This window comes from Nisaea sp. (assembly GCF_034670185.1).
Taxonomy (GTDB): domain Bacteria; phylum Pseudomonadota; class Alphaproteobacteria; order Thalassobaculales; family Thalassobaculaceae; genus Nisaea.
Genome location: NZ_JAXMNY010000001.1, coordinates 1,936,229 through 1,993,899 on the forward strand (window position 1 = coordinate 1,936,229; position 57,671 = coordinate 1,993,899).

50 protein-coding genes, 1 tRNA gene and 1 pseudogene (2 of these 52 running past the window's edge) are annotated in these 57,671 nt (G+C 60.0%); 25 read left to right on the forward strand and 27 right to left on the reverse strand.

Features of this window, described 5'->3' with window-relative positions; genetic code table 11:
• Both rpe and VOI22_RS09180 read right to left on the reverse strand, forming a co-directional pair.
• Window positions 1-322, reverse strand: partial view of a ribulose-phosphate 3-epimerase gene (gene rpe, locus VOI22_RS09175; protein WP_323796203.1) — the 5' portion only. Its footprint begins 344 nt before the window's first position; only the first 322 of its 666 coding nucleotides appear in the window; its start codon is at window positions 320-322; its stop codon lies beyond the left edge, outside the window.
• Window positions 323-376: 54 nt separating this feature from the next.
• Window positions 377-1,675: an RsmB/NOP family class I SAM-dependent RNA methyltransferase gene (locus VOI22_RS09180; protein WP_323796204.1), complete on the reverse strand. Its 1,299-nt coding sequence runs from the start codon at window positions 1,673-1,675 to the stop codon at window positions 377-379.
• 190 nt (window positions 1,676-1,865) lie between these two features.
• Between VOI22_RS09180 and VOI22_RS09185 the strand changes: the two genes are divergently transcribed.
• Entirely contained in the window at window positions 1,866-3,221 is a 1,356-nt protein-coding gene (locus VOI22_RS09185; protein ID WP_323796205.1) for a methyl-accepting chemotaxis protein, read from the forward strand.
• 13 nt (window positions 3,222-3,234) lie between these two features.
• Here the strand turns inward: VOI22_RS09185 and htpX are convergent, their stop codons facing one another.
• Window positions 3,235-4,089, reverse strand: a complete 855-nt coding sequence (gene htpX, locus VOI22_RS09190) for a zinc metalloprotease HtpX (protein WP_323796206.1) — start codon at window positions 4,087-4,089, stop codon at window positions 3,235-3,237.
• A 117-nt stretch (window positions 4,090-4,206) separates the two neighbouring features.
• Between htpX and VOI22_RS09195 the strand changes: the two genes are divergently transcribed.
• Entirely contained in the window at window positions 4,207-4,419 is a 213-nt protein-coding gene (locus tag VOI22_RS09195; RefSeq protein ID WP_323796207.1) for a DUF1674 domain-containing protein, read from the forward strand.
• A 26-nt stretch (window positions 4,420-4,445) separates the two neighbouring features.
• On the opposite strand, the gene VOI22_RS09200 is transcribed toward VOI22_RS09195, so the two are convergent.
• From VOI22_RS09200 to VOI22_RS09210, 3 genes are read right to left on the reverse strand one after another with little or no spacing between them, the layout of a single operon-like run.
• Window positions 4,446-5,408: a dimethylarginine dimethylaminohydrolase family protein gene (locus VOI22_RS09200; RefSeq protein WP_323796208.1), complete on the reverse strand. Its 963-nt coding sequence runs from the start codon at window positions 5,406-5,408 to the stop codon at window positions 4,446-4,448.
• Window positions 5,409-5,414: 6 nt separating this feature from the next.
• Window positions 5,415-6,566 carry a CoA transferase gene (locus VOI22_RS09205; protein WP_323796209.1) on the reverse strand — a complete coding sequence of 384 codons (1,152 nt, stop codon included), beginning with the start codon at window positions 6,564-6,566 and terminating at the stop codon, window positions 5,415-5,417.
• Window positions 6,567-6,570: 4 nt separating this feature from the next.
• The gene (locus VOI22_RS09210) at window positions 6,571-7,509 is read right to left on the reverse strand and encodes a hydroxymethylglutaryl-CoA lyase (RefSeq protein ID WP_323796210.1); all 939 of its coding nucleotides are present in this window, start codon (window positions 7,507-7,509) and stop codon (window positions 6,571-6,573) included.
• A gap of 191 nt (window positions 7,510-7,700) precedes the next feature.
• Here VOI22_RS09210 and VOI22_RS09215 point away from each other — a divergent pair, with 191 nt between their 5' ends.
• Both VOI22_RS09215 and VOI22_RS09220 read left to right on the forward strand, forming a co-directional pair.
• Window positions 7,701-8,207: a YHS domain-containing (seleno)protein gene (locus VOI22_RS09215; protein WP_323796211.1), complete on the forward strand. Its 507-nt coding sequence runs from the start codon at window positions 7,701-7,703 to the stop codon at window positions 8,205-8,207.
• Window positions 8,200-9,738 (forward strand): HAMP domain-containing sensor histidine kinase, encoded by a 1,539-nt coding sequence (locus VOI22_RS09220; protein ID WP_323796212.1) that lies wholly within the window; start codon window positions 8,200-8,202, stop codon window positions 9,736-9,738. Before VOI22_RS09215 ends, VOI22_RS09220 begins: the two co-directional genes overlap by 8 nt.
• Here VOI22_RS09220 and VOI22_RS09225 read toward each other — a convergent pair.
• On the reverse strand, window positions 9,658-10,269 hold the full coding sequence (locus VOI22_RS09225) for a LysE family translocator (protein WP_323796213.1): 612 nt from the start codon (window positions 10,267-10,269) through the stop codon (window positions 9,658-9,660). The genes VOI22_RS09220 and VOI22_RS09225 overlap by 81 nt on opposite strands.
• A 106-nt stretch (window positions 10,270-10,375) precedes the next feature.
• Between VOI22_RS09225 and VOI22_RS09230 the strand changes: the two genes are divergently transcribed.
• Both VOI22_RS09230 and VOI22_RS09235 read left to right on the forward strand, forming a co-directional pair.
• Window positions 10,376-11,308: an SMP-30/gluconolactonase/LRE family protein gene (locus VOI22_RS09230; protein ID WP_323796214.1), complete on the forward strand. Its 933-nt coding sequence runs from the start codon at window positions 10,376-10,378 to the stop codon at window positions 11,306-11,308.
• A 200-nt stretch (window positions 11,309-11,508) separates the two neighbouring features.
• On the forward strand, window positions 11,509-12,873 hold the full coding sequence (locus VOI22_RS09235) for an MATE family efflux transporter (protein WP_323796215.1): 1,365 nt from the start codon (window positions 11,509-11,511) through the stop codon (window positions 12,871-12,873).
• A 2-nt stretch (window positions 12,874-12,875) separates the two neighbouring features.
• On the opposite strand, the gene VOI22_RS09240 is transcribed toward VOI22_RS09235, so the two are convergent.
• Entirely contained in the window at window positions 12,876-14,369 is a 1,494-nt protein-coding gene (locus VOI22_RS09240) for an alkaline phosphatase family protein (RefSeq protein ID WP_323796216.1), read from the reverse strand.
• A gap of 168 nt (window positions 14,370-14,537) precedes the next feature.
• Between VOI22_RS09240 and VOI22_RS09245 the strand changes: the two genes are divergently transcribed.
• The 3 genes from VOI22_RS09245 to cysE all read left to right on the forward strand — a co-directional run bounded on the left by VOI22_RS09245 (window position 14,538) and on the right by cysE (window position 16,894).
• Window positions 14,538-14,858: an ArsR/SmtB family transcription factor gene (locus tag VOI22_RS09245; protein WP_036552997.1), complete on the forward strand. Its 321-nt coding sequence runs from the start codon at window positions 14,538-14,540 to the stop codon at window positions 14,856-14,858.
• Between the two features lie 49 nt (window positions 14,859-14,907).
• A complete protein-coding gene (locus tag VOI22_RS09250) occupies window positions 14,908-15,954 on the forward strand; it encodes a permease (RefSeq protein ID WP_323796217.1) in 1,047 nt (348 codons plus the stop codon).
• A gap of 121 nt (window positions 15,955-16,075) precedes the next feature.
• Window positions 16,076-16,894: a serine O-acetyltransferase gene (gene cysE, locus VOI22_RS09255; protein ID WP_323796218.1), complete on the forward strand. Its 819-nt coding sequence runs from the start codon at window positions 16,076-16,078 to the stop codon at window positions 16,892-16,894.
• Window positions 16,895-16,912: 18 nt separating this feature from the next.
• Here cysE and VOI22_RS09260 read toward each other — a convergent pair whose 3' ends face one another.
• On the reverse strand, window positions 16,913-17,722 hold the full coding sequence (locus VOI22_RS09260) for an IclR family transcriptional regulator (RefSeq protein WP_323796219.1): 810 nt from the start codon (window positions 17,720-17,722) through the stop codon (window positions 16,913-16,915).
• Between the two features lie 204 nt (window positions 17,723-17,926).
• Between VOI22_RS09260 and VOI22_RS09265 the strand changes: the two genes are divergently transcribed.
• The 4 genes from VOI22_RS09265 (at window position 17,927) to VOI22_RS09280 (ending at window position 22,666) form a co-directional block, all read left to right on the forward strand.
• Window positions 17,927-18,988, forward strand: a complete 1,062-nt coding sequence (locus VOI22_RS09265; protein WP_323796220.1) for an NAD-dependent epimerase/dehydratase family protein — start codon at window positions 17,927-17,929, stop codon at window positions 18,986-18,988.
• A 10-nt stretch (window positions 18,989-18,998) separates the two neighbouring features.
• Window positions 18,999-20,258 carry a TIGR04372 family glycosyltransferase gene (locus VOI22_RS09270; protein ID WP_323796221.1) on the forward strand — a complete coding sequence of 420 codons (1,260 nt, stop codon included), beginning with the start codon at window positions 18,999-19,001 and terminating at the stop codon, window positions 20,256-20,258.
• 264 nt (window positions 20,259-20,522) lie between these two features.
• Window positions 20,523-21,791, forward strand: coding sequence for a TIGR04372 family glycosyltransferase (locus tag VOI22_RS09275; RefSeq protein ID WP_323796222.1), 1,269 nt, complete (start codon window positions 20,523-20,525; stop codon window positions 21,789-21,791).
• Window positions 21,788-22,666 (forward strand): DMT family transporter, encoded by an 879-nt coding sequence (locus VOI22_RS09280; protein WP_323796223.1) that lies wholly within the window; start codon window positions 21,788-21,790, stop codon window positions 22,664-22,666. The genes VOI22_RS09275 and VOI22_RS09280 overlap by 4 nt, the downstream gene beginning before the upstream one ends.
• Before the next feature lie 31 nt (window positions 22,667-22,697).
• Here the strand turns inward: VOI22_RS09280 and VOI22_RS09285 are convergent, their stop codons facing one another.
• On the reverse strand, window positions 22,698-23,930 hold the full coding sequence (locus tag VOI22_RS09285) for a hypothetical protein (RefSeq protein ID WP_323796224.1): 1,233 nt from the start codon (window positions 23,928-23,930) through the stop codon (window positions 22,698-22,700).
• Between the two features lie 364 nt (window positions 23,931-24,294).
• Window positions 24,295-24,381: transfer RNA gene (locus VOI22_RS09290), tRNA-Leu, on the reverse strand.
• A gap of 144 nt (window positions 24,382-24,525) precedes the next feature.
• Between VOI22_RS09290 and VOI22_RS09295 the strand changes: the two genes are divergently transcribed.
• Window positions 24,526-25,107, forward strand: a complete 582-nt coding sequence (locus tag VOI22_RS09295) for a YqaA family protein (RefSeq protein ID WP_323796225.1) — start codon at window positions 24,526-24,528, stop codon at window positions 25,105-25,107.
• Window positions 25,108-25,131: 24 nt separating this feature from the next.
• Here the strand turns inward: VOI22_RS09295 and mnmA are convergent, their stop codons facing one another.
• The 5 genes from mnmA to VOI22_RS09320 all read right to left on the reverse strand — a co-directional run bounded on the left by mnmA (window position 25,132) and on the right by VOI22_RS09320 (window position 29,057).
• On the reverse strand, window positions 25,132-26,310 hold the full coding sequence (gene mnmA, locus VOI22_RS09300) for a tRNA 2-thiouridine(34) synthase MnmA (protein ID WP_323796226.1): 1,179 nt from the start codon (window positions 26,308-26,310) through the stop codon (window positions 25,132-25,134).
• A 66-nt stretch (window positions 26,311-26,376) separates the two neighbouring features.
• Complete coding sequence (tenA, locus tag VOI22_RS09305) at window positions 26,377-27,063, reverse strand: thiaminase II (RefSeq protein WP_416366133.1); 687 nt, start codon at window positions 27,061-27,063, stop codon at window positions 26,377-26,379.
• The gene (locus tag VOI22_RS09310; RefSeq protein ID WP_028464378.1) at window positions 27,060-27,380 is read right to left on the reverse strand and encodes a 2Fe-2S iron-sulfur cluster-binding protein; all 321 of its coding nucleotides are present in this window, start codon (window positions 27,378-27,380) and stop codon (window positions 27,060-27,062) included. The genes tenA and VOI22_RS09310 overlap by 4 nt, the downstream gene beginning before the upstream one ends.
• A 35-nt stretch (window positions 27,381-27,415) precedes the next feature.
• A complete protein-coding gene (locus VOI22_RS09315; RefSeq protein ID WP_323796227.1) occupies window positions 27,416-28,540 on the reverse strand; it encodes a cysteine desulfurase family protein in 1,125 nt (374 codons plus the stop codon).
• Between the two features lie 73 nt (window positions 28,541-28,613).
• On the reverse strand, window positions 28,614-29,057 hold the full coding sequence (locus VOI22_RS09320) for an Rrf2 family transcriptional regulator (RefSeq protein ID WP_323796228.1): 444 nt from the start codon (window positions 29,055-29,057) through the stop codon (window positions 28,614-28,616).
• 328 nt (window positions 29,058-29,385) lie between these two features.
• Between VOI22_RS09320 and VOI22_RS09325 the strand changes: the two genes are divergently transcribed.
• On the forward strand, window positions 29,386-30,054 hold the full coding sequence (locus VOI22_RS09325; RefSeq protein ID WP_028464376.1) for an alpha/beta hydrolase: 669 nt from the start codon (window positions 29,386-29,388) through the stop codon (window positions 30,052-30,054).
• A 9-nt stretch (window positions 30,055-30,063) separates the two neighbouring features.
• Here the strand turns inward: VOI22_RS09325 and VOI22_RS09330 are convergent, their stop codons facing one another.
• Window positions 30,064-31,191: an anhydro-N-acetylmuramic acid kinase gene (locus VOI22_RS09330; protein ID WP_416366134.1), complete on the reverse strand. Its 1,128-nt coding sequence runs from the start codon at window positions 31,189-31,191 to the stop codon at window positions 30,064-30,066.
• 110 nt (window positions 31,192-31,301) lie between these two features.
• Between VOI22_RS09330 and tyrS the strand changes: the two genes are divergently transcribed.
• On the forward strand, window positions 31,302-32,549 hold the full coding sequence (tyrS, locus tag VOI22_RS09335) for a tyrosine--tRNA ligase (RefSeq protein ID WP_323796230.1): 1,248 nt from the start codon (window positions 31,302-31,304) through the stop codon (window positions 32,547-32,549).
• A gap of 19 nt (window positions 32,550-32,568) precedes the next feature.
• Here tyrS and VOI22_RS09340 read toward each other — a convergent pair whose 3' ends face one another.
• Window positions 32,569-35,700, reverse strand: a complete 3,132-nt coding sequence (locus VOI22_RS09340) for an AsmA-like C-terminal domain-containing protein (protein WP_323796231.1) — start codon at window positions 35,698-35,700, stop codon at window positions 32,569-32,571.
• Between the two features lie 167 nt (window positions 35,701-35,867).
• Here VOI22_RS09340 and VOI22_RS09345 point away from each other — a divergent pair.
• The 4 genes and pseudogenes from VOI22_RS09345 to VOI22_RS09360 all read left to right on the forward strand — a co-directional run.
• Window positions 35,868-38,861, forward strand: a pseudogene (locus tag VOI22_RS09345) (bifunctional [glutamine synthetase] adenylyltransferase/[glutamine synthetase]-adenylyl-L-tyrosine phosphorylase); the annotation flags it as partial.
• A 100-nt stretch (window positions 38,862-38,961) separates the two neighbouring features.
• The gene (gene recQ, locus VOI22_RS09350; RefSeq protein WP_323796232.1) at window positions 38,962-40,794 is read left to right on the forward strand and encodes a DNA helicase RecQ; all 1,833 of its coding nucleotides are present in this window, start codon (window positions 38,962-38,964) and stop codon (window positions 40,792-40,794) included.
• An 86-nt stretch (window positions 40,795-40,880) separates the two neighbouring features.
• Window positions 40,881-41,342, forward strand: a complete 462-nt coding sequence (bcp, locus tag VOI22_RS09355) for a thioredoxin-dependent thiol peroxidase (protein WP_323796233.1) — start codon at window positions 40,881-40,883, stop codon at window positions 41,340-41,342.
• Between the two features lie 246 nt (window positions 41,343-41,588).
• Window positions 41,589-42,431: a flagellin gene (locus VOI22_RS09360; RefSeq protein WP_323796234.1), complete on the forward strand. Its 843-nt coding sequence runs from the start codon at window positions 41,589-41,591 to the stop codon at window positions 42,429-42,431.
• A 21-nt stretch (window positions 42,432-42,452) separates the two neighbouring features.
• On the opposite strand, the gene VOI22_RS09365 is transcribed toward VOI22_RS09360, so the two are convergent.
• Window positions 42,453-43,004, reverse strand: coding sequence for a cytidine deaminase (locus VOI22_RS09365; protein ID WP_323796235.1), 552 nt, complete (start codon window positions 43,002-43,004; stop codon window positions 42,453-42,455).
• A gap of 4 nt (window positions 43,005-43,008) precedes the next feature.
• Window positions 43,009-43,458, reverse strand: coding sequence for a phosphoribosyl-AMP cyclohydrolase (hisI, locus tag VOI22_RS09370; protein ID WP_323796236.1), 450 nt, complete (start codon window positions 43,456-43,458; stop codon window positions 43,009-43,011).
• A 105-nt stretch (window positions 43,459-43,563) separates the two neighbouring features.
• Here hisI and VOI22_RS09375 point away from each other — a divergent pair, with 105 nt between their 5' ends.
• The 3 genes from VOI22_RS09375 to VOI22_RS09385 are packed head-to-tail and all read left to right on the forward strand — an operon-like array spanning window position 43,564 to window position 47,449.
• Entirely contained in the window at window positions 43,564-44,448 is an 885-nt protein-coding gene (locus tag VOI22_RS09375) for a ferritin-like domain-containing protein (RefSeq protein ID WP_323796237.1), read from the forward strand.
• The gene (locus tag VOI22_RS09380; RefSeq protein ID WP_323796238.1) at window positions 44,445-46,271 is read left to right on the forward strand and encodes an adenylate/guanylate cyclase domain-containing protein; all 1,827 of its coding nucleotides are present in this window, start codon (window positions 44,445-44,447) and stop codon (window positions 46,269-46,271) included. The genes VOI22_RS09375 and VOI22_RS09380 overlap by 4 nt, the downstream gene beginning before the upstream one ends.
• Before the next feature lie 20 nt (window positions 46,272-46,291).
• Window positions 46,292-47,449, forward strand: a complete 1,158-nt coding sequence (locus tag VOI22_RS09385) for a M20 family metallopeptidase (protein ID WP_323796239.1) — start codon at window positions 46,292-46,294, stop codon at window positions 47,447-47,449.
• A 65-nt stretch (window positions 47,450-47,514) separates the two neighbouring features.
• On the opposite strand, the gene VOI22_RS09390 is transcribed toward VOI22_RS09385, so the two are convergent.
• From VOI22_RS09390 to VOI22_RS09400, 3 genes are all read right to left on the reverse strand, one after another.
• Entirely contained in the window at window positions 47,515-47,964 is a 450-nt protein-coding gene (locus VOI22_RS09390; protein WP_323796240.1) for a hypothetical protein, read from the reverse strand.
• Entirely contained in the window at window positions 47,961-48,803 is an 843-nt protein-coding gene (locus tag VOI22_RS09395) for a hypothetical protein (protein WP_323796241.1), read from the reverse strand. The genes VOI22_RS09390 and VOI22_RS09395 overlap by 4 nt, the downstream gene beginning before the upstream one ends.
• Before the next feature lie 115 nt (window positions 48,804-48,918).
• Window positions 48,919-52,503 carry an ABC transporter ATP-binding protein gene (locus VOI22_RS09400; RefSeq protein WP_323796242.1) on the reverse strand — a complete coding sequence of 1,195 codons (3,585 nt, stop codon included), beginning with the start codon at window positions 52,501-52,503 and terminating at the stop codon, window positions 48,919-48,921.
• Between the two features lie 155 nt (window positions 52,504-52,658).
• Here VOI22_RS09400 and VOI22_RS09405 point away from each other — a divergent pair, with 155 nt between their 5' ends.
• Window positions 52,659-53,573: a LysR family transcriptional regulator gene (locus VOI22_RS09405; RefSeq protein WP_323796243.1), complete on the forward strand. Its 915-nt coding sequence runs from the start codon at window positions 52,659-52,661 to the stop codon at window positions 53,571-53,573.
• Window positions 53,574-53,692: 119 nt separating this feature from the next.
• Here VOI22_RS09405 and VOI22_RS09410 read toward each other — a convergent pair whose 3' ends face one another.
• From VOI22_RS09410 to fliG, 3 genes are all read right to left on the reverse strand, one after another.
• Window positions 53,693-54,304 carry a pyridoxamine 5'-phosphate oxidase family protein gene (locus tag VOI22_RS09410; RefSeq protein ID WP_323796244.1) on the reverse strand — a complete coding sequence of 204 codons (612 nt, stop codon included), beginning with the start codon at window positions 54,302-54,304 and terminating at the stop codon, window positions 53,693-53,695.
• Window positions 54,305-54,483: 179 nt separating this feature from the next.
• Entirely contained in the window at window positions 54,484-54,819 is a 336-nt protein-coding gene (locus VOI22_RS09415; protein ID WP_323796245.1) for a TraR/DksA family transcriptional regulator, read from the reverse strand.
• A gap of 25 nt (window positions 54,820-54,844) precedes the next feature.
• The gene (gene fliG / locus VOI22_RS09420) at window positions 54,845-55,867 is read right to left on the reverse strand and encodes a flagellar motor switch protein FliG (protein WP_323796246.1); all 1,023 of its coding nucleotides are present in this window, start codon (window positions 55,865-55,867) and stop codon (window positions 54,845-54,847) included.
• A gap of 290 nt (window positions 55,868-56,157) precedes the next feature.
• Here fliG and VOI22_RS09425 point away from each other — a divergent pair, with 290 nt between their 5' ends.
• On the forward strand, window positions 56,158-57,459 hold the full coding sequence (locus VOI22_RS09425; RefSeq protein WP_323796247.1) for a hypothetical protein: 1,302 nt from the start codon (window positions 56,158-56,160) through the stop codon (window positions 57,457-57,459).
• 19 nt (window positions 57,460-57,478) lie between these two features.
• Here the strand turns inward: VOI22_RS09425 and VOI22_RS09430 are convergent, their stop codons facing one another.
• Window positions 57,479-57,671 carry the 3' portion of a universal stress protein gene (locus tag VOI22_RS09430; RefSeq protein ID WP_323796248.1) on the reverse strand. Its footprint extends 620 nt past the window's final position, so the window shows 193 of its 813 coding nt (coding positions 621-813); its start codon lies beyond the right edge, outside the window; the stop codon is at window positions 57,479-57,481.

The following is a 57,671-nucleotide window of genomic DNA, read 5'->3' on the forward strand; positions in this document are numbered from 1 at the left end:
ATTTGATCAGCTGCAGCGTGCGGTGGGTATGCGCGCCCGCCTCCGGATGCACGGTAATAATATCCGCGCCGGCATCGACAAAGGCTTCGATAAAGGGATCGACAGGCGAAATCATCAGATGCACGTCAAACGTCTTCGCCGTGCGGCCGCGCACAGCCTTGGTCACAGCCGGGCCGAAAGAGATGTTCGGAACGAAATGGCCGTCCATGACGTCGACGTGAATATAGTCGGCGCCGGCCTTGTCGATGGCTTCGATTTCCGCTCCGAGCCGGGCGAAATCCGCCGCCAGGATGGAGGGTGCTATTCGTGTGTTCTGCTGCATGGCTTTCACCTAACAGGTTGCCTGACGGGGGACAAGTATGGGCACTGAAACAGCTTATACCCGCTTAAACCGTGCGATGAAAAATCCGTCGAAGCCACCCAACTCCGGATAAAGATGCGGGCCGGTACGGACGTCACCGTCCGGGGTCAGCAGCTTATCGAGCCCGCCCAGCTCTTCAGCCGTCACCGGATCGCGTTCCAGCGGCAACTCAGCCAGTGCGCGGGCGACCTGTGCCTCACCCTCTTCCGATTGCTGGGAGCAGGTGCAGTAAACCAGGCGTCCGCCCGGGCGCAGCATTCCGGCGGCCTTGGCCAACAGCTTCGCCTGCAAGGTCGTCAGCTTGTTGAGGTCACCGATGCCCTTCGCATGCAGGATATCCGGGTGGCGGCGGATGGTCCCGGTGGCCGTGCAGGGCGGATCGAGCAGGATGGCGTCGGGCGTGTCCGGTGCTGTCCAGCCAGTGATATCGGCGACGGCGACGCCCGCGCGGAGCCCCATGCGCTCCAGGTTACGTTCCAGCCGCTTCAGCCGCTTCGATGAGCGATCAACCGCCAGCACATTCGCCCCCATAGACGCGAGCTGCAGCGTCTTGCCGCCCGGAGCGGCGCAGAGATCGAAAACCCGTTTGCCTTTGACATCACCAAGCAGCTTGGCCGGCAGCGCGGCGGCAGCGTCCTGCACCCACCAGCCCCCTGCGTCAAACCCCGGCAGGCCGGTGATCGCGCCGTCGAACTCTCGGCGGAGCGTGCCCGTAGGCAGCAATGTGGCTTCCAGCTTTTCCGCCCATCCTTCCGGATTACTTCTGACGGAAATATCGAGCGGCGGCTGGGTCAGGGAATATTCGGCAATCGCATGCGCGACCTCGACACCGAAGGAAGTCTGCCAGCTTTCGATCATCCAGGGCTGGTAGTTCATTTCGACCGGAAACTCTTTCAAGCGCTCCGCCCCCTCGCGGGAAACCCGGCGCAAAACGGCGTTGACGAGACCCTTGAATTTCGGGTGCCCCCGGCTTTCCACCATCGTCACCGCGCTGTCGACTGCCGCATGCGGCGCGACATCAAGGAATAACAGCTCGGCCACGGCAAGCCGGAGAACGTCATTCACAACCGTCGCCTGACGCGGCAGGGGTTTCTCTATCAGGGTTTCGATCAACGCATCGATCTGGCCGAGCCGGCGCAATGTCATACCGACGATGGTGCGGGTGAATCCCCGATCCCGGCGCGGCAGCAGGTTGAGGCCGTCATGTACGGCCAACGCATCGTCCAGCGGAGTGCCCTTGGTCAGCACCGCGCGGAGAATATCGAAGGCGACGCTCCGGGCTGCGGAGACGTCCTGTTTTCGCTCTTTTTCCATGCCCGTCGCTTACCCCAGAGCCCGATTTCTGACCAGCATTTTCACCGCAGAGCCGCCATGCAGCCTCGAAGAGACCGCCTGCGCGTTCACCGAAGCATCACTGCCAGATTAAGCGCGGATACGTTTGGTATTTCTTAACCAAGACTGGCGATGATGGGGGAAGGCTCCGAAATGCGGGAAGGAAAAGGCTTTGACCGAGACCATCGCACTGGACGACATCGTACTTTTGCCGGACTCCTTTATCGATGCGCTGCTGGCCCGTCGCGCGGATCTGCTTGAGCCCTATTTTGGCGATCGAACGGCTGAAGTCTTCGCCTCTTTCCAAAACCACTCGCAAGATGCTGAAGGCCAGCTCAAGCGGTGGGTGGAGATGTCGATGACCGCAAATGACAGCGTGCGTCAGGTTGCCGAGATGACCCGCTCCGTCAGGGAAGTCGACTCCCGCACCCAGTCCATCGCCTCCGCGGTCGAGGAGCTTTCGGCTACCGTGAGCAGTATCACCGCGACCTCCGAATCCGCGGCAGCGGAAGCACAGGAAGCCGTTGCGGTCTCCGATACCGGTAAACAGGCCGCCGCCAGCGCGGTTTCCGCCATGGGTGCGGTCTTCGAGGTCGTGCATTCCGCCGTGGACAAGGTTGGAGCGCTGGCCGAAGCCTCGAACCGGATCGGAGAGATTGTCTCCACGATTGAGGCGATCGCCAAACAGACCAACCTGCTTGCCCTGAACGCCACGATCGAAGCCGCCCGGGCCGGAGAAGCCGGAAAGGGATTTGCTGTCGTCGCGGGCGAGGTCAAGACCCTCGCCAACCAGACGGCCGAAGCCACGGACGATATCCGCTCACGTATCACAGAACTTCGGTCGGAGATGGACACGATTGTCACCGTCATGAAATCTGGCGCCGAAACGGTCGATACCGGTCGACAATCCATCGAAACAGCAGGCTCGGAAATGGATCGCCTCGCCGTCGGCATTACCTCCGTTACAGACCGCATGGAGGAGATTTCCGGGATTCTCATCGAACAACAATCCGCGACCGAGGAAATCGCAGGCGGTGTTGGCGTCATCGCCCGGATGAGTGCGGAAAACGTGTCGCTGATCGACGGCGCTATCACGTCGCTCGAACAGACCGCGCCGATTATCTCGACCAGCATCGACGCATTCGTGCAGGACGGAGCCCCGAACGCGACGATCCATGCGGCGAAGTCGGACCATATGATCTGGATGCGCCGTCTCGCCCAGATGCTTGCCGGCAGGGCATTCCTCAAACCCGATGAACTGGCGGATCATCATAGTTGCCGGTTGGGGAAATGGTATGACGCGCAGACTGATCCGAAGCTCACTCGCCATCCAGCATGGGCGGCCCTTATCGAGCCACACAAGGAAGTCCATCGCGCGGGGATCGCCGCAGCCGAGACCTTCATGACGGGCGACATGGACGGCGCCATCAGACTGGTCTGGGATGCCGGTGAGGCGTCCAAAGACGTCATGCGTCTTCTGAACGAATTATCCGGTCACGTAACGGAAAGCGCTACCGAAACGGATTAACCAGACCAGGCGGTCAGCCCCACGGCCCTCTTTCTGTATTCGCCATCCTCTGCAGGGCGGCGATCCGGTTCTGCGTGTTCGGATGGGTGGAGAACAGGCTGTCCACCGCGTGGGCATGCAATGGATTGATGATGAACATATGAGCGGTCGCCGGATTGCGCTCGGCGGCGTGATTGTCAATCGCGGCCGCGCCTTTCTCCAACTTGCCCAGAGCCGAGGCTAGCCAAAGCGGACGGCCACAGATTTCGGCACCGAGCCGGTCAGCTTCGTATTCACGCGAACGGCTGATCGCCATCTGCACCAGCATGGCCGCCACCGGCGCCAGGAACATCATCGCCAGCGTGCCGATCAGCCCGAGCGGATTGTTCCGGTTACCGCCGAAGAACAGCGCGAAATTTGCCAGCATGGATATGGCACCGGCGATGGTCGCGGTGATGGTCATGATCAGTGTGTCATGGTTCTTCACATGGGCCAGTTCGTGCGCCATCACCCCGGCGACCTCTTCGCGGCTCATCCGCTCAAGCAGGCCGCGCGTCGCCGCAACCGCCGCATTTTCAGGGTTCCGCCCGGTGGCGAAGGCGTTCGGCTGATCCTGTTCGATCAGATAGACCTTCGGCATCGGCAATTCCGCCCGGTGCGCCAGCTGCTGGATCATGTCGTGGAACCATGGCAGGTCGGCGCGGCTGATCTCCCGCGCGCCATACATGCCGAGCACCATCTTGTCGGCGTTCCAGTAGGTGAAGAGATTCATGCCGGCGGCAAAGACCAGCGCGATCATCATTCCCGCCTCGCCGCCAAGCATGTAGCCGACGCCGAGAAACAGCGCCGTCATTCCGGCCAGAAGCAAAGCAGTACGAGCGTAGCCCATCCAACCCTCTTGAAGGTTTCCATTATCCGGCATCATGGCCGGAACGATTATTAAGTGGGCATCTGGAAAATCGGATCAAGACTTGGCACAGCGCCAATCAAGGGCATATATGGTTTTATGAGCGATACCAAACGCACCTTCACGCAAGTCACCGTCAGCGGTATGAAACCCGCGCCGAAACCGGTCGCTTCCGAAGCCTTCGTCACACCGCCGCAATTGAAGCCGGAGACGAAAGGCACACCCGATCAAGACGAGATCGGCGGCTATGACGGACCCGAGCCGACCCGCTATGGCGATTGGGAACATAAAGGTCGCGTCACCGACTTCTGAGCAACCGACCATTGCTTAGCGGCTGATCAGCTGACAGATTCCCGGTGCACCACACCCGTAAGGCAGCCCATGGCGCCAGCGGCTTTCACCAGCTCCGAGCAATCCACGGTCACGCATTCGACCCCGGCATCCTCATAGACTTTCTGAACGGAATCATATCCGGCACACATCAGGACCTTGCGCGGCGCCAGGGTGACGATGTTCATCGCCCGGTTCAGTTCAAGGTCCGGTCCTTCCGGCAACCAGATGATCTCGTAACCGCGCTCCTCCAGCGCCCGCACCGTGGCGTGCGGCGTGCGGCGCCACCAGCAGACGGCGAGATCCTTATCGATAATCCGGAGCAGTCCCATGAAGTGCATGCACCCGAAAGGCATGTCGACGGGGATTACCTCCGCGCCCATACCGGTCAGCACGTCATCAATCTGTGCCACAGCCTCGGCATTGGTCCGTTGCCCCATGCCGACCATGACCGTTTCCGGGTCAAGCCACATCGCATCCGCGCCCTCGAACAGGGCATTGCCGCGCAGGGTGCTCTGGATCGGCACGCCGATATCAGCCAGCCTGCGCGCGATCAGCCGCTCTTCGCCAGCCCGGACAGTCGAGGCAGGGCGGGCCAGGATGGCACCTTCCGGCGTCATCACGAACAGATCGGCACAGAACATCTGGTTCGGAGAGGGCGTCGCGGGCGGGTCGACATAATGAACCTCGACGCCGTTCGCGCGGTAAGCTTCAGCAATCGCATCATGCTGGGTACGGGCAAGAACCAGATCAACCGGCGCCAGCATCTGCACGGCATCGGGATCGTTGTGGGAGATATCCAGCTCGGCACCCGGACGGTGCATGATCACGCTCTTCAGCGGCGCCCATTCGGTATCGATACCCGACGGCGCCCAGAGATCGCCGATCTCTTCACGATGGGTGCGTTCACGCCCGGACCAGCCCGGCCCGCCATAGGCCGATGTATTGAACAGCCCCTTCCGATCGCTCATGCCGCTTTATCCTGTTTTCTTGACAGATGGTGTTAGCGCCGCCAGCACCTGATCCGTATCGCCACCAAGGGACGGGACCGGATGGCGCAACCGTGCCGGTGTGTCCGAGAGTTTAACCGGGAACCCGGTCATGCGAATGGTCGTACCGTCGGGTTGTGCCACATCCAGAACCAGATCCTGCGCAAGCACCTGCGGGTCGCTGAACACTTCCTGCAGATCCATCACCCGGCCGCACGGACAGCCGGCCTTGTTGATCGCCTCGATCCAGTGATCCACCGGCTGTTCCGCCATCCGCGCGTTGATATGCTCGTTCAGGGACGGCCGGTTCCGCACCCGGCGCTCGTTCGTCGCGTAATCCGATTGCTCCAGCAGATGCCCGAGCCCGATACATTCGAGGAAGCGAACCACAAAGGCATCGTTCGAAGGTGCGACGGCAACCATGCCATCGGACGCGGTGAACAGACCGTAGGGTGCAACGATCGGATGGTCGTTACCGGTCCGCTTTGGCACCTCCCCGGTGGCGAAATATTCCGCCGAGAGATAGCCCAACATACTGATCAGGCCGCCGGTAAGGGAAGATTCCACCCGCTGCCCCTTGCCGATCCGCTTGCGGGCATGTAGCGCGGCAAGCGTACCGAACGCGGCATAAAGCCCGGCAATCAAATCGCTCATCGGCGGTGCCGCCCGCATCGGATCGCCGCCATCCGCGCCGTTCACGCTCATGAAGCCACTCATGGCCTGGGCAATGAAATCGAAGGACGGCCGGTCGACATAGGGTCCAGTGGAGCCGTAGCCATTGACGCTGGTGACGACCAGATCGGGGTTCAGCGCATCGAGACGCGCCTGATCGAACCCCATCTTGTCCAGAACGCCCGGCCGGTAGTTTTCAACCAGCACGTCCGCATCCTCGATCAGCCGGGCGAGGGTCTGTTTCCCCTCGTCCGTATAAAGATCGAGGACTACCGATTTTTTGTTCCGGTTGAACTGGGCGAAATACCAGCTCATGCCGTCGCGGGTCACGCCCTGCTCACGCACCGGGTCACCTGCAGGCGACTCGATCTTGATGACGTCCGCACCCATATCGGCCAGCAACTGGGTGCAGAACGGCCCGGCGAGAATCCGCGTGAGGTCGATAACCTTAATGTCAGAAAGCGGCATGAGATCAGCCCACAGCCGTCTGAACGTCCCCCATGGAATGCAAGTCGAGCCGCGGCCCGGCTTTCATCACCTGCCCCGGCAGCGGATGCCCGAGGGCTTCTTCTACAACGCTGGCAATCTTCATCAATTTGCCAAGATCGATACCCGTCTCGATGCCCATTTCATGCATCAGGTAAACAAGATCCTCGGTACAGATGTTTCCGGTCGCCTTAGGGGCGAACGGGCAACCGCCAGCGCCGCCGAACGAGCTGTCGAAATGCGTGACACCTTCATCGAGGCCGGCCACCACATTCACGAGGCCGATACCGCGCGTGTTGTGAAAATGCAGATGGATCGGCAGGCTCGGCACATGCTCTTTCAGGTAGCGCACATTCCGGGTCACCAGCGGCGGCGTCGCCATGCCCGTGGTATCCCCGAGCGCAACGCCCTGGAAGCCGAAATCGACAAAATGCTTGGCGATATAGCCGAGCCGCTCGGCTGGAACGTTCCCCTCGAACGGGCAGCCGAAAGACGTGGCAATCGCGGCCGAAACCGGGATCTTTGCTTCCTCGGCGATCTTGGCCACCTGGGCGAAGCCGGCCAGTGACTCATCGACGGTGCGGTTGACGTTCTTCTTGTTGTGGCTCTCGGAGGCGGAGACAAAGACGATCATCTCGTCGACACCGGCTTCGGCGGCGCGGATCGCGCCCTTCACGTTCGGCACCAGGGCTGCAAGCACTGCGCCCTTGGACCGGTCGACGCCGTTCAAAACCTCAAGAACGTCCGCCAGCTGCGGCACGGCGCGCGGCGAGACGAAGGAGGAAAACTCCATGCGCTTGACGCCTGCATCGACCAGATCGTTGATCAGTTTGATCTTCAGTTCCGTCGGAACTAATTTCGGCTCTGCCTGAAGGCCGTCCCGCGGCCCGACCTCAGTAATTTCCACCCGTGTCGGCCTTGCCATTTTTTTGCTCCTTTTGAGGGTCATTTACGACCAATTAGCATTTTGACGGCATCCTAGCGAATTCGGCGGTGCAAACCAGCTATCGTGTCGGAACCAATCCTGTTCCGGAATCCGGAGATGGAACGGGCGTTTAGGAATTGGTAACGAAATTCCCGGATAGTGATTCTGACAATAATTCGCGAGTACCAACGATGTACCGAAGCCAGAGTAAAACCCGTCGAATCAACGGGGTTGCGCCGTTTATAGCTGCATTTGTTTTCGCAGCCCTTTTCTGTTGCGCACAGGCATTTGGTGCCTCTCCAGACCTCAATCTGGACAGCAATGGCCTTGCGCTTCGCGGCTACGACCCCGTGTCCTATTTCTCCGACAACCGGGCGGAGCGGGGAAAATCCAGTATTAGCGCTGAGCACGGCGGTGCCACCTACTACTTCGCCAATGAGAATAACCGGGACAAGTTTCTCAGGGAGCCGAGGCTCTATGAGCCTCACTATGGCGGCTTTTGCGCTTATGGCGTTGCCGTTGGCCAGAAATTCGACGGAGACCCGGAAGTGTTCGTGATTGTCGAAGGCAAGCTCTACCTGCAGCTGGACAGGGCCACGCAGACTCTGTGGAAAGCCGAGCTCAACAAGAACATCGCAATCGCCGACCGTACCTGGCCCGTCATAAAGCCGATCCCGGCCGCGGCTCTCAATGAGTAATCCACACTCACATCCCGACTGGACCGTGCATCCCGTTCGCCTGACATCCATCAGCACGCGCTATCTGATGCGCTTTGTGCCGATCATTCTGGTGATTTTCACGATCCTTATTTCTATATACGGCACAATCGCTTACCGGGAAGCAATCAGCAGTCTCGAATCCAAGCTCGACACGCTGGTCTCCCGGCAGTCCCTGCTGATGGGCGAAGCCGTGGCGGAAAGCAGGAATGACCGCATCGGACTCCTTGTCGCACAGACCATTGCCGATCGGGATGTCGCCACGATTGCGGTACTCGACAATAACGGCGCCGCGCTCAACAAATATGGCAACGTGCCTGATGCAAACGCCCCGCTCACCCGCGCAGTTGCCATCAATTACATGGGTGACAACAGTTTCAAAAGGGTCGGCACGCTCGTCATCAGCATGAGCAAAGAGCCCGCCGTGGAGCGGCTGACATACACTCTGTTTTGCATCGCTCTGCTCGGCATTGCCTTGCTCGCTGCAGCCTCGGTCGCCGCCCACCTGGTCTTGCGAACAACGGTGAGCCAGCCGCTGGACAAGATGCTGACGGCTATCCGCATCCAGCGCGAAAGCGGTGCGCGCATCCCGATCGACTGGGACAGCGAGGACCAGATCGGCCAGGTCGTGTCCGCCTATAACGCCCTGCAGCTGCGTCAAACGAAGACGGAAAGCGATCTGACCCGTTTGCGTGTGAAAGCCGAACGTGCGCACCAGTCCAAATCCGATTTCGTCGGCCGCGTGATCGACGAACTCCGGACACCGCTGAACTCAATCGTCGGGTTTTCCGAGATCGTCAGCAGCCAGCGGTTCGGACCAGACACAATCCACCGGTATCTCAGTTATGCCGGCAACATCAATCAGGCGGCGCGGCACCTGCTGTACCTGATCGAGAATGTTCTGGATCTTACACGGCTTGAAGGTGGTGAAGTCGAGCCTGTCTTCGCCCCGGTGAAAGTCGAGATGCTGTTGCGGCGTGCGGAAAACACTGCCTCTTCCCTGTCGCGCAACAAGGGCGTGCGCCTGACCGTCAACCGTCCGACACCCGGCTATGCCCTGAATGTCGATGCGGAACTTATCGGCACGCTGCTCGGAAAACTACTGGAAAACGCGCTGCGTCACACGCCCGACGACGGGAAGGTAGAGCTTACCTTCGTCGTTTCCCCTGGCGGCACGGCATCCTTCACCGTGCACGATACCGGCAAGCCGATTCCCGAGGCGGAAATAGAGCGGCTGCTCATTCCCCTTGCTGTCTCCAGCGAGATTGACGAACGCCGCTTCCATGGCACAGGGCTCAGCCTGCCAATCTGCAAGATGCTGGCTGAAATGCACGGCGGCACGCTTGAAATCACCAACCCGTCGACCGGTGGCTCGGCCGTTTCGCTTCTCCTGCCGCCGTCTCGGGTAACGGAAACTCCGGAGATCGATCCCTCAACGGGTGGCGATGTAAACCCCAGCGCCAATCATCGCGCTTCCAGCGCTTCTGTTCAGCACCTTCACGGCCCGGCCTGACCGGAAGACCTTCCGAGCCCTGGCGGCCATCAATCCGTAGAAATTGTTCACCACCAGAATTGCAGCGACAACGATCACGGCAAGAATGGTGATATCAGGCGCCGTCAGCGTTTCAAGATCGACGAAGGTGGGCAGCAAAGCCCCGTAGAACAGGATGACTTTCGGATTGCCGAGAGTGATCAGGACACCGGCCATGATCTCCCGGAACAGGCCTTTCGATGCCTGCGGTCGGGCGTCCAGAGGTTCCGGCTTGGCGAGCCACAGTTTGGTGCCAAGCCAGAGCAGATAAGCCGCCCCGACGAACTTCACCGCAATGAATATCTCACCAAGCAATTCGGCAATGATCTGCAGCCCGAATATGGCCAGCATCAGGAAGATCAGATCGCCTATGCAGACGCCGATATTGTACTGAAAACCGGTCCAGAACCCGGTGGCGAGAGACTTGGCGATGGTCGTCAGCATGGACGGCCCTGGCGTCAGCATCAGGATGACCATGCCGAGCGCGAAGGCGAGCGCAGTTTCCAGCGTCATGTTGTGGTTCCTATCGGAAGAATAGAATTTGCTCGATTGCACGGTCCGCCGTCGCTGGCCGATACTTTCCCAAAAACCATAACAAATGTTGGGGAAGGAAGTACAAGTGTCAAAAATCAGGATCATCACCGACGGGCTCATGTTTCCCGAAGGCCCGATCGCCATGCCCGACGGCTCCGTCATCCTTGTCGAGATCGGACGCGGCACGCTGACCCGCGTCTTTCCGGATGGGAAGAAGGAGATCGTGGCCGAACCCGGTGATGGTCCGAACGGCGCCGCCATCGGGCCGGATGGGCACTGCTATGTCTGCAACAACGGCGGCTTCGCATTCGAGCGCGGCCCGCGTTCCGGCAACATGCGGTCGATCGGACAGTCTGCCGATTACAAAACCGGCAGGATCGAGCGGATCGACCTCAAAACCGGCAAGGTCGAACGACTTTACGACAGTTGCAACGGACGGCAATTGAAAGGCCCGAACGATATCGTTTTCGACCGCAATGGCGGATTCTGGTTCACCGATCTCGGCAAGGTTCGGGAGCGGGAGACGGACCGCGGCGCCGTCTATTACGCAAAATCCGACGGCAGCATGATCAAGGAAGTTATCCAGCCTTTCCTGACGCCGAACGGGATCGGTCTTAGCCCCGACGAGAAGACCCTGTATGTCGCGGAGACGGAAACGGGCCGGCTCTGGTCCTACCCGATCACCGGTGAGGGCGAAGTGTCCAAGGTCGACTTTCCGCCATCACTCAATGGCGGCTCCCTTGTCAGTGCCGAAGCCGGCTGGCGGCGCTTCGACTCACTCGCGCTTGAGGAGAACGGCAATATCTGTGTCGCCACCCTGATGACCGGCGGCATCACCGTCGCCAGCCCGAATGGAGGGATGGTCGAGTTTTTTGAAACGGGCGACCCATATACAACCAACGTCTGTTTTGGCGGACCCGATCTGAAAACCGCCTACATGACGCTCTCATGGGCCGGACAACTGGCTGCGGTGGATTGGCCGCGGGCCGGATTGCGTCTGAATTTTCTCAACAGATAGTGGCGCTTGGCGAGCCCTGAGGGGTTCGCCTTGACCCCTCCGCTCATGAGGTCTAAAGACAGCCTATGGAAACGAACCTGCAGGCTCTTACGGAACGAATGACCGCGTAGCTGGCCCACCGGCCCGCGCCGTCATCCATTGTCTATTCCTTTTGAGCCTGAGTTGTTTTCATGTCCGTTCCTCACTCCCGATCTGCCCCCATGACCTGGCGCCGCGAACTGGCAGCCACCTTCAGGCTTTCCTGGCCTCTGGTCCTGACCCAGCTCGCCACAATTGCCCTGACCACGGTCGACGTCATCATGATCGGCTGGCTGGGTCCGGACGAGCTGGCGGCGGCAACACTCGCCACATCGCTGATCTTCCCGCTGACCTTCTTCGGTATTGGATTGCTGGCCGCGACCGCGGCCATGTTCAGCCAAGAAATCGGCGCCATCCGGCTTCGTGGCGTGCGCCGCACCTTGCGGCAGGGTTTCTGGGTCGCAATCTCGCTTTGCCTCCCCTGCCTGGTCTTTCTCTGGAATGGCGAGGCCCTGATGTTGCTGATGGGGCAGGATCCATGGCTTGCAGCCTCTGCCGCCGGATATGTCCGCCTGGCAATGTGGGGACTGCTGCCGCTGATGTGCTTCACCGTGCTGCGCAACCTGGTCACCGCCCATTCCCGGCCACGCTCCTCATTGATCATTCTTCTTCTCGCCATCGGCGTGAATGCGGTGGCGGACTATGCGCTGATATTCGGGAATTTCGGCGCTCCGGCTCTCGGTCTGGAGGGCGCAGCGCTGGCCACCCTGCTCGTCCAGTGTTTCATGCTACTGGCGCAAACCTTGTTCGTCGTGACCGACCGGAAGTTCCGCCGCTATAATCTGTTTGGCAGGTTCTGGCGGCCTGACTGGGTCCGTTATCTGGAAATCATGAAGATCGGCATTCCGATCGGCCTGACCGTGCTTGCGGAAGCCGGCCTGTTCGCTGCAAGCGCCTTCATGGTCGGCCTCTTCGGGCCGGACCAGCTCGCCGCTCATGCCGTGGCCATCCAGTGCACCTCGGTCGCCTTCATGATCCCGCTTGGCGTCAGCCAAGCAGCCACCATTCGCGTCGGCCTTGCAATGGGCCGGGACCGCCTTACAGATGCGCTTCTGGCTGGCCGGGTATCGACCTTCGTCGGTATCGGTATCGCAGCTCTGACCGCGCTGACCTTCTGGCTCGCAACCGAACCTTTGGTTGGGCTCTATCTCAGGCAGGAAGATCCGGAGAACGCGATCCCGATTGCCCTGGCGGTCGAGTTCATCAGAATTGCGGCGGTCTTCCAGCTCGTCGATGCCGGGCAGGCCGTGGGCGCGGGTAATCTGCGCGGCCTGAAAGACACCACGATCCCGGCAATCCTGGCATTCCTCGGGTATTGGGTGCTCGGATTTTCGGCCGGCGCCTACCTCGCCTTCACTTACGGGCTGCAAGGCGCCGGGGTCTGGATGGGACTGGCGGTCGGCCTGACCGCCGCCTGCTTCGCCCTGATCCTGCGGTTCGAGCTGCTGATGCGTCGGGCCATCAGGCAGCGCCCCTCCACCGCCTGAATTCAGGCGGTGCGCCGGCCGCCTCGCAGATAATGGTTCGGAACGCCTTCGATCTGGGCAATGCGGAGTTCCTGCGCATAGTCGCCCCGCTCCGCCCGGATCAGCATTTCCTTCCAGAACGGTGGTCGGGTCTCAATCCGGAAGGCTTCGGCCAGCACGCGTCCAGTGGTGCTTTCCGGTGCCTCGACGTCAAGTGCGGCCAGCATCGTCGGCAGGACGTCGACCAGGCCGGTCGGCGTCTCCACGATGTGATCCTGCCGGAACAGGTCGCCACCGGCGGTCAGCAGATTGTTGATCTCATGCTGATGCAGCCCGCCATGCATCCCCCCGCCCGGCGGAATGTCTCCGTTATCGACATAGCAGAGCCCGGGATAGCCGAACGCATTCGCGCCATCCGAGGTGCGCAGAACCATATAGAGGTCCGGTGCACGTTCGTTCGAGACATTGATCGCACTCATCGGCAATGCACCCTGCAATTCAGCGCGGCTGAACACCAGTCCGCACCATTCCTGCTCGATAAGCCAGTGGAACACTTTCTCGGTCATTGCCGGATCGCGGTCCCTGATACTGATGCCTCCTGCGTAGCTGCGCTTCACCACAACGTCCACGTCGGACCCAATCACCTTGCCGACCCGGAAACCGGCTTTGGTGAGTTCCTCGGCAACGTTAATCTGCTCTGTTGCCGTGATCTGGCCATGGTCGGACGCGGCAATAATCTGCCAACCGTCTCCCCGACCTTTCGCCTCCCACCAGTCGAGAATGCGCCGGAACGCATCGTCGACCGCCTTGATTGCGGCCAGGGATTCCGGTGAGCCGATTTCCTTGTAGTGAAAGCTCAGGTCGGGCTCGTTGAACCAGATCACCTGGACGTCCGCGTCATGCTTTGGGATGAATTCCTCGAGCAGCACGGTCGCTGCATAATCCTGTACGGCAACATTCGGGAACTGCTGCTGGGGCACCGGACCGTGCCGTTCGATCACACCATCAAAGTCGGCGGCGGGGCTGGAGATATCGGCGCCCCAGATGGAAAAGACCGGCTGGCCATGCTCCGCCGCATTAAGATTGAGCAACCGGGCATTGCCGATCTTGCCCGTGGTCACGACCGCGTATTTGAGCCCGGCCTCATGCAGGATCTCGCCTACGTTGCGGGCCCCCTGCAGCCGGCCATAACGGCGTGCCGCCTCGGCCATCTTGACATCGTCGGACGTGTCCATCGGGCCATCGAAACCGAGCGCGGGGTCATAGAAAGTATTGCCCATGATACCGTGTCCCGGCCGTGGCCCGTCACCCACCGGGTGCTGCGCCGCAGGCCCAGGAAAAGCGCCCGTCACGAAGCTGGAGACCTGGACCCGTGTTTCCACCGGGAAGACCGAGGCGCTGTTCGGGAAGTCAGTCCAGGACTGGCGAAAACCATGAATATTCGGGGCGGTATCCGGCCGCACCATATCGCGACGCAGACCGTCGAAAAGGACAAACAAAAAACGCGGTCGCGCCATGGAAACCCCCAGATAAAATCAGCGAATTGACAATTGTATTGTCGGCCCGCAATCGGGCGCGGACAAGGCAGCGCTCCATGAAAGCTCTATGACAGTGTAAAATCACGATAGTTCGATAAATCTAGAATTATCGTTGACTGATCCGTTTTCCATGCCTACCTTCAGATCATGGACATAGAAACCGCCTCGAAATGCCTGTCTGAACTGGGCAACCCGCATCGCCTCGAAGCCTTTCGCCTGCTTATCAAGGCGGGGCCGGAGGGAGTCACGGTCGGCGATATTCAAAGGCATCTGAATATCCCGAAATCCACGCTCTCCCATCATATCTCGCATCTCGTCTGGGCCGGTCTGGCACGGCAGGAGCGAGAAGGCCGGGTGCTTCGCTGCACGGCGAATTTCGAGCTGGCCGATGCCCTGGTTGCCTATCTCTGCGCCGAGTGCTGCAGCGGCCTGGACGTTGTGCAGACAGACGAGACGCAGGACGCGTGAGTTTTTTTGATCAAATAGTTCGATGATTCCGGAAGGATCGGATAAAATTATGACCACAGCAGACCTGACGCGCACCCTCTCGCTTCGCTTCGGCCGGATCGACCGGGTCTGGATCGCAACCGCCCTTATCTTTGTCGCCCTCGCTCTCCTCGTCCCCCAGCAGGTCGGGGAAAGTGCGGTCTTCACACTAGATGCTCTTCTGCATGTCGGCCCCTTCATAATCCTTTCCGTCGTTGTTGCGGCATTCGCCCGGGCGAGCGGGCTTGACCATCAGATCGGACGCGCCTTCTCCGGGAATGCCACACAGGCCATCCTGCTGGCTGCCCTTTTCGGCTCTCTATCGCCCTTCTGCTCCTGCGGGGTCGTGCCGATCATCGCAGGCCTGCTGGTCGCCGGAGTCCCCCTGGCGCCTGTGATGGCCTTCTGGCTTGCATCACCGCTGATGGACCCGGAAATGTTCATTCTGATGACACCGGTGGTGGGCTTGGAGTTCACTTTCGCGAAACTTGCCGCCGCCTTCAGCATTGGTGCAATTGCCGGCTTTGGCACGCACCTGCTGGTCAAGGGTGGTGCTTTCAAAGACGCCTTGCGCCCCGATCTCGCAAAATCCTGCGGCTGCGGTAGCTCCAACGCTCTGAAGACAGACAAAATCGTCTGGGGTTTCTGGAAAGACCAGGAGCGCCGGGAGGCCTTCACCGGTGAAGCCAGGCGGTCCGGGTTTTTCCTGCTGAAATGGCTGACCCTTGCCTTCACCCTGGAAAGCCTGATGGTGGCCTATGTTCCGGCGGAACAGGTGGCAACCTATCTCGGCGGCGACGAATGGTGGACCATTCCGGCTGCGATCCTTGTCGGCGTGCCCAGCTATCTCAACGGCTACGCGGCCATTCCGCTGGTCGGCGGCCTGATGGATCTCGGCATGACTCCCGCAGCCGGTCTCGGTTTCATGATCGCCGGCGGCATCACCAGCATCCCGGCCTCGATGGCCGTGTTTGCCCTGGTGCGCGGCGGTGTCTTCACCTGGTATCTGGCACTTGGGCTGGTCGGCTCTTTGGCCGCGGCTTATGGGTTTTCCCTCTATCTTGCGGTTTTGGCATGATATCCTTGCGTTAGACTGGATATTGCTTCCGCATTTGGGATACCTACCTATCCTGAACAACACCGCCGCCCCGATGGGCGGCGGTTGCCACGGACGCCGGCAAGACGGCGGGGAGAACAGAATGGTAGACGCCAATCCGAAGCCGAAGGCAGTCGTCGACCCGGTCTGGAGCTCTATGCTCACCGATGCGGCTCAATGGGCGGAACAGGAATCCGCTCTGGCGAGCTGGATGCATGCCAGCGTTATGGACCAGCGCACCTTCGAGGACGCGCTGGCCTATCTGATTTCACAGAAACTCGGCGGCACGGAGATGAGCGATCTCTCCGTCTATCAGGTCGTGCACAACGCAATGCTCTCCGACGCCTCTATTGGTGAATCAGCCCGCGCGGATCTTTCCGCCACCTATGACCGCGATCCGGCCTGCACCAGCTATCTTGAGCCGTTCCTCTATTTCAAGGGCTTCCATGCCCTGCAGGCCTACCGGATCGGCCATTGGCTGTGGGGCCATGACCGGACCTTCCTCGCGAAGTATTTCCAGAGCCGTATCAACAGTGTTTTCGGTGTCGACATCCACCCGGCCGCGCGTATCGGCAAAGGCATCATGGTCGACCATGGCACCGGTGTGGTGATCGGCGAGACCGCCGTTGTCGAGGATGGCGTCTCCCTGCTGCATGGCGTGACGCTGGGCGGCACCGGCAAGGAAACAGGCGACCGGCATCCGAAGATTCGGCGCGGCACAATGATCGGCGCCGGGGCGACCGTGCTCGGCAATATCGAAGTCGGGGAATGCTCCCGCGTCGGCGCAGGCTCTGTCGTACTCAAGAGCGTCGACAAGAACACCACGGTCGCAGGCGTTCCAGCGAAGGTGGTCGGCAGTGCCGGCTGCGCGCAGCCGGCACTCTCGATGGATCAACAGTTCTTCGCCGAAGATTACGACTGAGGCAACGCTACGGGACGGTCAGGCACTCGTCGGCGGCCAGATCCCGCCAAGCGCCGCCGTCGCTTCCCGGGCAACCGAACAGACGATCTTGCCGAGCTTGTCGATCCGCTCATCCGTGATCCGCGCTGTCGGGCCGGAAATGGAGATGGCGGCAAGCGGCTCGCTATGGTGACCGAAGACGGCTGAGGCGACACAGCGCAGCCCTACCGAATGCTCCTCGTTATCGATGGCGTACTCGACCTCGCGGACCCTCGCCAACTCCTGCTCCATCCGCGGCAAGGCATCGATGGTGCGGCGGGTCTTGTGCTCCGATCCGACCCGCGTGAGCAGCTTGGACACGTCTTCCGTTTTCATCCGTGCCAGCAGGGTCTTGCCCACGGCGGAGCCTGCAATGGGAACCCGCGCTCCCGGCTTGGCAAATGCCCGCATCATCTCGCGGCATTCAACCTGGGCCAGATAGACCATTTCGTCATTGTCACGGACAGCCAGATTTACCGTCTCCCCGCTTTCTTCCATCAGGCGCCGCATATAGGGCCGGGTAATCGCCACCAGATCCCGCGTGCGCAGGAAGGCGTTACCGACGGCGAAGCATTGAACACCGATCTGCCAGGCGCCGCGCTCGGTGTCGAACCTGACATAGCGTTCCTGCTGCAAGGTCGTCAGCAGCCGGTGCACTGTCGACGGCGGCAATGTAACGGTATGAGCAATCTGGGTAAGGGTCATGCCGTCCTCGTCGGCAGCCAGCGCATTCAATACACTAATGGCGCGTGCTACAGACTGGATTTGGCCAGATCGCTCGGAATCTGATCGCTTCGGAATTGCGTTCATGAACTCGGTATCTTCCCTGTATCTTTTGTATACAATTTATTTTCCTGCACCGGTCCGTTGGATCGCCGATTTCCGGCATCTTAGATTTCCGTATCGTGGGATACAATTGCATTCTGAGAATGAATTGTTCCGATTTGCATTTGCCCCGCGCCCGGGGCTGCGTTAAGCCGGATCAGGACAGGCTTTGGACCTTACGTCAGACACATGCGCATTCTCGTAACCGGAGGGGCCGGCTTCGTCGGATCCAACCTCTCTCTTGCCTTCAAACGCGACAATCCAGGCGCCGAGGTGATTGCCGCCGATAATCTGAAACGCCGCGGCAGCGAGCTGAACCTGCTGCGGCTGCGCGAGGCAGGTGTCCGGTTCGAGCATGCCGATATCCGCGACCCGAGCGACATCGCAGCTCTTGGCCCCATGGACCTGCTGATCGAGTGCTCCGCAGAGCCCTCGGTCCAGGCCGGATACGGCGGAAACCCGGCCTATCTGATCGACACAAATCTTCGTGGCACACTGAACTGCCTGGAGGCCGCGAGGACACACGATGCGACCTTCGTGTTTCTCTCTACCAGCCGCGTCTACCCGATCGACCCATTGCGCGCGCTTCCACTCGAAACGAAATGCAACCGGCTCGCCCTGCCGACAGGTGCCGCAGGGCCCGGATGGTCAGAATATGGCATCGCCGAAGACTTCGACCTCACCGGTCACCGTTCCCTCTACGGCACGACAAAACTGAGCTCGGAACATTTCATTGAGGAATACCGGGCCGCTTTCGGATTGAAAGCCATCATCAACCGCTGCGGCGTTCTCGCGGGGCCATGGCAAATGGGCAAGGTAGACCAGGGCTTCATGAGCCTCTGGGCGGCCCGCCATCTCTATGGCGGCACTTTGTCCTATAACGGTTTCGGCGGTCACGGACACCAGGTCCGGGACGTGCTGCATGTGGACGATTTGTATGACCTGATCGCCCTTCAGCTCACAAAAGCAGAGGAGGCAACGACAGGCGTCTGGAATACCGGTGGCGGGGCGAACAATGCAACCTCGCTCAAAGAGCTGACGGACGCCTGCTCCACGCGATCCGGACGCTCCCTCGGGATCGCGTGCAATCCCGAAACAAACCCAGCGGACATACCCTGGTTCGTTACAGACTCCCGCAAGGTCTCACGCACGTTCGACTGGCGACCAAAGCGAACGCTGGACGATCTTCTCGACAATATCTTCGAATGGCTGGAGGTCCAGCGCGCGACGCTGGAACCTCTGCTGAGATAGAGGCCCGCAGATGGCGGATGAGCAAAAGCCGAGCCGGAGCGACGAACTCTCGAACATCCTCGCACCCGAGCACGTCACCGCGTTTGTCCGCGAGATCTCAGGTTACCTGTCGTCAGGAACAGCATCCGTCGCTCACATCATGCCGCTGGCGTGGCGCATCGGACATCTCGCAATGGAGCCCCATGCACTCTGGGAGCTGTTCAGAGAAAGTCACGACCAGCAGATCATTGTCATCCCCCCGGCAACGCGTGCCTACCACAGCGCGGGCGTCCGTGCCGTAATCGAGCCCTTTGTTACAATCGCCGAGACGACCAATAGACAAACCATGCTCATGGGCCACATGGATGCAGGAACTCTCAGTGTCGGCCCTCTAACCTGGTACCAGCGCGGTCCCGCCGGGCTGCTCGACGATTACATTAAACTCCTCAATAATGCCGGTCGGCAGCCGCGCCATTTCCCCATCCCGGAAAAAGTGTCATTCGCTGCGCAAGAATTCTGTGAACGGCGTGGAATAGGAGAGCGCGACCGGATCGTCGTCCTCAATGTCCGCGACCGTAATTTCCTGCCTGACCAGGACGCACATTTCTATCGCACCGCAGATATTACAACTTACGAGCCAGCGGTACGGTATCTGCTGGATCAGGGATATTGGGTCCTGCGCACCGGCCTGGCCGGTTCGGTCGAAGCACCATTCGCCCATCCCCGCTATCTCGATATCTGGAAGGAGCCGGACTATACGGACTTGCTGGATCCCGGCCTGATCGCGCGCGCGCGCTTTGGTGTCACCTGCTCATCAGGCCCGGAAGCGGTATTTCGCATCCTTGGCGTGCCACAACTCATGGCAAATGGTGTCTTGCAATCAGGCATGTGGATGAATCCTCAAGACAAGCTGGTTTTCAAGACCTATCATGCGATCAATGATGGCAAACCGGCGAGACTTCACTCTCTGCTGATGCAAGGCGTCGCTCTCTTTTCCGATGTAGAAAATGTTGCGAGGTGCGGGTTTACGGTGAAGGACAACACCGCCGAAGAAATCCTGGAGGCTGTGATCGAGATGGACGCCTCACTTTCCAATGAACACCGTCCCGACGAAACCACCAATCAGCGTTTTCTGAAAATTGGTGCCGATTACCAGGCCTTCCTCGGCAACACCGGGCATCCGGCTGATCGCAGATCGGTTGTTCGCCGCCAAACCCAATACGGCTACGCTCTTCCCTGGACACAACTTGCAGACAGTTATGTAAGTTCCCATCCGGAATTTCTCGAATAGATACTGTGACTAGGATCAGCGCTCCGGAATTCGGCAAATCATCCCCTAACGCTCAACTTAATCACTATCCCGGACTATCGCGGTCACTCGCAATAATCGCATGTTTGGATTATCTGTTTGCCTTTTGCGTTTGCCCCGCGCGCGGGGCTGCGTTAATCCGGATTGGGATCAGGTTTTGGAGAGTAAGTCAGACGCATGAGCATTTACATAACGGGTGCGGGTGGATTCACACGCTCCACTCCATTTTATTATGAGCGCTGAGCAATGTCAGATTCCGCCGGTCCATATCGCCTCAGCGAAGAAGAACTCAAGAACGTTTTTGCCCCCGAGCGCGTCACCCGGTTGATCCAAAGCCTCGCGCCCTATCTTGCACAGGAAGGGCAGACAGCTCTCCACATCCTGCCGCTCGCATGGCGCATCGGGCACTTTGCAATGGAGCCGCACGCTTTCTGGGAACTTTACGGGGAAGAGCACGCCAGATTGGTGCTCCTGATACCGCACCGCTCCATCGCCCAGCATAGCCTCGGCCTCAGATCAATCCTCGAGAAAATCTTCGAACTCGCGGAGACAACGGACGGCGACTTGCTACTAATGGGGCACATAGGGGCCAGCATTACACGGGCTGGCAAGCTTACATGGCATCAACGCGGAACCACTGGACTGATCGACGACTATATCAAAGTCTTGAAAACCCCCGGGCGGCGCCCGCGTCACTTCCCAGTGAGCCAAGACGTGACGGCCGCAACAAATGATTTCCTGACATCGCTTGGCATCTCGCCTTCCGACCGGATCGTCGTCCTTAATGTCCGCGATCTGAATTTTCTGCCCGACTTGAAAGTGCACGCCTTTCGCGCGGCAAATATCGAAACCTATAAGCCGGCCGTCGAGCAACTCTTGGAAAACGGATACCGGATCCTGCGCATCGGCGTCCGCGATTCAATCCCGTTGACGTTGGAGCACCCGCACTATCATGAGGCCTGCAGGATCCCCGGATATTCGACCCTGCTTGATCCGGGAATCATCGCCCGCGCCCATTTTGGCATTACCTGTTCGTCTGGCCCGGAAGCCGTCTTCCGGATACTCGGAGTGCCGCAGCTCCAGGTGAACGGCGTCCTGCAATGCGGCATGTGGATGAACGAGCGCGACAAGCTGCTCTTCAAGACATACCGGAAGACCGATAATGGTCGCGTGGCCAGCTACCGGGATTTGCTCGAAGCCCATGTAGCTGCTCGCCCCGCAACCGCCGAAGCCCTTGGCGAATGCGGGTTTTCCATTGAGGACAACACTGCTGAGGAAATACGCGCAGCGGTTGACGAAATGCACCGGACGCTCGACGGTGAGCATGTCGAAGATCAGACAGCTACGGCACGGTTTCTGGAAATCGGTGGCGACTATCACGCCTTGCTCGAAGCAGGTGGCGAACCAGTCGACCCATCATCAATCTCTGCCAAGCAGACCCAATACGGCTACGCTCTCCCATGGACGCGGCTTGCTGACAGTTACCTGGAAACCCATCCGGACTTTCTTGAATGAACAAACTTATACAGGTCGCCGCCCCGGTGATCTTTGTCGTGCTCTGGAGCTCGGCATTCATCGCCGCGAAATTCGGCCTGTCGCATGTCGAACCGCTCACCTTCATGGCGAGCCGGTTCGGCCTTGTCACGGCGATCTTCATCACCATTGCCCTGATCACCGGCGCCCGCTGGCCGAAGACCGTGCGCGGCGTCTTCGACATCGCAGTCGTCGGCTTCTTTCTGCACGCGATTTATCTCTCCAGCATCTTCATCGCTATTCACAGCGGCATGCCTGCCGCGCTCGTCGCACTCGTCACCGGGCTCCAGCCCGTCCTGACGGCCATTGCGGCTGGCCTCTTTCTCGGCGAGCCGCCGACACGCCAGCAATGGTTGGGGTGCTTTGTCGGTTTCGCCGGTATGGCACTGGTGCTGTCTGACCGGATGAGTGTCGACGGCGTCAGCATGACCGGCATCGGTCTCTCGATCCTGGCCCTTGCCTCGATCAGCATTGGGACGCTCTATCAGAAACGCTATGCGACCGACATGAACCTGATCACCGGTAGCGCCATCCAGTGCGCGACCGCTTTTATCGTGACCCTCACCGGTGCCGCGCTGTTCGAAAGCATGGTTCTGGTCCCGGCACCCGCCTTCATCGGCGCCTATCTCTGGCTCTCTCTCGTTGTGTCGCTCGGAGCCTATTCGCTGCTCATGACGCTGATCAAACATGGCCAGGCCACGAAGGTCGCAAGCCTGTTCTATCTCGTGCCGCCGACGGCAGCCGTCATGGCATATGTCGCATTCGGGGAGGAAATAACGCCTGTTGCCGGAATCGGCATTCTGGTGACAGCGATCGGTGTTGCGCTGGTCGTGTTTCCCCAATCCGGGCGGCGTTGAGTCGAAACGGCGCTGAAGCCTGCATTCAGGTTCAGGAAATCAGCCGACCCGCCTCTTCATCAGCATGTTTCTTCTGGCCTCTCTCGACCCGGCGCGCCAGCTCATTGTCCAACTCCTCGGTCGACCAGGAATGCATGGCCGCGACAATCTTCACGCGGGCGCGTTCGATACTCGCCTGACTGTCGAAACCGTCTTCCGGATGAAGTTCCCGATGCGGAATGATCGGCAGGAAATTCATGACATACGCAACGGCACGGTCACGGTTTTCAACACAGTCCGGCTTTTTGCAGTCCAGTGCATCGGCCTCTGTCCAGTACTCGATCAAGTCATTCCAGCCATCAAGCGCAAAGGCCACATCGCGGCGCAGCTTGATGAGGTAGGACACATTCGTGTCCTGCTGGGAGAAGACATTGGCAAAACTTCCGAGGAGGGAATCCAGCGTCACGATCCGCTCATCCACGTAGCGGATGGTCTGATCCACGACTTCGAGCAAAACGTCCGCTGCCGCAGCATATTCTTCCGGCTTCTGCTCCATATAGGCCGCTACGGATTTCCGGAACTCCATCAGGTTGACGTGTTCCAGAAACAGGTGGCCGTTGGTGCGGTCCGCCTGAGTGCCTTTCACGGTTCCGAACGGTGTGATCAGGCCGACCAGTGGTTCCAGCCATTCCCGCACGTTGTCGATGCTCACACCGCTGCGCTGGGAGGCGAACAGGAAAACCCGGTCGATCAGCATCTCAAGGTCGAAATGCGTCTTCGACTCTTCGGCGGTCATCAGATCGACCAGCGTTTTGGTATTAGCGCCTGCCATGACCGGGTCACCCCGTTCGATACCGCATTCCTTCATCAATTGGGCGATACAGGACATCCGGACAACTTCCTTGTCCTCGCTATCCTGCTGGGCCTGCTCGCGCGCCCTGGCTCTCTCTTCCGGATCGTCTGAATAGGCGGCATTCACCTTGTGAAGAAGCTCGCGCACCTGCAACGGGTCGATGCCATTCTTGCCGACAATTCCCGGAATACCTTCGTGCAGCTCCCTGTCCCGGTCTGACATCTGAACGAAATCAGGCAGGTCCTTCCAAGGCACCACCATCAACTCGCCACGCCGGCCACCGCCGAAACTCGGGATCACCGCTTCGAGGATTCTGTCATTTCCGTGCTGATAAAGACGGGCGCGTGTATGGCGCAGGGAATCCCCCGACGTGAACGGGACACAGGTTCCGCGCCGTTCGAAGGTTTGCGCGACACTGATATTATTCGCCATATGGCGGAATCCTAAAGCTTGCAGGTTGACTAATTAGCGCAAAAATCGGTGCTTTTTGCAAGATTTTCAAACTATGAAGCGGTTTGATGAAGCTCAGGTTTTCTTATAAAAAGCGGCAAAAATTATATGACTTAGAACCAGGCTTCGCCCGCGTTGGGATCTGCGCTCGCCAGCAGCCTCCACGCCAGAGACGAGCGTCGCTGTTGCCGATGCTCCGCACTTGCCCCCAGGTTTGTGAAACCTGTGAGATGGCTGGCGGCGAGCAGGTGATAGACGTTTTTGGCTGGAACCTGGCACCACTCCAGACCACCACCACGCCTAATGGCCAGCACGGCGGCAGGTGAAAACATGGCTTTGGATGAAATGGTGCCCCCGGGGAGACTCGAACTCCCACTCCGTTGCCGGAAACAGATTTTGAATCTGCCGCGTCTACCGATTCCGCCACAGGGGCCCCGCTTGGCGAGGAGCGCGCATAATAGCCAAAAGCAGGGGCCGGTCAATCCGCAACCGGCAGCTTGCACGGCAACCGCAACGACTGCTAAATCGTTCGTCGCGCCGGAAGGAACCCGGCCCGATTTCCGGGACATCTGACAGCATGCTGCAAGCGACCTACGAGCGATTGATGCGGGCCGCCTCGCACAAGCGGGCAAATTACTGGCTGGCGCTGATTTCCTTCATCGAAAGCTCGGTCTTCCCGATCCCACCGGACACCATGCTGATCCCGATGGTGCTGGCCGATCGGCGCAATGCCTGGCGCGCGGCGGGCATCTGCACCGTTGCGTCCGTCCTCGGCGGTATGCTGGGCTATGCTATCGGTGCCCTGCTCTATGAGGCTATCGGCCTGCCGCTGCTCGAATTCTACGGCTATGCGGAGAAGTTCGCTTCCTTCACCGATCAGTATAACGAATGGGGTGCCTGGATCGTGTTCGGTGCCGGGATCACGCCGTTTCCCTACAAGGTGATCACCATTGCCAGCGGCGTGGCCCATCTCGACCTTGCGGTCTTCGTCATCGCCTCGGTTCTGGCTCGGGGCCTCCGGTTCTATCTCGTCGCCGCGCTGTGCTGGAAATTCGGGCCGGCCGTGCAGAAGACCATCGAGAAAAATCTCGGGCTCTGGACCACCGCCGCATTCCTGCTGCTGGTTGGCGGCTTCGCGCTGATCAAATTCCTGGCCTGATACGCTTCCGGCTTCGCACCGGGGTCAGGCTGCGGCGGCAGCCTCTTCGGTGCCGGTGATCCAGCCGCCGCCAAGCACCCGTGTCGAGTCGCCGGGCGTGTAGAAGACAGCGGCCTGTCCGCGAGCAATGCCATGCTGCGGCGTATCGAGCTGGATGCGGCCGCGCCCTTCGCTGTCCGTATAGATCCGCGCCGTTGCCGGGCGGGTGGCGGAGCGCAGTTTCACCTCGACCGATATGCCGGCCTCTCCCGGCAGCGCATCACCGAGCCAGTTCAACTGATCCACATAGACAGTCTCGCGACCCAGCGCCTCACGCGGCCCAACGACCACCTTGCATGCCGCCGGATCGAGCCGGACGACATAGAGAGGGTCGGTATCGGGATTGCCGTCTTCATCGCGGCGACGGCCACCGATGCCGAGGCCTTTTCTCTGACCGATGGTGTAGTGGATAATGCCTTCATGGCGACCGAGCACGGTACCGTCGAGATGCACGATCTCTCCGGGCTCCGCCGCACCCGGGCGCAGCTTCTCCACCAGTTCGGCATAACGCCCGTTCGGCACGAAGCAGATATCCTGGCTATCCGGCTTGTCCGCGATGGTGAGCCCGAAACGCCGGGCATGCGCGCGTGTTTCCTCTTTTTCCATGCCGCCGAGCGGGAAGCGCAGGAAGTCGAGCTGCTCACGCGTGGTGGCGAACAGAAAATAACTCTGATCCTTCTGAGGATCGATGGCGCGGTGCAGTTCCGCTCCGTTCGCTCCCTCAAGCCGGCGCACATAGTGACCGGTGCAAAGCACGTCGGCCCGCAGCTCCCTGGCGGTCGCAAGCAGATCGCGGAACTTGACGGTCTGATTGCAGCGCACGCAGGGGATCGGGGTTTCGCCACGCAAATAGCTGTCGGCGAAATCGTCGATCACTTCCTGACGGAACCGGCTCTCGTAATCGAGCACATAATGCGGGAAGCCCAACGTATCGGCGACAGTGCGCGCATCATGGATATCAAGCCCAGCACAGCAGGCGCCCTTCTTGGCCAGAGCCGCTCCGTGGTCATAGAGCTGCAGCGTGATGCCGACGACATCGTAGCCCTGCTCCGCCATAAGGGCCGCGGTCACGGAACTGTCGACACCGCCGGACATAGCGACGACGACCCGCGTGTCCTTTGGGGCCTTGGCGATACCGAGCGAGTTGAGCGTGTGTGCTGTCATAATGGGCGCAATATAGGAAAAGCGGCGGCGGAAACAAGCAAACTCAGCGCATGGCTGTATCCGCGCTCAGACGGCATTCAGGCCCATCTGCCAGAAATCCCGCTCCAGCACGGTCGCCGCCTCGAATGTTTTGGCAAGGTCGGCGAACCGGTCTTCACCGCCGCGCCGGGCCGCGAGAGCGTCGAGATGGGCGGCCGCACCGCGTGCCACATCCTGATATTCCTCGCCCGCATACATCTCGATCCAGGCGAGATAAGGATTGCCGTCTCGCTTCGTCGCCGGGTCCGCCGCAAGATGGGCACCGATCACGCCATAGCCAACGACGCATGGCGCCAGCGCCACATGCAGGTCGAGCATGTCACCCGCCATGCCGCGCTCCAGCACATAGCGTGTATAGGCCATACAGGCCGGGTCTTCCGGCAGCGCGGCCATCTCCGCTTCGGTCAGTCCCCACCCGGCGCAATATTTGACATGCAGGTCCATCTCCACATCGAGAATGCCGGAGATGACGGCGGAGGCTGCGCGCATGTCCTCAAGCCGGTCCGCCTTGTAGACCGCAAGGCCGTAGGCCCGGGCAAAATGGATCAGGAACAGGTAATCCTGTCCCAGATAATGCTTGAACGCCGCTTCCGGCAATGTGCCGTCCGCCATGCCCGTGACGAAAGGATGTGCGGTATAGGCCTGCCACGCATCCGGCGCAGCGGCGATCAGCCGGCCAAGGAAGCCGCCCTCAGGAACAAGGATCTCGCTCACGCCGTGCCGTCCGGCGGCAGGGTCACGACCAGGCCGTCAAGTTCTTCCGTGATCCGGATCTGACAGCCGAGGCGGGACGTATCGACGATATTGAAGGCCAGATCGAGCATGTCTTCCTCGTCATCGCTCGGCGCCGGCACCTTCTCATACCATTCCGGAGCGACGTGGACATGGCAGGTCGCACAGGCGAGACATCCCTCGCAGGCGCCTTCGATATCGACATCGTTTTCGCGCGCAATCTGCAGCAGCGTGTATCCGAGCGGTGCATCGACTTCCTGACGGGTACCGTCACGGCCGATGAATGTCATACGGGGCAAATCACTCTCCGTTCGATATCCGCTTATCCGGCGGATTATTGTTGGTCGGCTGACGAACGGTTGTACAAATCGCACCACGCCGCGACAAGCCTGTCGATATCTTCTTCTGTGGTTTCCCACCCTACCGAAACACGAATTGCGGTCTCCGCATCCGGGGAGCCCGGGTCCATGGCGTCCAGCACATGGCTGCGCCGGACTTTACCGGACGAGCAGGCAGAGCCCGAGCTGACGGCGATCCCGGCAAGGTCCAGCGCAATCACCTGCGTCTCCCCCCTGGCACCGCTGATCGACACGCAACTGGTATTCGGCAGGCGCGCGGCTCCCGACGAAAAGATCCGGGCGCCGTTCCCGGCCTTCCGAACAGCCGCTTCGAACCGGTCGCGCAGAGCCGAGACACGCGACCAATCCTCTAACGCAGCGAGAGAAGCTTCAGCCGCGGCACCGAAACCGACAATACCAATCTTGTTCTCCGTGCCCGAGCGACGCCCCTTCTCCTGCCCGCCACCTGACTGAACAGCCTTGAGATCCAGTCCCTCGCGCACGACAAGAGCGCCAACACCCGCGGGCCCGCCGATTTTGTGGGCAGAGAGGGACATCAGATCGACGCCGGCGGCTTTCATGTCGATGGGAAGCTTGCCCGCGCCCTGCACCGCGTCGCTGTGAACCAGAGCCCCGCTTGCATGTGCTATTTCGACGATCTGCTCGATTGGTTGCAACACGCCGGTTTCATTGTTCGCCCATTGCACAGAGACGAGGCAATCCTTTCCGCTGGCCTCTCCGCCATCCGACAGCGCGGCCCGCAGAGCATCAAGGTCCAGAACGCCGTCGGCATCGACCGGCAGGCGGGCAGCATCCGGCATGGCCGCGAGGACCGCTTCATGTTCGATCGCGCTGGTGATAATCCGGGTGCGTCCGCAGCCTTTGAGGGCCAGAGCTGAGGCTTCCGTGCCGCCGCTGGTGAACACGACCGATTGCGGAGCAGCACCGATCAAGCCCGCCACCTGACGGCGGGCCGTTTCGATCAGCGCACGAGCCTCCCGGCCCGCTCCGTGAACGGAGGATGGATTGCCAACGGCATCCATCGCGCCGATCATCGCGCTGCGGGCTTCATCTCTTAGCGGCGCTGTCGCATTGTAGTCCGCATAGACTCTATCTGACATTGTTGCCCCAAATCCCGGCCAATCGCTCAGCCGGGATAAGCAGGCGGGACAAAACCGTCAAGGAGGGAGCGCGTCAGTGCGGCACGCGCCCCGTCATCAGATCCGCAACGGTCACCTTGTCCAGATAGCCGAGAACCTGACGCCCGACTTCTTCCCAAAGAGGCTTCGTGGGATCGTCCGAACACCCTCTCGTCGCGAACATGCCATCATCGTCCTGGTTACCCCGCACCGGATGCTCAATCGCCGTCATAACCTCGGAGATCTTGATCTGCGCCGGCTCTATCGCGAGGAGGTAGCCGCCACCCGGCCCCCGTACACTCTTTACGAACCGGGCCTTGCGAAGCTGCGCGAACATTTGTTCAAGATATGAAACTGAGATTTTTTGTCTCGAGGCTATCTCGGCGAGAGAGACTGGCCGACCATCATCATGTCGGGCCAGGTCGCAGACAGCCATGACTGCGTAGCGCCCTTTAGTACTGAACTTCACGTTATTCGACCCCCGTGCCGATATGGTCACAATTCACCGAGGCCCCAACAAACGGTGAACGTTGCAGCAGAACGGAGGTCCCGTCCGTTCAATTACGAAATAGCGACCAATTTTCTATGGTCACAGTGCGCATCGACCTATGCATCCGCGTACGGGCTGCAATGCTACACTTGAATCTTACAGCCCGAGTAAGCTAAAGCCAGACTCTTGCTGTTAGATTGAGATTACAGCTAATGCGCAATAAATGTAAACCGGGATAGAGACGGATTACCCTGATATGCTCGCCAAGAGTAGTCAGCAGTTGTCCGCCCGACCGGATCGGGTGAGCCGGAATACCGGCGGTTGAGGAACGGATCGTATGCCTGAAGTCATTATGAATGGTCCCGAGGGGCGCCTTGAGGGACGTTACGTCCACAGCAAGAAAGAAAATGCTCCCATCGCCCTGCTTTTGCATCCGCATCCGCAGCATGGCGGGACCATGAATAACAAAGTCGTTTATTCCATGTTCCAGAACTTTGTGAACCGCGGGTTCTCGACCTTGCGGTTCAATTTCCGCGGAGTCGGACGAAGCCAGGGTGTGTTCGACCGTGGCGAAGGCGAACTCAGCGATGCCGCCTCGGCGCTGGACTGGCTGCAGACCTACAATCCTAACGCGCCCTATTGCTGGGTTGGCGGCTTTTCCTTCGGTGCCTGGATCGGCATGCAGCTTCTGATGCGCCGCCCGGAGATTACCGGTTTCATCTCCATTGCCCCGCCGGCCAACATGTTCGATTTCACCTTCCTCGCCCCCTGCCCTGCCTCAGGCATCATGGTGCACGGCGATGCAGACGATGTTGTGCCTCCGGATTCCGTGAAAAAGCTGGTCGACAAACTGTCGGCCCAGAAGGGCATCGTCATCGACCATGTCGTGGTGAAAAACGCCAACCATTATTTCACCAAGCACCTGGAAGACGTGAACAAGGCCGTCACCGGCTACCTGAACAAATCCCTGCCGGAGAGCGAGCAGCTCCCCGCCGCGTCGAAATAAAGCCGCGACTCAGTCCGGCCTGTGCAAGGTGCCGCCTGACAGCGGCACCGGCGCGCGGGTCGTGCCGGGGAAGGTCAACGGCTTTCCCTGCAGGCTGCGAATTGCCAGATAGGCGAAGGCCTCGGCCTCGACGGCATCACCATTCCAGCCAAGATCGTCCGCCGGGAAAATAGGGGCATTCAGACGCTCTGCCAACATGGTCATGAGTGTTGCATTGTGACGGCCGCCGCCACAGGCGATCCATTGTGAGACCGCATGCGGGAACCAGCGCCCGGCCAGGGCGACCGAGGCCGCCGAGAAGGCTGTGAGCAACGCAGCGCCATCCTCGTCCGACAGGCCCACAACAGCCCCCATCGCGCGACGCGCGAAATGATCCCGGTCGAGGGACTTCGGAGGCTGCCGGTCAAAATAGGGATCGGAAAGCAGATCCGCCAAACGTGCTTCGTCGACCAGCCCCTTTGCCGCCAAGGTGCCACCGGCATCAAAACGCTCGCCACGCCGCGCCCGGACGAAATCATCAACCAGAGCATTTGCGGGGCCTGTATCGAAAGCCAGCATTGCTTCCGGGCCGGCGCTTGCATCTCCGTCTATCCAGGTAACGTTCCCCACACCTCCAAGATTAAGCACCGCGACGGTAGAGCCGAGCCGTCGCGTCAACGCCCGATGATAGACCGGCACAAGCGGCGCGCCCTCTCCACCGGCTGCGACATCGGCAAGCCGCAGATCGAATACAACGGGCCGGCCGGTCGTGCGCGCCAGCACGTCCGGCGCCCCGATCTGGACCGTCCGGCGCCGCTCCGGTTCATGCAGGATGGTTTGTCCGTGAAAGCCGATAACATCGATCTCGGTACTGGCCACACCTTCGGCGGCAAGCAGGGCGGAAACCGCCTCCGCATGACGCTCGGTTAATTCGAATGCAACACCAGCCACATCGCCGGCATCGCCCATGACGGATTGCAGGCGAGCCCGGAAATCGTCGGGATAGGGCATGCTGAGAAAGCCGCGACGGCGCACTTCACCGTCACCGTCGCTGTCGATCAGAGCCGCGTCGATCCCATCCATCGACGTGCCGCTCATCAGGCCGATTGCCCGGTATGTCTTCTGCCCGCTCACCCCGATATCTCCGCGAAAACTCATTCTCGAATGCACAAAGCCCCACAATACGGCGGTTCCGGTTGAGGCCGGGGTAGCCATGTGCTAAGTGCTCGCGCCTTGGATTCTGACACATCTTCACCGGGAACACGACCATGAGCCAGTTCAAATCGGGCTTCATGCAGACCATGAGCGAGCGCGGGTTCGTCCATCAATGCACCGATAATGACGCACTCGACGAGATGCTGAACAACAAGGTCGTGACCGCCTATATCGGCTTTGACTGCACGGCCGACAGCCTGCATGTCGGCAGCCTTATCCAGATCATGATGCTCCGCCACCTGCAGCGGGCCGGTCATCGGCCGATCGTGCTGATGGGCGGCGGCACCAGCAAGATCGGCGATCCGTCCTTCAAGGACGAGGCCCGCAAGCTGCTTTCGGATGAAGATATCGAGCACAACAAGTCCGGTATCAAGACCGTGTTCCAGCGCTTCCTCAGCTTCGGCGAGGAAACCAGCGATGCGATCATGTGCGACAACGCAGAGTGGCTGGACGGACTTGAATACATCCCGTTCCTGCGCAAAATCGGACAGCATTTCTCGGTCAACCGGATGCTAAGCTTCGACAGCGTGAAGACGCGCCTGGAACGCGAACAGTCACTGAGCTTCCTCGAATTCAACTACATGATCCTGCAAGCCTACGACTTCCTGGAACTGCGCCGGCGCTACGGCTGCCAGTTGCAGATGGGCGGCTCGGATCAGTGGGGTAACATCGTCAACGGCGTCGAGCTGACCCGGCGTGTCGACCAGCAGTCCGTGTACGGTCTGACCACGCCGCTGCTCACCACCGCCTCCGGCCAGAAAATGGGCAAGACGGAGAAAGGCGCCGTCTGGCTCAACAAGGAACGGCTCTCGCCCTACGACTACTGGCAATTCTGGCGGAACACCGAAGATGCCGATGTGGGCAAGTTCCTGCGCCTCTTCACCGAACTGCCGCTGGACGAGATCGCCCGGCTTGAGAAACTGGAAGGCGCCGAGTTGAACGACGCCAAGAAGGTGCTCGCGAACGAGGCAACCGCCCTGCTGCATGGCCGTGAAGAAGCCGAAACGGTTGCAGAATCTGCGCGCAAGACGTTCGAGCAAGGCACTCTCGGCGACAGTCTGCCGCGTGTGTCCGTCGAGGCATCGCAACTTTCCGAAGGCCTCTGGGTTGTCGACGCCCTGCGCATTGCCGGACTTGCCGCGACCAACGGCGAAGCCCGTCGCCTGATCAAGAATGGCGGCGCCCGGGTCAATGACGTTGCGGTCTCCGACGAGACGCTGAAGCTTGGCGATGCCGATCTCGCCGATGGCGTGATCAAGCTGTCATCTGGCAAGAAGCGCCACGTGTTGCTGGAAACCTGATTTAGGACTCTGCCGCAGGTTAAGGGCTGGTATCCTGCGGGGGAGGCTCCGCAGGTTCCGGGTCCTTCGGCGGCGCGTCCGAAAGCCGGAACAGATTGCGGAAGATACCCGGTGTCAGTGCTGTCAGCGGATTGACCGAAACCACCGGTTTTTCCAGCGGGCCATTGATACCGAATTCCGACGCCAGGAATCCCTCGCCTTCGCCACCGGTCAGCAGCGTGCCTATCAGCGGGATTGAGCCGATAATCTCGTTCAGCACGTAGGCAGGGACGAGCATACCGGTCAGGTCCATCTCGTCCTTGATGCGATCAATCGATCCGGAAGCAGAAATACCGAGCGAAGCGCCCTGCGCCAAAAGCCGATCCAGAACCAGCATCTCTTCTGAGACATGCATGCTGACATCAAGGCTGGAAAAATTAATACCCCGCCCCTGCACGACGGCGGGTAGCCCGCTAATTGACGCGGCGCTCAGTAACTGGGCCATGACCGGTGCGTCGACCAGATTGAAATCAAGAACCGACAGCGAGACGTTCCACCCCATGTGGCCGTCCAGCTCCTCACGGAACCCCGAAGCGGCAAGTTTCCCACCCGTAATCGAATCGAAGCCCTCGAAAGATTTCAGCATGTTCCCGGCATTCTGAGAGCTGATTTCGAAATGCGGGCTATCGTTCGCGGTCGAATAAATCACATCGACCGGTTCCGTTCCGAGCAAACCATTTGCCGCCAGGGACAGAGTCCCGGTTCCGTCATTCTCCAGCAGCACGGTGACATCGCGCATCGGATCCAGGTTTCCGATCAGCACCTGATCGACCCGTGCGTTGACGACAAGCGGCAGATCTATGTCCCCCGAATGCCCGTCGAACTGTTCGACAAGCGGACGCAGGTCTGCGAACGGGCCTTTGATGTTCGCGGTGAAGCCGCCCGTGCCATCGGCTGCGATCACGCCTGAAAGATCAGTCTTGCCGAGCTGTAGTCGCTCGACCGTCAACCGGTTCGGCAGTTTTGTCTGTTCGGAGAATTCGACGGACCCGGATGCGGCGAGATCGCTGGTTGCGACCTGAAAGCTGTCGATCGATGTCAGGACGTCGTTCCGCGTCTGGAGGCTGGCCCGCAAGGTTCCGGCGGCGCCCGACGGCTTCTCCCAGGCCAGCTCAGCAATCTCAAGCTCGGTATTCTGCAATCCCAGGACGAGATCGATCGTCGCTTCGGTGTCCGTTTCTTGCTCGATCGTCGCATCGAGCTCGACTTCACCACCGGCAAAGCGCCGGATGTCGAAGCCCAGTTCCGCGAGCTTATCCGTGTCTGGCCGGACGATGACATGAGTCCGGCGGCGGATCTCGGCCTCCTTGCCGAAGGACTGCAGGAAGCCAAGCTGCATCGGCAACCCGGAAAGCGCGCCACTGCCGTCCAGCAGCATGCCGTTCTTGTCGAGCTTCAGGGACATTTCCCCTTGCTCGAACGGCAAGCGGGTCGTCCGCGTAGGCAGCGAGACATCCGAAAGCTGCCCCTCCGCAGACAGATCGACCATGTCGAACGTCATCACCCGGAGAAGCGGCATTTCGAAATGCATCCGCCCTTTCGCGGTTCCGGCAACCTCATCCGGCGCAAGGCCCAGGGCACGCGCGTAGCCGAAAGGCTCCGTATCGAGTACGCGTAAAATATCCGAGATTGGCCCATCGATCTCGGCGTCGATCATTGCGTAATCGTCGCTGACCGTATGAATACCGGTGAGCGAGACCTGCGCTCCTTCCAGCTTGATTCCGTCGAGACGCCCTGTGGTTACAGCCGCATCGAGACGCTTCTCCGAGAAGCTCATTGTGCCGCCGACCTTACGTGCCGGCGGAAGCGGCGGCAGGTAATGCACCGTGACATCCTGGTACGCCAGCTCACCATCGACCGCGACATCCCTGAATCGGGTTTCTTCGGTGCCGACTTCCATATTCCCGGTGACCCGGGCCGTGATCTCCGTGACTATTCCATCCTGCAGATTTTGCGTGGTCCAGCCGCGCGCTATCTCGAAAAGTGCCGGCGGCCAGTAATCCTTGATGTTGTCCACCGGCAGACCGGAAATCTTCGTCGAGAGCTCCAGTGCAGGGTTGGACAAGTCCTTGAGAGATCCCTGCAGGATGGCGACCATGCCACCTTTCTCGAGGACAAAATTACGCAGTGCCACAGAATCTTCGCGACCGTCATAGCCGATCTGGAAGCGCAGGCTGTCATAAGGGAGAGGAGCCGGCAGAATGGAGCCAAGAGAAATCGCACCGTCGGTCGCGGTCGCGATCACATCGATGCTTTCCAGCGCACGAAAGTCCTGCAGAGCAAAGGCGATGCTGCCGCTAAGCCTGCTCGACACCGAGAAATCTACAGGGAGTTCAGGAAGACGGGAAAGCACAAGATCCGGCGCCAGCCCCTGAAACAGAACCGCACCGTCGAGCGTGTGGCTCCGGTAAAAATAGTTGCCGTCCCCCCGGATTTCGACACTGTCTCCGCCTACCGTGAGATCGGCCCGCGCTTCAACGCGCCAACCGTCACGCTCACGCTCGAACGTGCCGTCGAATCCGGACATCCTGATATTGCCGAATTGCCCGGCATCGTCTTTCACGCGCACGGTGGCGCGTCTCAGGGAAAACCTCTCAAGCCGCTCAAGGCCGGCCAGCCCTTGCTGTCCGCTTTTCGGAGGCTCTTGCAGCACTGACAGCAGATTGCCGGCATCCACATCCACGTCGCCGCCGGACGGCGTCGCGCCATAGAGCGCATAAGATCCATCAACCCGGCGCTCCAGATTAAGCACGGGTTGATCAACGGCAATATGGACGGGTGCAATCTCGCCGAGCAGAAGCTGCGGCCCGGACAGGGCGATATCCGCAGACGGAGCGAACAGAATAAGACCGCCGGACTGACCGTTCAGACGCAGGCTTGTCACCCGAACCTCGAAAAGCCGGCTCCAGCCCCGCCATTCCATGCTGAGCTCGCCGATCGACGCTGTTCCGCGTTCGGCAGGGATCAAAGCCTCGGCAACCCGGGACTTCAGAAACTCTAGAGGGACCGGCTGCGTGCTTGCGCGCCAGAACACCAGAGCCGCGAGCACGACGATACCGGCAAAGATCGCAGCTGCGATTTCAAGGGCGATCTTGGTGGTTCGTATCAGCACACGGGGCACTCTTGGCTCAGGATTGTTCCGCTTATCATAGGGCATGCCGACTGGCGACGTTAAAGACGATAAATCATCATGATCCGACGGGACCCAAGCGGATGTCCGGTTGACGTGCGTCCCGAGCGTGCGCACCCTTCAGCAACTTTAACCAGAGCCGGAGGGCGTCGGTGTTTCTGGACCAGATAGAGTACTTCCCGGAAATAACAGATACCGAGTCAGCTCGTATCGGCCTGGAGCGCTGGCAGGAACAGCCCGGCCTGCTTTCAGACCACACCCTCGCAGACCGGACACGCTTCATAGCCGAACATCGGAACGGCGGACGCCTGTTGCAAGGACTCTTCGCAAACAGCCCCTATCTGACACGGCTGCTGATCAGGGATATCGAGTTTGCCGCTGCCCTTCTCGAAGATGGTCCGGACGCAACGGAAGCGCGCCTGAAGACAGATGCCGCCGCCCTCGATCCTGCGGCCCTGAGCACGGCCGAGCTGATGACCGCTCTGCGTGTGTTGAAACGGCACTATTCGCTGACCACGGCCATTGCCGACATTACCCGGGTCTGGCCACTGGAGCGGGTTACGGGCGCCCTGAGTGAGCTTGCCGACATTGCTATCGCTACCGCCTGGCGGCACGCCCTGCACCTGCAAACAAGCAACGGCAATCTTCCTACCGCGGGCGGCGATGATATTCTCGACGGCTCAGGCCTGATATGCCTCGGCATGGGTAAGCTTGGCGCGCGCGAGCTGAACTATTCCAGCGACATCGATCTGATCGTTTTCTATGACAACGAAGTCCCGCAATACCGGGATGTCGAAGAATTGCAGAAGCATTTCGTGACCATGACCCGGCTGGTGGTCCGGATGCTCGAAGAGCGGACGTCCGACGGATATGTTTTCCGGACGGACCTAAGGCTGCGGCCCGATGCGAGCGCCATGCCGCTCGCCGTATCCACCGCCGCCGCCGAGATCTATTACGAGAGCCAGGGTCAGAACTGGGAGCGCGCCGCGCTGATCAAGGCACGTGCCATCGGATCGGACCAAAAGGCGGCAGAAGAGTTTTTCACCCGGATACGCCCGTTCATCTGGCGCAAGCATCTGGATTTCGCGGCCATCGAAGACATCCACTCGATCAAGCGGCAGATCGCTGCCCACAAGGGCGGCACGAAGATCAACGTCGAGGGACACAATGTAAAACTCGGTCGCGGCGGCATCCGCGAGATCGAATTCTTCGTGCAGACCCAACAGCTGATCTGGGGCGGCCGGGATGCCCGGCTGCGCGGCATGAAGACCAGCGACGGCATGGAAGCGCTCGTCCAGCTCGACCGGGTGAAGCCGGACGTCGCAAAGGCCATGATGGATGCCTACCGCTTCCTGCGCACGGTCGAGCACCGCCTGCAGATGGTCGACGATGCCCAAACACATTCCCTGCCGGAGACGACCGAGGGCCTTGCGAAGATCGCGGGCTTCCTCGGCATCGCCGACACGGACCGTTTCCGCCGGGAGTTAATCCATCAACTCTCCACCGTCGCGCATCATTACGGCCATCTGTTCGAGGAAAGCGCACCGCTCTCTTCCGGTAATGAAATCGAAGGCAGCCTCGTCTTCACCGGCGTCGAGAACGACCCGGAGACCCTGAAAACACTGGCCGATATGGGTTTCGGCGATCCCGATTCCGTCGCCACCAGAATTCGCGCCTGGCATCACGGCCGCTACCGCGCAACCCGCAGCGAGAGGTCCCGTCAGATCCTGACGGAGATCGCCCCGGCATTGCTGTCCTCTTTCGGGCAGGCGCCGGAGCCGGACGAGGCGTTCAGGCGCTTCGACCGTTTTCTCGAAGGCCTGCCTGCCGGCGTCCAGCTCTTCTCCCTGTTCCAGGCCAATCCGCCCCTGCTGGCGATGCTGGCGGACATCATGGGTATGGCCCCGTCGCTCGCCCGTCAGCTCGGCCAGCACCCCTCACTCTTCGAAGGCGTGCTGACCCACGATCCCTCGGACCGTCTGGGTGACAGGGATAGCCTTGTCTCCGAACTTGAGCGGGATCTGGAAAGAGCAACCTATTACGAGGACGTTCTCGACATTTCCCGGCGCTGGATCAACGACCAGCGCTTCCTTGTCGGCATTCAGGTGATGCAGGGCCGCGTCCCGGCCTCACGCGCCGCTACCTGCCTGTCGGATATCGTGGATGCCGGCATTTCCGTGCTGCTGCCACGGGTCGAGGCCGAATTCGCGAAGCAGCACGGCAGGATTCCAGACTGCCCGCTTCCTGCGCTTGCCGTCATCGCCTATGGCAAGCTCGGCGCCCGGGAGCTTTCCGCCGGATCCGACCTCGATCTGGTGTTTCTTTACGACGCCCCATTCGATGTGGAATCGGATGGGGAGAAACCATTGCATGCCAGTACCTATTTCAACCGGCTCGGTCAGCGCCTGCTGGCAGCCCTGACAGCGCAGACGGCAGAGGGAGGGTTGTTCGAAGTCGACATGAGGCTTCGCCCAAACGGCAATAAAGGCACCATGGTGCCCAATTACGAAGGTTTTGAGAAATACCATCGCGAGGAGGCCTGGACGTGGGAGCGGATGGCAATGTCCAGAGCCCGGGTCGTCGCCGCGTCACCGCCACTCGCCGACAAGCTCAACGCACTGCTCAAGGAAGTGCTCGGCGCCCCACGCGATCCGGACACGCTGTTACGCGATGTCTTCGTCATGAGGGAGCGGATCGCCAAAGAACATGCCAGCACCTCCCATTGGCAGATCAAACACTGGCGGGGCGGCCTGGTGGATCTGGAATTCATGGCGCAATATCTGTTGCTGAAACATTGCGGCGATCATCCGGATCTGATTACCGGCAATACGGCGGATGTGTTCGACCGACTGGCCGAAAAGGGCCTGATGGACACCGGACTGGCCGACCGTCTGTCGGCGACGACCCGGCTCTGGCGGGCGATCCAGTGGGTCCTTCGCCTCACCGTGGAAGAAAAGTTCGATCCGGAAACCGCCCCCGAGGCTCTCAAAGCACGGCTGGCCAGAATTGCCCATGTCGAAACTTTCGAGGATCTGGACCGGATCATCGATAAACGCGGCGCCGATGTGCGGGAGGCTTTTACCAGCCTGATCGAAACCCCGGCGGCGGCACTCCCCGATCCCGATCCGGAAGCTCAGGAATGAGCCCGGACATGGTTGCGGGTCCGTTCGTCCTCCTGTACCAACATCACTAGATCTTGGCGCGAAAGACGCGCGAACCCACCATACTTGGACTTGTTTTCCGATGATGCATGCCGTTCGCCCAGATCCTGAGAGCGATAAATACCGCGTTCTGAAGGGGATATTCGGGTTTGACGGCTTTCGTCCCGGCCAGGAGGCTGTGGTCGACGCCATTCTGAGCGGCCGCAATGCCCTCGCGGTGATGCCCACCGGCTCCGGAAAGTCGCTCTGCTTTCAGCTCCCGGCGCTGGTCCGTGGTGGCCTGACAGTCGTCGTCTCTCCTCTCGTTGCCCTGATGCAGGATCAGGTCGCCGCCCTAAAACTGGCGGGCGTGCGCGCCGAGACCATCAATTCGGCGAAAGACCGAGTGGAGAATGTCGATATCTGGCGCCGTGTGGCAGCCGGAGAGGTCGATTTTCTCTACCTCTCTCCGGAACGGCTGATGACGGACCGCATGCTGGCGGCCATCGGAAAGCTGCCGCTCTCCTTCCTCGTGGTTGACGAAGCCCACTGCATTTCCCAATGGGGCGCCTCCTTCCGGCCGGAATATGACGATCTTGCCCGGCTGCGGGACATCTTCCCGAACGTGCCGATTGCCGCCTTCACCGCCACCGCCGACCAGGTAACCCGCCTCGACATTGCCGAGAAACTGTTCCGCAGCGATGCGGAGATGTTCGTGCATGGCTTCGACCGGCCGAATATCCGGCTCGACGTGACCTTGCGCTCGGACTGGAAACGCCAGGTGCTGGATTTCCTCGGCATGCATGAGGGTGAGAGCGGCGTGATCTACTGTCTCTCCCGGAAAAAAACCGAGGAAACCGCCGCGTTCCTGAGGGAGAAGGGCTTCAATGCCCTGCCCTACCATGCCGGACTGGCGAAGGAAGAGCGGGATCGCAACCAGGACGTCTTCATGTCCGAAAGCGCGGTCATCATGGTCGCCACGATTGCTTTCGGCATGGGTATCGACAAACCGGATGTGCGTTTCGTGCTGCACACGGACATGCCCGGCAGCGTCGAGGCCTATTACCAGGAATTCGGCCGCGCCGGACGTGACGGTGCGCCGGCACGCGCCCTGATGCTCTACGGCCTCGACGATATCCGCATGCGACGGATGTTCATCGACCAGGAGCATGAGGACGGGGACCGGCGCCGGCGCGAGCACAAGCGGCTGGACGCGCTGATCGCCTATTGCGAAGCAGCGGAATGCCGGCGCCAGTCGCTGCTACGCTATTTCGGCGAGGAATCCGAGCCCTGCGGTAATTGCGATGCCTGCCTGGAGCCGATGGATCTGGTCGACGGCACCGAGGAAGCCGTGCTCGCGCTGAAGACCATTCAGGCCACGGGTGAACGCTTCGGCACAGTGCATATCGTCGATGTGCTGCGCGGCGGCAACACCGAGCGCATCCGCAAGTTCGGTCATGAAAGCGTCGAGACATATGGCGCTGGAACCGCACACAACGCGAAGGACTGGCAATCCCTGGTCCGCCAACTCGTCGCCAACGGGTTCCTGACCCTCGACATTCAGGGGTTTGGCGGCCTCTCGGTCAGCGACAAGGGCCATACCCTGCTGCGCGGCGAGCTGCCCTTCCGCTATCGTCGCGACAGCTTGCGCCGCGAACGCCAGAGCAAGACCGCGCGCTCTACCAGCGTTCCGACAGAAACCATGAGCGGGCCAGAGCTGAAACTGTTCAAAGCTCTGAAACAACTCCGCTCGGAAATCGCCCGCGAAGGCAACGTGCCGGCCTATGTCGTCTTCACAGACCGCAGCCTCGCCGACATGGCCGCCAAGCGACCGACCTGCAAGGATAGTTTCTCAGGTATTCACGGTGTCGGAGCAGCCAAGCTGGAGAAGTTCGCAGCGCCCTTCATCGACCTGATTCTGCGAGAGACAGCGTAAGGTCCTCGGAGTTGCTTGACCAAAGCGCGCACAGCGCCATTTAAAAATTCCATCCTTCCTGATTTTCTGTTTCCTGGAGAGTTTTCATGATCGATGTCGGCGAAAAGGCACCTGAATTCAGCATGGCGACGGATGGTGGCGGCACCGTTTCGCTCGCGAGCCTCAAGGGCAAGAAAGCGGTGCTCTATTTCTACCCGAAAGACGACACGCCCGGCTGCACCAAGGAAGCCTGCGCCTTCCGGGACGCCATGCCCGACTTCTCCGGCATCGATGCGGAGATCATCGGTGTCTCCAAAGACCCGGTCGCCAAGCACGACAAGTTCAAGGCCAAGTATGACCTGCCCTTCATGCTGGCCTCGGACGAGGAAAGCGACGTCTGCGAACGCTACGGCGTCTGGGTCGAAAAGAACATGTATGGCAAGAAATACATGGGGATCGAACGGGCGACATTTCTGATCGACGGTGAAGGCATCGTGCGGAACATATGGCGCAAGGTGAAAGTGCCGGGTCACGCCGAAGCCGTGCTCGAGGCAGCAAAAGGCCTCTAGTCTCAGCCTAGAAGCAGTCGGTTCGTTAACCAACCGACTTTAATCCGGCCTCGCATCCAGTGTTTCCCGTGATGGATGCGAGGTCTGGACAGATTCTTTTGTTTTGAAGTCCTTAGCGTCGCCCCGCAAAGACGAGACTGATTTTGCACAGTCAAAAAACACACAGCCGTAACTATTCTTGCAATTATGTAAAATACGATGTATTAACCACCTTTCACAGTTCGAAATTGCGAGAGCGTGGTCAGAATGACCTCGATATTGACCAATCCTTCGAGCCTGACCGCCCTCAGAAACTTCGGGGCGATCCAGCGCTCCCTCGGTACGGTGCAAAACCGGGTATCAACGGGTTTGCGCGTCACGGGCGCTGTCGCGGACGCTTCCAACTTCGCCATTGCACAAGGTGTCAGGACCGAGGTCAGGGCAATCGATGCCGTCATCAAGGGTCTGAATAACGCCAAAGGCGTCGCCAAAGTGGGTATAGCCGGCGCAACAGCCGTCTCGGACCTGATGGCAGACATCCGCAAGAAAATCACTGAAGCCGCCAATCCGGCCAATACCACTCAGCAGCAGCAAATTCTTCAGAACGATTATGAAGAATTGATCGCGCAGTTCCGCCAGATCCTGGAAAATTCGTCTTTTAATGGTGAGAATGTCATCGTTGAAAATGCCATTGCATTCAACCTCGCCCTCGGCACTCCAAACAACATCAACGTTCTCTCGAATATCAATGGCGGCACCCTGACCGTCCGCGGCCATCATCTGGACGTAAGCTATGCCGTTCTCAACAATGAGGATGTCTCCACACCGGCAAATGCCCTCCTCGCCCTGGACGAGTGGGAAACGGAAATGGTCAATATCGGCGAGGCTCTTGGTGAGCTGGGGGCCGATATGCGCGCACTCGAACTGCAGACCGAATTCCTGGAAAGTCAGCGCGACGCGGTGGAGGAAGGTCTCGGCAATATCGTCGACGCCGACATGGCCCGGGAAAGCGCGCGCCTCACCAGCTTCCAGGTGCAGGAGCAACTCGCAGTCCAGACACTAAGCCTCGCCAATCAGCGACCGCAAACCCTGCTTGGTCTCTTCCAGTAGAGTCGGCGTCCCGGCAAGGACCTAAAGCCGGAATCCATAAGGCAGCAGCCGGTCGATATCGAGAATGTCGGCGGTGAAATCCGCATCGCCTGTATCTACCAGAATCAGGGCAGCGTCCTGCGCCTCATCGCGTTCGATGAACTCGCGCATGACCTGACGGCAGATGCCGCAGGGTGAGCGGTCCGGGAGCGGGCCGTCCAGGCTGTCCGACGTCGACAAGGCGAGGAATTTGATCCGGCGGAACCCTTTCGCGGCGGCAGCATGCAGCGCGTTGCGCTCTCCGCAGACCGCGGCGCCGTAGGAGGCGTTCTCGATATTGGCTCCGGTGATGACGGAGCCTTCCGGGTCGTCCGCCATGATGACGGCGGCACCGACATGGAAGTGCGAATAGGGTACGTGCGCGTTCTTTGCCGCCGCACGGGCAGCCTTGACGAGATCCCGCAATATTGCCGGGTCGACCATCACCCGCTTTTCCGGAATGTGCTGGCCAATCACACGGAACCGCCCGGCATCGGTCTCGACCACCGTATCGGCGGCCTCGATTGCGGGCAGGACAATTTCGATCTCAGCCATCCGTCTACCCCTTCTTGCCGTAGACCGCATCCGGATCGTAGGCCTTGCCATCCTTGACGACATTGAGCACGGCCTTGCCATTCTCGATCCGGGCAGCCCTGTAAAAGCAGCTATCGTAGCCGACATGGCAGGCAGGGCCGGAAAGAACTCTCAGCAGCACCACGTCCTGATCGCAGTCGGTCCGAAGCTCGACAACCTTCTGCACATGCCCGCTCGTCGCGCCCTTGTGCCAGATCTCGGACCGGGACCGGCTCCAGTAGACCGCCTCGCCCAGCTCCAGCGTCTTCGTCAGCGCCTCCCTGTTCATGAAAGCGAACATCAGGACCTCACCGGTCTCCGCGTGCTGGGTGATGCAGGGGATCAGGCCGTCCGCGTCGAATTTCGGCTGGAAGGTCGCGCCTTCTTCTAGGTCAGCCTTGTCGCCGCGCTCTGAAAACAGGGTATCGATTGTCATGGTCGTCGCTCCGTAATCAAGATCCGGTTATAGGCTGCCGTCCCGCCTGCCTGCAACGCCGCCAAAAGTGGACCAACCGGGCACGGCGCGCGTACAAGTTTCGAAATGGATGTTGAAAGTGACCGGACCGGGATGTCCCGCGTGAACCAGTTCCAGAGTTTGGCCGAAGGTGCCGTCGCCGTGCTTGAGACCGGCGACACCCGTCAGAAGGCAACGCTCGGCCGCGCCGTTGTCTCCGCCTGGAGAGACGGATCGCTCAGCACTATCGGCTCCGCCGCGCCGCCGGACCGTCCCGCACGTCCGCCCTTGCCGGCCCTGCGGCCACCGCGCGAAGTCCCGAAGCGCAAGATCACGGCCGCACCCACCGGCCGGATCGCCCTGCTGCACGCACTGGCCCATATCGAGCTGAATGCCATCGATCTATCCTGGGACATCATCGCCCGCTATACCGGCCACGATCTGCCGGAAGAGTTCTATACCGACTGGATGAAGGTCGCCGACGACGAGTCGAAACATTTCCTGCTGATCGCAGACCGGCTGGAAGAACTCGGCTCCCATTATGGCGCGCTGAATGCCCATGACGGGCTCTGGGGCGCGGCAACGAAGACCGCGCACGATCTGCTGGCCCGGCTTTCCATCGTCCCGCTGGTGCTCGAAGCGCGTGGCCTCGACGTCACCCCGGCGATGATCACCAAGATGCGCGACGTCGGCGACGAGGCAAGTTCGGACATCCTGCAGATCATCTTCGATGACGAGATCACCCATGTCGCCGTCGGCAAGCGCTGGTTCGACCATGTCTGCGACCGGGAAAGCAAACCCCGGATCGAGACCTGGCAGCATCTGGTCCGCACCCATTTCCGTGGCGGCGTAAAACCGCCCTTCAATATCCCGGCCCGAGAGCTGGCCGGCTTCGCCGCGGCGTTCTATGTCCCGCTCGGTGAGGAGTTTCTGGCCTCGCAGCAGGCTGGCGGCAAAGGCAAGGCATCGTGAGCACGCTGCTGTCGCGCGAGTTCGTTCGCCATTTCGAGGCCTCCCGCGCCCAGGTCTGGGAAGCGCTGGCCGACACGGCTCGCTACAACGAATTCAGCGGACTGCCAAAGCATGATATCCGGGAAGAACCGCAAACGGATGGCAGTGTGCGCTTCTACGCTACCGCCAGGATCGGTATCGTCACGCTCGATTGGGAAGACATTCCGCAGGAATGGTCCGCCGGGAACTGGTTCCGCCATCGCAGACTGTTCCTGAAAGGCCCGTTGAAACAACTCAATGTGCATGTCCGTTTCGAGGACGGCCCAAAGGGCGACGGCTGTACGGTGCATTACCGCACAGATATAGAGCCACGGAACCTGATCGGCGGCATCCTCGCCCGTAACGTCATCTTTCCGGTAAACGAACGGAACTTCTCCCGTACAGGCGACATGGTCGAGATATGGGCAAAGGAACAGATAGAGACACCCTACCCGACCGAACCGCTGGAGCTGGATGAGGCACACAGCCAACGTCTGGAGAATGCGCTCGCCCGGCTCGATGCCTCACGCTACGGGCATGGTCTCGGGCGCCAGCTCGCGGACTGGCTGCTCTCGGCGCAGGAAATCGATCTCATGCATATCCGCCCGCTGCGCCTCGCCCGGCTGTGGGAGGAGAATGAACGGCATGTCATCGAACTCTGTCTGGAAGCAGTGAAGATTGGGCTGCTGGAAAGCCGCTGGGATCTACTTTGCCCACGCTGCAAGGGGGCCAAGCTCTCGGAATCTTCGCTCGACGCACTGCCGCAGGGCGCGCACTGCCCCTCCTGCAATGTCAGCTACGACAGGGATTTCGCCCGCAACGTGGAGCTGACCTTCCAGCCGGCGGCCAGCATCCGTAAGGTGGTGCATGGCGAGTTCTGTCTCTTCGGCCCCATGTCGACACCCCATGTTCGCCTGCAGGTACGGATCGCACCCGGCGGCAGCGAGAGCATCGAGACCATACTCGCACCGGGCTCCTATCGGATCCGGACACTGGAGCCGGGGCCGGAGCAGATCGTCGATTTCTCAGGTGGCAGCTTTCCGACGATAGAGGTTGGTGAGGAAGATATCACAGCGGAAACGGACGGCACGGCCACCGGCTCGGTCACACTGGAGAACCGTTGCCAACGCCCCCGGGTCATAATCGTCGAGGCACGGGACTGGGCCGAGGACGCACTCACAGCCCATCGGGTCACCATCATGCAGGCCTTCCGCCACCTCTTTGCCGAGGATGTGCTGCGTGGCGGCGACGAGGTCGGCATCGCCCATATCACACTAATGTTCACAGATCTCAGCGGCTCCACAGCCCTCTACGAGAAGATCGGCGATGCGCCTGCCTACGGCCTCGTGCGCGAGCATTTCGACTTCCTGTCCCGCATCGTGCGCGAGCATGAGGGCGGGGTGGTGAAGACAATTGGCGACGCGGTGATGGCCTCCTTCGCCGAGCCGGAGAATGGGCTGCGCGCCACGCTCGATATCCGCAGTCACGTGCTGGATTTCAACCGGCAGCATCCCGCCACTCCGATCGGCCTGAAACTCGGTCTGCATACGGGGCCCTGCATCGCCGTGACCCTGAACGGACGGCTCGATTATTTCGGCGGCACCGTCAACATGGCCGCCCGCCTGCAAGGTGAGGCCGGACCGGGCGAGATCGTCATCAGCGAGGCCATCGCCGACGATCCGGCTGCGGCGGAAATTCTCAAATCGCATTGGTTGGAGCAGGATCGCCGCGCTATAAGGGGGTTCAAGAACCCCGTCTCGTTCCGGCGCCTCCCGCCGGAAGACACAGCGCTTAAACCAGAATAAACACGAAAGGCCGCGCACCGATGAGCTCGGACTCTGCCCAGCAATCGAACATTCCGAAGATCGAACCCGAAGAAATCCTCGAAGGCATTCTTGACTGGGTCGAGGCGGAAAGCCCGACCACCGACAAGGACGCGGTCAACAAGGTCGCAGACAAGGTCCAGGGGCTCTATGACGGCCTGGGCCTCGCCATCGAGCGGACACCCGGGCGCGACGGTTACGGCGATATCATCCGGGCCCGGACCGAGAATGCGAGCGGCGAAAAAGGCATCCTCGTGCTCTGCCACATCGACACGGTGCACCCGATCGGCGTGAAGGACGGCGCGTTGAAAATCCGCCGCGAGGGCGACGAGATCTACGGCCCAGGTATCTATGACATGAAGGCGGGCGCCTACCTGCCCTACTACGCTTACCGGCATCTGCAACGCCTCGGCCGCAAGACCAGCCTGCCGGTGACCTTCCTCTATGTTTCCGAGGAAGAGGTCGGCAGCCCGATCTCCCAAGCATTCATCGAGGAAGAAGCACGCAAGGCAAAATACGTGCTGGTCACCGAGCCGGCCCGCGATGGCGGCAAGGTCGTGGTGGCACGCAAGGGCGTCGGCCGTTTCACCATGACCATCACCGGCCGCCCCGCCCATGCGGGTGCCAGATACGAAGACGGCCGCAGTGCGATCAGCGAGTTGGCCAACCAGATCAAGGCTATCGATGCGTTAGTCGATCTCGAGCGCGGGGTGACAACCAATGTCGGCATCATCAGTGGCGGCACCGCCGTCAATGTTGTTGCGCGGGACGTTGTCGCGGAAATCGACCTTCGCGTGCTGACCAAGGCGGACGGCGAGGAAATGACAGCCAAAATCCTCGGCCTGAAGGCCCAGAATCCGGACGTCACTGTCGAGGTTACCGGCGGCATGAACCGCCCGCCGATGGAAGCCACCGATGCCAGCATGAAACTGTTCGAGCATGCCAAGGCCTGCGCGGCCGAAGCCGGGTTCGAGCTTGAAGCCACCGAGACAACCGGTGGCGGCAGCGACGGCAATTTCACCGCAGCCCTTGGCGTCCCCACTCTCGACGGCCTCGGTGCCGACGGTGAAGGCGCCCATACGCTGGACGAGAAGATCTATTTCTCCTCCCTCGAACCCCGCGCGAAGATGTGGGTCCGCCTGCTGGAAACGCTGGAATAGGTAAATGCTCAAACCCGGGGAGCGCAGTATTCGCTCCCCGGCAGGATAAATTAATCAAAAACTCTTCAATCCTGATGCGGACGAATATGAAAAATTGCTTTAGTGATTGTAATCAAAATCAATACATTCCAGATCAAGACAATTAAAGAAAACCCATTAAAAATTGTTTGAATCCATTCATCCACCGCCAAAAGAGACTTCAATACGACCAAACCAACAGAAAACAAAAAAAGACTAATTAACCAATATGATGCCTGCCTAATACCTGATCTAGTTTTTTCAAATGAATTTTTTTCTTCGTATTTTTCCTCTATCTGATTTAACGTCAAATGCAATTGACCCGCCGATGCTAAGGTAATAGCGAGTATAACCCCAAGTATTCCTAAAAATGCCTGCCCCACAAATTCTTTTAAAAATTGATTATTATCACTCAATATTGATGGACTTGACGACGCCAGAGTCAGCACAAGCCCCACACAAACTATAAGAATACAATAAGATATATTCTTGCTCATCTTCGAAAAATCACATTCGCAGCGTGATTTATCACCTCACCTATAGATAGCTCCAACATATCACCCAATCCTAGCTTGACTCGTTCGATTTTTTTGTTTGAATCGTAAGTCTTTCCATCACTTGTGCGCGCTTTAAGCGATCCGCCACCGCGTGTGGTGTAATTTGCGGCGAAGCGAACCCGATCCGTATCCAGCTCAAGCCCTTCTTCACTTTCAATTTGAAGTTTTGCACGGCGTATTTTTTCATTATCACGTAAATTTGCCATTTCTTGATCATAGTCATCATGAATACCAAACATATTTGGGGCTAAAAATTCAAAAGTAACAGCCGTAACCTTTCCTTCATTTTTCTTAGTAAAATCCCAAAATGTCTGTAAATCCGCAACAGGAGCCACTTCGATAAAAAATGGCTCTGATATTCCACTATTATTTATTTTATTTGCCAGCGATTCAAGAAGGCGTAACGGTGTCCCAATAGAACTATCTTTTTGAAAAGCGACTTTTTGCCCATCCCCATGATGCGTCGGATCAATCAAAACAAGAGAAGCATGCCAAGCTTCTCTTTCAGTTTCTGTCAACCCACGTTCAGGCGGTTCATTTTCTTGGACCTTTACGAGACGACCAATTCTGCCAGCGATCAAACCCGGGAATGAATCGTCCTGATCAACAATAGGAACAAAATGGAATATTTCCTTTCTGTGAATGAACTGTATTTGCTGTGAAAACACATCTTGTAACCACGTCTCTCGGTCGAACTCACTACCATCACTGAGTCGTCGCTCTTCCAAGTCGATCTGCGTTGTGTGCAATAGAGATAGGCGTAAAATATCAAACTGCATTTCCTGTCCCGCAATACCATCTTAAGTAGATTTCATAGTAATAACGCCCCCCAAGATAGTGCAAACCAATATGAGAAATAAAAATCCGTACCTACTGCTTTTCATGGACTCCTTCCTATTCTGCCGCCACCGCCGAGGCGAGTTGGTGGGAGACCAACTGGGCGTAGAGCCCGCCCTTCGCCACCAACTCCTCGTGGCTACCTGTTTCGACCAGCGTGCCTTCGCTCAAGACCGCGATCATGTCCGCGTTGCGGATGGTCGAGAGCCGGTGAGCGATGACGATTGTGGTGCGGTCGCTCTGCAACCGATCGAGAGCCTCGCGCACTGCCCGCTCGTTCACCGCATCCAGATGCGAGGTCGCCTCGTCCAGGATCAGCACCGGTGCGTCCTTCAGGAAAGCCCGGGCGATAGCCACCCGCTGGCGCTGCCCCCCGGAAAGGCTGGTTCCCCGCTCACCGACCTTCGTGTCGAGCCCTTCCGGCAACATCTCAACAAGATCTCCGAGCGAGGCATGGCCCACCGCCGCCTCCAGATCTGCCTCGCTGGCATCCGGCCGGGCCAGCATGATATTGGCGCGAAGCGTGTCGTTGAAGAGGTAGGTATCCTGCGCCACAAGCGCGACCCGACCGCGCAGATCGTCCAGCTTGTATTCCTTCAGATCCGTGCCATCCATCAACACCCGGCCAGCGTCCGGATCCCAGAACCGCATCAGCATCTGAGCGAGCGTCGTCTTGCCCGCGCCAGAGGTACCGACCAGCGCCACCGTCTTGCCCGCCGGAATTGTCAGGCTGAAGTCCCGGATGGCCCGGCGGCTCTGCCCCGGATAGCGGAAATCAACGTCTTCCAGCGTAATTGAGACCGCTCCGGAACGGGCCGGAGCGCCGGGGCCGTCCAGCACCGGGACAGGCTCGTTACTGAGGGCATAGACGCGCCTGGTCGAGCCCAGCGTATCGGCGAGCTGTCTGCCGATCTGTGCTATCTCGGAGACCGGCAGGAAGGCGGCCATGGCAAGGATGGTGAGCAGCGGCAGCACGCCTACCGCGATAGCGCCGGACGCCGTCAGCCACGCGCCGGTGACGACCACCGCCAGACCACCGAGACCGGTCAGTGCTTCGAGCAGGCTCTGCTGCGCCGTCAGCTCCCGGAAGAACGGGAGGCGCAGATCGATATGGCGCTGGCCGAGCGCGTCCAGTTTGTCCCCGCGTGCCCCTTCCTGCTGGAAGGCGACGATCTCGCCGAGGCCCTGCACGCTGTCCACCGCGAAAGCGCCAAGCTCACCGGAAGCCTCACGCGCTTCCGAGCCAAGCGTGTCAACCCGGCCACGCATCAGGAACGGGCTGAGGCCAACGGCAATCAGGAACGGCAGCAGAGTCAGGGCCAGCACCGGGTTTTCCATACCGAGCCAGACCAGCACGCCGGCCGGAACCAGAATGGCGACGAAGGCAGGGGCCACCGTGTGGGCGAAGAAGTATTCCACCAGCTCGATATCGTGTGTGACCAGCGTCATCAGGTCCCCGGTGCGACGCCGGACCAGATAGGCCGGAGCCAGCGCGTCCAGCTTGCGGAAGGTATCGATCCGCATTTCGGCCAGCAGCCGGAAGGCCATGTCATGGGCAAGCCAGGATTCCAGCCAGTGCAGCACGCCGGACAGCGGCGCGACCACCGCCAGCCCCCAGAGATAGGGTGTGAAATCAGTGCCATTCTTCAGGGCCAGCACGACAAAGGCGCTGAGCACGCCGACGCCGATAAAGCCGAGTACCCGGAGCACACCGAAGAGGAAGGTAAGAACCAGTTTGCCTTTCCACGGCATGATGACTTTCATCAGCTCGGTGACAACCTCGGTCCAGCTCAGGCCTTCCGCCTTGATGATGCCTTCTGTCGGCGCCTGCATGGCACCGCCCGGAACATCGGCAAGGCTTTCAGCCGCAGGCTTTACCGTATCGTCGCGGACCACAGGCTCCGCTGCTTCGGCGGCTTCCGCCTCGCGGGCCTGCTCTGCCATCAGCCCGGCATAGAGCCCGCCTGCTTTCATCAAAGCGCCGTGAGGGCCTTCCTCGGCCACCTTGCCCTCGTTCAGCACCAGAATGCGGTCACAATCGATCACGCTGGAAAGACGGTGCGCCAGAACCAGCGTGGTCCGGCCCTTCATCAACCGGTTGAGCGCGTCCTGAATGACCGCTTCGTTCTCCGCATCCACCGCCGACAAAGCCTCGTCGAGAATCAGGATCGGGGTGTCGCGCAGCAGGGCACGAGCAATCGCCATACGCTGCCGTTGGCCGCCGGAGAGCTTGATCCCGCGCTCGCCGATCACTGTCTGATAGCCCTCGGGCAGGCCTTCGATAAAGTCGTGAATATTGGCGGCACGGGCGGCGGAGACCACGGAGGCGTGATCCGCCTCGGGCCGACCCATGCGGATGTTTTCCTCCACCGTGCCGTGGAATAGGAAGGTGTCCTGGTTCACCACCGAGATCATCGAGCGGATCTGCTCGAAGGACAGCGCATCAAGCGGCTTGCCCCCAAGCAGGATGCGGCCCTCGGTTGGATCGAAGAAGCGCAGCAGCAGACGGACGACCGACGACTTGCCGCAACCGCTTGGGCCGACAAGACCGATCCGCTCTCCCGGCTTCACCGCGAAACTGAGCCCGTCATGCACGGTGCGCGGCGCGCCCGGATAATGGAAACCGACATCTTCGAAGGTGATCGACGCCTCAAGCGATGCGGTGCCGGACGCCACCGCATCCACTACGTCCGGCTCGCCGTCCAGCACCCTATAGATGCCCTTGGCGGCGGACAGCCCGACCATGCCTTCATGCAGTACATTGCGCAGCTCGCGCATCGGCCGGAACACCTCGACGCCGAGCATCATGATAACCAGCAGAGACGTCAGCTCAAGCTGCCCTTCGGTCACCCGGTACGCACCAAGACCGAGCGCGGCGGCGGCACCGCAGGCAATCGAGCTGTCGGTGATGCCACGGGCAAGCACGTTGCCGCTCAGCACCCACATGGTGCTGCGGAACACTTCCCGCGCTTTCACTTCAAGCGTGTCGCCACGCGCCTTGCTCTGGCCGAAAGCCTTCAGGGTTGCAAGGCCCTGCAGGGAATCCAGAAACTCGGCGGCGAAGGAAGAATAGGCTTCCTGCCGGCGGCGTGCGCTGCGTTCGTTCGAGCTGTGCCAGAGCGCCGGTGCAAACACCGCGAGCAACGCGAACACGAGCATGACCAGCGCTACCGGAAGATCGATCCAGGCGACGAAGGCGAAGATCAGCAGCGGTGCCAGCAGGGAGACCGCAAGCTGCGGCAGATACTGTCCGAAATAGACTTCCAGCCGGTCCACAGCATCGGTCAAGGCCAGCGTGATGGCACCGGACCGTTCCCGCCCGACATACGCCGGGCCGAGGCTGGCCAGCTTGTCATAGACCTTCCGGCGCAGACTGACCTGCACCTTGGCCGCCGTCTCGTGCGCCACCATGTTACGCCATTGCTCGACCCAGCCACGGGCGATCATCACCAGCGCGATACCGGCGATAGAGGGCCAGAGATCTTCCAGCGCGTCGCCGGAGAAGATCCGGCCGATCAGCCAACCCAGAAGGCCGAGCCGGGCGACACCGAGACTGACCCCCAGCAAGCCGATCAGGATGGCCCATGAAATCCGGCCGCGAACCCCTTCGGTGAACTGCCACAGTCTGGTTTCGAAATGCATGATGATTTCCCTTCGGACGGTCCGGACCGGCTGGCCCTTATTCCAATCGGGATCAGAATATCCGAAAGATAATATTCCGAGACTGGACAAATTTCGCATCGCAGCGAACAATTTTGTACCGCCACATTGCGAGCCACTCGCATTAAGGTACCGCCATGCTGACCGATTGGGACGATTACCGGGTATTTCTGACCCTAGCGCGCGAGCGGAGCCTGACGGCGGCCGCGAAGGCGCTCAATGTCAGCCACCCGACCGTGGCCCGGCGGGTAAAGTCGCTGGAAGAGGCCATCGGCGCCCGCCTGTTCGACCGGCTACCGGATGGCTATGTGCTGACACCCGCCGCCGAGCAATTGCTGTCCGACGTGCAGGCAATGGACGATGCGGCGCAGGCCATCGAGCGGCGCAGCCTCGGCCTGACGGACACGGCACGCGGCACGGTGCGGATATCTGTCGGCGAGCACATGATGCATTTTCTGACCCAGCACCTCGCCCAGTTGCGCGACCGGCTGCCGGAAATCGAGATCGAACTGCACGTGACCCACCTGATGGCCAACCTGTCCCGGCGGGAAGCGGATATCTCCATCCGCGAGGTGGTGCCGGATGCGGCGGATCTGGTCACGCGCCGGATCGGCCGGTTCCATTATGCCGTCTACGGCACGCCTCAGCTTGTCGGTCAGATCGGTGGTTCCGGGAAAGATGCGGATGCGTTGAACGGCTCCCTCGCCTACCTGCCATGGATCGGTTTCGACGAGGAACATCACTACATGCCGGGGCAAGCCTGGCTCCGGCAGGTGCTCGGCAATCGCAGCCCGGTGGTGCGGGCCAATAACGGCAACAGTCTGCATCTCGCGGTAAGTGCCGGTGCCGGGGTCACGGTCCTGCCCTGCTTCATCGGCGATGCGGACCGCAACCTGGTCCGCGCCACTCCGGTTCTCGAAGACGTGGTCGCCGACCAGTGGATGCTGGTGCATCGCGACCTGCGCACCCTGCCCCGCGTCCGCGCCATGATGGACGAGCTGGCGCGGTTGTTTCAGATGGAGAAACCGGCGCTGGAAGGGTCCGCGGGGTAACGTGCTCTTCTCGCCCACACAGTCGTCACCCCGACGCAGGTCGGGGTCTATGGAGGACGCGCGCCACCCCATGATCGGTGGATCCCGACCTGCGTCGGGATGACGATTGAAGCTCGGGATTAGTAAAGCGCTTCCTTGTAACGCTCGACCATCTGCTCCTGGCTTTCGCCATCGTCCTTCAGACCGAGCTGATCCATGATCATCTTGCCGAGGGTCGGCAGCGTCGAGCGTTCGATCTGTACCTCCGGATCCCAGAGCCGGGAGCGCATCAGCGCCTTGGCGCAATGCAGGAAGGCAAGGTCGACCTTGATCTTCAGCACGGTGGCCGGAAGCCGCTTCTTCATCTCAAAGCCGGCAAGCAGCTCCGCATCGTCACGAATCTCGGCGGTGCCGCGAATGCGCAAGGTCTCATCAACGCCGGGGATCAGGAAGATCACCGAGCATGTCGGGTTCGAGAGGATATTCGTCAATGAATCAAGACGATTATTCCCCGGCCGGTCAGGAATCATGATGGTGTTGCTATCTGGAACCGCAACGAAACCCGGCCCGTCACCACGCGGCGTGATGTCGACCACACCGTCCCCGTTGTGGGTCGCCAACAGCAGGAAGGGAGAGAGTTCGATGAAGCGCTTGCAGTGCGGGTCCAGCGCGCTCAGCTCCTTCTCGACCGCGCGCCCAGCGGCAGGCCGATAGATTTCGCGCAGCGCCTCGACCGTTTCGATCTTTGCCATAACTTCCGTCCGGGTAAGCAACTGGGGCGCACATGCTGCTCTGCCGAGACTTTGACGTCAACTGGGCGTCGTCAACTCCGCCGGCACAACACCGTATCGCGGAGAAATCCGTCTCCACTCGTGCTCATACCGTTCATGGTGCGGAGACTGCTAACGGACCGGTCATGCCGCAAGCCGGGTCATTTTCCGGCGCAGGTAACACACGTGGTGACGGCGGGATCGAGCTCCAGCCGCTTCAGCGGAATTTCCTCACCGCAGGAAACGCAATAACCGAAATCCTCATCCTCTATACGGGCCAGAGCGGACGCAATGCGCCGCAGTTCCACCCCGCGGCGCCGTTCCGTTTCCTTGGCCATGGCTTGTCCCTGCAATGCATCCATACGAGAGAGGCGCCCGACCCGGCTCTGGTCGAGCTCGACCGGGTCCGTATCTCCCGATGCTGCTTGCATAACCGCTTTCAGCTCAGCGCGCCGAGCGAGCAAGAGATCGCGGAACTGGTCAAAATCGAACGCCATAGAAATGATCGTACAACGTGCATAATCAGTAAACCAGCTGATCGTCACCACCGGAGCCGCCGATCACAAGCTCGCCTCTGTCGGCGAGGTCCTTCGCAGCCGTCACCATGGCAGTCTGCGCGTCCTCAACATCCTTCAGGCGCATCGGGCCGAGCGACTGCATGTCCTCGCGCAGCAACTTGGCCGCACGTTCGGACATGTTGGAGAAGAACAGATCCTTCAACTCCTCCGACGCGCCCTTCAGCGCGATGGTGAGCTTGTCCTTGTCGAGCGCGCGGAGCAGCGTCTGCACACCCGCCGGGTCGACGCGGGAAAGATCCTCGAAGGTGAACATCAGGCTGCGGATCTTCTCGGCGCTGTCCTTGTTGCGCTCTTCCAGCGCGGACAGGAAGCGGGACTCGGTCGCCCGATCCAGATTATTGAAGATCTCCGCCATCATCTCGTGACTGTCGCGCCGGTTGGTGCGGGCGAGGTTCGACATAAACTCGGTGCGCAGCACGCGCTCCACGTCTTTCTCGATGTCCTTGTTCACCGCTTCCATGCGGAGCATCCGCATGACGACTTCCATCGCGAAGTTTTCCGGCAGGATCGACAGCACCTTGCCGGCATGGGCCTGGCCGATTTTGCCAAGGATCACGGCGACGGTCTGCGGATATTCATTCTTCAGGAAGTTCGCGAGAACCTGCTCGTTCACATTGGCGAGCTTGTCCCACATGGTCCGGCCGGCCGGACCACGGATCTCCTCCATGATATCGCCGACGCGGTCTCCGCCGAGCACCTTGGTCAGCAGCCGCTCGGTCGAATCCATGGAGCCGACGAGAGAACCGGTCGAGGAAACCTGTTCGGCGAATTCGACAAAGAGGCGTTCGACGATGTTGGAGCTGACGGTTCCGAGCCCCGCCATAACCTGGGAGACTTCCTTGATTTCTTCATCATCGAGAAGGGCAAACAATTTACCTGCCTGCTCCTCGCCGAGCGACATTAGCAGGATGGCAGACTTCTCAGGGCCGGTGATGCCCCGATAATCCTCTCGAACCCGCATTCCCATGGTAGCCGTCCTCAAAAAGGCATCAGTCAAGATAAATCGGTGAATCTTAACATGAAGCGCTGGAGGCCTGAACCCATTAACAACAATTCTATCAAGGAGAATATCTGCTCATATTAACGCGAAAACCGGCCGTCGATGGATTTACCATATCTTCAGGGTTGCGGGCCTAATGTCGGATTACTCGGAAAAATTTGCGCTCATTGCAGTGCGCATTTGCCGTTTGCCCCATTCAGAAGGCTTTGACCACCATGACTGTCCAGCAGTTGACCACAAAAGACCGATTGAAAACGATGCTTGCAAGCGGATCCCGTCCACTCGGCGGACAACTGCAATTTCTCGGTCTCGACGAAGTGAAGCAGCAGCTGGGTGATCGGTGGGCGACAAAAAAGGACTTCATCCGTTCATTGTGCCAACGGACAGTCAAACCGCATATCGGCAAATCCGACCTTTGCCTGGAATATGGTGAACTCGGCTTCGTCATCCTGTTCGGCGAGCTCGATGATGAAACAGCGACGATCAAGTGCGGCCTGATCAAAGCGGAGATTCTTCGCCAGTTGAAAGGCGACGATGAGCTTGCCAGCCTCAATGTTCAGACATCGGTCGGGGATTTGGCGACTGGAGGCACGAGCAGCGCGAGCCTTGCGGACCTGATCGAGAAAGCCGTGAGCAGCAAAGCAGAGAAGCCGATCGATCCGCGAGCTGATGATGCTCCCGAAAGCATGACGCACGACTCTCCCCCGGCCGAGGTGTTTGACTATTCCGAGAAACAGAAAGCCAATTTCCAGCAGGCGCAATGGGCCTCGATCAAATCGACCCTGCAGCCTGGATCAGATCCCTTCAACTTCCAGGGAGAGGAACAGCACATTGGCCTCGGCGAAGTAGATTTCGGCTTCCTGCCTCTGGTCAATCAGAAGAGCGGAGTCATTTCGATTTTTCATTGCGCTGCGGTTCGCCTCGATTCTTTTGACAGAATCATCAACGGGCATGACGTGCTCACGGACAGTGCCAACGAGAAATCCGCCATCGAACTGGATCTGTTGACCCTTGCCCGCGCAAAAATCGGCCTGATGGACATGACCATGCGCAAACGGATTGCGCTGGTTTCCATTCCGCTCAGTTACGCCACCCTGTCGCGCCCGCGCGCCAGACAGGATTTTCTGGCCGCATTAAAAACGGTCCCAACAGAATTGCAGCGTTATCTGGTCGTCACCCTGACTGGCTTTCCGGACGGCGTTCCGACAGGCACGCTCGCAGAATACGTCCATCTGATCAAAAACAATGTCAGGGGGGTCGCCGCCCGTGTTCTTCCGGGGACGAGCAGCTTGAAATCGCTTAAGGAAGCTGGCGTCCAGATTGTCGGGTTCAAGTTTCCGGAGGCCGAGCCAGTCTCTGCGAAAATGGCGGAGACCATGCTCACTTTCAAAAAGAACGCGAGCAAGTTCGGCCTCAGTACTTTTGTCCGGAACCTGAAACGGAAAGACCTGGTCCGCGCGGCGATAGATCTTGAGTATGACTATTTCAGCGGGCCCGCCATCGCCGATCTTTCCGATTATGTTGGCCCGGTCAGAGATGTCGACCTTTCAGCCTTCTGACCGGTACCGCTTCCCCGCGTCAGTGTGCGAAGATCACCGGAATATCCGCCTGATCGAGGATCTGGCGGGTCGCGCCGCCAAAGATCAGCTGGGTCAGCCGGCTCTGCGTATAGGCGCCCTTCAGCATCAGATCCGCGCCAAGATCGCGCGAAATCTCGACCATCTTGGCTCCCGGCCCGTTCGGCGCCTCGCTCTTGTGCTGCTCAGCCTTG

Bases quoted from the DNA above. Each gene is read 5' to 3' on its own strand.
- VOI22_RS09200 (WP_323796208.1), bottom strand. From the start codon at position 5,408: ATGAGCGATCGGAAGGGGCTGTTCAATACATCGGCCTATGGCGGGCCG.
- VOI22_RS09360 (WP_323796234.1), top strand. From the start codon at position 41,589: ATGACCTCGATATTGACCAATCCTTCGAGCCTGACCGCCCTCAGAAAC.
- VOI22_RS09295 (WP_323796225.1), top strand. From the start codon at position 24,526: ATGCTGCAAGCGACCTACGAGCGATTGATGCGGGCCGCCTCGCACAAG.
- tyrS (WP_323796230.1), top strand. From the start codon at position 31,302: ATGAGCCAGTTCAAATCGGGCTTCATGCAGACCATGAGCGAGCGCGGG.
- VOI22_RS09240 (WP_323796216.1), bottom strand. From the start codon at position 14,369: ATGGCGCGACCGCGTTTTTTGTTTGTCCTTTTCGACGGTCTGCGTCGC.
- VOI22_RS09395 (WP_323796241.1), bottom strand. From the start codon at position 48,803: ATGCAGTTTGATATTTTACGCCTATCTCTATTGCACACAACGCAGATC.
- VOI22_RS09180 (WP_323796204.1), bottom strand. From the start codon at position 1,675: ATGGAAAAAGAGCGAAAACAGGACGTCTCCGCAGCCCGGAGCGTCGCC.
- VOI22_RS09375 (WP_323796237.1), top strand. From the start codon at position 43,564: ATGGATGTTGAAAGTGACCGGACCGGGATGTCCCGCGTGAACCAGTTC.
- VOI22_RS09400 (WP_323796242.1), bottom strand. From the start codon at position 52,503: ATGCATTTCGAAACCAGACTGTGGCAGTTCACCGAAGGGGTTCGCGGC.
- VOI22_RS09210 (WP_323796210.1), bottom strand. From the start codon at position 7,509: ATGGCAAGGCCGACACGGGTGGAAATTACTGAGGTCGGGCCGCGGGAC.
- VOI22_RS09235 (WP_323796215.1), top strand. From the start codon at position 11,509: ATGACCTGGCGCCGCGAACTGGCAGCCACCTTCAGGCTTTCCTGGCCT.
- VOI22_RS09265 (WP_323796220.1), top strand. From the start codon at position 17,927: ATGCGCATTCTCGTAACCGGAGGGGCCGGCTTCGTCGGATCCAACCTC.
- VOI22_RS09410 (WP_323796244.1), bottom strand. From the start codon at position 54,304: ATGGCAAAGATCGAAACGGTCGAGGCGCTGCGCGAAATCTATCGGCCT.
- VOI22_RS09330 (WP_416366134.1), bottom strand. From the start codon at position 31,191: ATGAGTTTTCGCGGAGATATCGGGGTGAGCGGGCAGAAGACATACCGG.
- VOI22_RS09195 (WP_323796207.1), top strand. From the start codon at position 4,207: ATGAGCGATACCAAACGCACCTTCACGCAAGTCACCGTCAGCGGTATG.
- mnmA (WP_323796226.1), bottom strand. From the start codon at position 26,310: ATGACAGCACACACGCTCAACTCGCTCGGTATCGCCAAGGCCCCAAAG.
- VOI22_RS09275 (WP_323796222.1), top strand. From the start codon at position 20,523: ATGTCAGATTCCGCCGGTCCATATCGCCTCAGCGAAGAAGAACTCAAG.
- VOI22_RS09270 (WP_323796221.1), top strand. From the start codon at position 18,999: ATGGCGGATGAGCAAAAGCCGAGCCGGAGCGACGAACTCTCGAACATC.
- recQ (WP_323796232.1), top strand. From the start codon at position 38,962: ATGATGCATGCCGTTCGCCCAGATCCTGAGAGCGATAAATACCGCGTT.
- VOI22_RS09225 (WP_323796213.1), bottom strand. From the start codon at position 10,269: ATGACGCTGGAAACTGCGCTCGCCTTCGCGCTCGGCATGGTCATCCTG.
- htpX (WP_323796206.1), bottom strand. From the start codon at position 4,089: ATGGGCTACGCTCGTACTGCTTTGCTTCTGGCCGGAATGACGGCGCTG.
- VOI22_RS09250 (WP_323796217.1), top strand. From the start codon at position 14,908: ATGACCACAGCAGACCTGACGCGCACCCTCTCGCTTCGCTTCGGCCGG.
- VOI22_RS09215 (WP_323796211.1), top strand. From the start codon at position 7,701: ATGTACCGAAGCCAGAGTAAAACCCGTCGAATCAACGGGGTTGCGCCG.
- VOI22_RS09220 (WP_323796212.1), top strand. From the start codon at position 8,200: ATGAGTAATCCACACTCACATCCCGACTGGACCGTGCATCCCGTTCGC.
- hisI (WP_323796236.1), bottom strand. From the start codon at position 43,458: ATGACAATCGATACCCTGTTTTCAGAGCGCGGCGACAAGGCTGACCTA.
- bcp (WP_323796233.1), top strand. From the start codon at position 40,881: ATGATCGATGTCGGCGAAAAGGCACCTGAATTCAGCATGGCGACGGAT.
- VOI22_RS09315 (WP_323796227.1), bottom strand. From the start codon at position 28,540: ATGTCAGATAGAGTCTATGCGGACTACAATGCGACAGCGCCGCTAAGA.
- VOI22_RS09365 (WP_323796235.1), bottom strand. From the start codon at position 43,004: ATGGCTGAGATCGAAATTGTCCTGCCCGCAATCGAGGCCGCCGATACG.
- VOI22_RS09260 (WP_323796219.1), bottom strand. From the start codon at position 17,722: ATGAACGCAATTCCGAAGCGATCAGATTCCGAGCGATCTGGCCAAATC.
- VOI22_RS09405 (WP_323796243.1), top strand. From the start codon at position 52,659: ATGCTGACCGATTGGGACGATTACCGGGTATTTCTGACCCTAGCGCGC.
- VOI22_RS09285 (WP_323796224.1), bottom strand. From the start codon at position 23,930: ATGGCGAATAATATCAGTGTCGCGCAAACCTTCGAACGGCGCGGAACC.
- fliG (WP_323796246.1), bottom strand. From the start codon at position 55,867: ATGGGAATGCGGGTTCGAGAGGATTATCGGGGCATCACCGGCCCTGAG.
- cysE (WP_323796218.1), top strand. From the start codon at position 16,076: ATGGTAGACGCCAATCCGAAGCCGAAGGCAGTCGTCGACCCGGTCTGG.
- VOI22_RS09415 (WP_323796245.1), bottom strand. From the start codon at position 54,819: ATGGCGTTCGATTTTGACCAGTTCCGCGATCTCTTGCTCGCTCGGCGC.
- VOI22_RS09205 (WP_323796209.1), bottom strand. From the start codon at position 6,566: ATGCCGCTTTCTGACATTAAGGTTATCGACCTCACGCGGATTCTCGCC.
- VOI22_RS09425 (WP_323796247.1), top strand. From the start codon at position 56,158: ATGCTTGCAAGCGGATCCCGTCCACTCGGCGGACAACTGCAATTTCTC.
- VOI22_RS09390 (WP_323796240.1), bottom strand. From the start codon at position 47,964: ATGAGCAAGAATATATCTTATTGTATTCTTATAGTTTGTGTGGGGCTT.
- VOI22_RS09280 (WP_323796223.1), top strand. From the start codon at position 21,788: ATGAACAAACTTATACAGGTCGCCGCCCCGGTGATCTTTGTCGTGCTC.
- VOI22_RS09245 (WP_036552997.1), top strand. From the start codon at position 14,538: ATGGACATAGAAACCGCCTCGAAATGCCTGTCTGAACTGGGCAACCCG.
- VOI22_RS09325 (WP_028464376.1), top strand. From the start codon at position 29,386: ATGCCTGAAGTCATTATGAATGGTCCCGAGGGGCGCCTTGAGGGACGT.
- VOI22_RS09385 (WP_323796239.1), top strand. From the start codon at position 46,292: ATGAGCTCGGACTCTGCCCAGCAATCGAACATTCCGAAGATCGAACCC.